Source organism: Sphingomonas sp. IBVSS2 (assembly GCF_002127225.1).
Lineage (GTDB): Bacteria > Pseudomonadota > Alphaproteobacteria > Sphingomonadales > Sphingomonadaceae > Sphingomonas.
Map to the genome: position 1 here is coordinate 52759 of NZ_NFUR01000005.1, position 56693 is coordinate 109451.

The following is a 56693-nucleotide window of genomic DNA, read 5'->3' on the forward strand; positions in this document are numbered from 1 at the left end:
GCAGCTTCAAGAAGAAGCCCGACAAGGCCGGCCGCGTCGCCATCCCGCTCGACGACCTGCCGCCGCCCGAACCGCGCCGGCTGCGCGATCTGGAGGTTCGCCTGCCGCTGCCTTGACCGCTGTCACCGGTGTCATCTAGCATCTGCTCCAAAGCGACATCAGGGGAGGATTGGATGCGAGGGGCTATGTCCGCCGGTTTGGCTCTGGCTCTGGCTCTGACGCTGTCGGCCGGCGCGGCACAGGCGCAGACCGCCCTGCAGGACCGCCCGCCGGTGGTGCCGATCAAGGCGTCGAAGATCATCCTGGTCGGCGATTCGACCACCCAGGTACTTTCGGGCTGGGGCGGCAGCTTCTGCGCCTATCACGTCACATCCTTTGCGGCATGCGTGAACCTGGCCCGGGGCGGGCGCAGCACCTATAGCTACCGGGCGGAGGGAAGCTGGGGCCTGGCGCTGGCCGAGATGAAGACGCCGGGCTTCGCGAAGACCTGGGTGCTCATCCAGTTCGGCCATAACGACCAGCCGGGCAAGCCGGGCCGCTCGACCGATCTCGCCACCGAATTCCCCGCCAATCTCCGGCGCTATGTGCAGGACGCGCGTGCCGCCGGCGCGGAGCCGATCCTTCTCACGCCGCTGACCCGCCGCCAGTTCAGGCAGGGCAGGCTCGATCGCGATCTCGATCCCTGGGCCGAATCGATCCGCAGGGTGGCGGCCGAACTGCAGGTGCCGCTGGTCGACCTCAACAAGCGCAGCGCCGATGCGGTGGAGGCGCTGGGGCCGTCCCTGGCCAATCGCTTTGCCCAGGTGCCGCCGGCCCGCGAAGTCGCCGCCGCGGCGCTTGCCGGCACCACCATCGCCAATCCGGTTGCCGTGGCGGCCCCGGCCGCGGCGCAGGACAATGCCGCCGTCGAGCCGCTCGGCGATGCGAAGCTCGCCTTCGACTATACCCATCTCGGCCCGGCAGGCGCCGATTTCTTCTCGAAGATGGTGGCGGACGAACTCGCGGTCGCGGTGCCGAGGATGCGCCCGTTGCTGGTGCCCTGAGCTGGGCGCCGCAACGCATCCGATATGGAACAAATATAGAACAGAAAGGCTGTCCTACACGATTTCGCTTCCGGTACATGCTTGCCGGTTGGCGATTCGAGGAGGAGGACATGCAGAACCGCACGCCGGTGCCGCGCGAGACGCGGCCGCCCTTGCCCGAGTTCACGCCCGTTCCGCGCAAGTTCCGGCACGATGGCTGGACTCCGGAGCGGCAACGGGCATTCATCGAGGCGCTGGCCGATACCGGATCGGTGACGCGCGCCGCCGGCATGGTGAACATGGCCCAGGCCAATTGCTACGCACTGCGGCGGGCGCCCGGCGCGGAGAGCTTTCGCCGCGCCTGGGAGGCGGCGCTCGATTTCGGGGTGCAGCGTCTGAAGGACATCGCCTTCGAGCGGGCGATCGAAGGCGAGCTGATCCCGCTGTTCGCCGGCGGCAAGCTGATGGGATACCGGCGCAAGCGCAACGACGCACTGCTGATGTTCTGCCTGCGCCATTATGGCCAGGATGCGGAGGGCCGTCGCACCGTGATCAACCATTTCAGCGCGCGTGCGGCCGCGGGAACGGCGGCGCATGGCGATGGCGCCGGCGCCGAATCATCGGCGACGACGATCCGCACGGTGATCCGTGGCGGTGATACGGGCGACCGGGGCGGACGCGACGATATGCTCGCCGATGTGCTGGGCGGATTTGCCGGCGTGACGCTCGACGGCGAGGCCCATGCCGCGATCGCGGCGGCGCTGGAGGCATGCGCCACCCGGCGACGGGCCGACGACGCGGCGATCGAACAGGGCGGCAAAGCGGAAGCCGATGCGCTTGGGGATGATCCGAGCGTCGATTTCGTGCCATTGCCCAGGGGCGGATCCGTCCATCGCGGCGCGCTGGTTTCGGGCGCCGAGCTGGAAGAGGAAGAGCCATTGTTCCCGGACGAGGCGCATTGGAGCCGTGCCGGGATGGAAATGCCGGAGGAATGGGCGCGGCTCGCCGACAGGGGCGCGGAACCGCCGGTCGCGGAGGTCAAGCGGGCGAAGCGCAAGCCCGGGTGGAAGGGGGAGGACAAGGGCTAGGCAGGATCGACATTGCGCTCCTTCTCTTCCCTTCCCGGTGGCGAGAGAAGGAATCGAGTGTCGAAGCCTCTCCTCCGTCATGCTGAAGCAAGCTGGCAACCATCCCCTGGGGCAAACGGCGCCAGGCATCCTGCCGGCTTGGCCAGGATGGTGGGAGGAACAAGGGGCGGGGCCGGACATTCTGTCCGCTCCCCGGCGAAGGGAATTCGCCGAGCCTCGACCCATCTCGAGAACGGGCTCCTTGTCCAAGGGGATAGGCTGCCAAGCAAGTCCTGGGTGACGGGGACCAGAGATCCTGTCTGGATTCGTTACCGCTTCCGCCCGAACCAGATCACGTGCCGCGGGCCCTTGCCGTTGCTGCGCGCGCGCACCGCGACTTCCTCCACCTGGAAGCCGGTATCCTTCAGCCGCCGGGCAAAGGCGTTGTCGGGCGCGGCGGACCAGACGGCGAGCACGCCGCCGGGCTTGAGCGCCTCCCACTGCTTCTGCAGCCCGCGCGGCGAATAGAGCCGGTCGTTGGCGTCGCGGGTCAGCCCGTCGGGGCCGTTGTCGACATCGAGCAGGATCGCGTCATAGGTCGCGCGCGCCCGGCCGATCACCGCGGCGACATCGTCGAGCACCACGTCGACGCGCGGATCGTCGAGGCAGCCAGCGGCCAGCTCGGCCATCGGCCCCTTCGCCCATGCGATGATCTCCGGCACCAGCTCGGCGACGGTCAGCCTGGCATCGGCGCCCAGCACCGCCTGCGCCGCGCGCAAGGTGAAGCCCATGCCATAGCCGCCGATCAACAGATGGGGTGCCGGATTGTCGAGCCGCTCGCAGCTCATCACCGCCAGCGCTTCCTCCGAACCGCTCATCCGGCTCGACATCAGCTCGTTGCGATCGAGCACGATCATGAAGTCGCGCCCGCGGCGGAACAGCCGCAGCGCCTCGCCCCCGCCGGGGACGATCGCGGTATCGATGAGTTCGCGTGGAGTCATGTGCCCCTTTGCCGCGCTCGGCCATGCGGTTGCAATGCAGGATTTGGGCTGATCGCCGCCGAGAGCGGGAAGGTGCGCGCGGGAACGAAAACGGCCCGGCATCGCTGCCGGGCCGCTGCATTGGGTGAAGCCTTGGGGCTTACCAGATGTGCACGCGCTGCTCGGGCGCGAGGTAGAGCTTGTCGCCCGGCTGGATGTTGAACGCCTTGTACCAGGCATCGACGTTGCGGACGATGCCGTTGACGCGGAACACGGCCGGCGAATGCGGATCGGTCAGCGCCAGCTGGCGGGCGGTGTCCTCGCGCAGCTTGGTCTGCCAGGCCTGGGCATAGGCCAGGAAGAAGCGCTGGTCGCCGGTCAGCCCGCCGATCACCGGCGCCTTGCCATGCTCGGCCTGGTATTTCTGGAAGGCGCCATATGCCGCCTCGACGCCGCCCAGGTCGCCGATATTCTCGCCGAGCGTCAGCTTGCCCTGCACCTTGGTGCCCGGAACGGCTTCATAGCCGTCATACTGGGCCACCAGTGCCGTGGTACGCTCGCCGAACGCCTTCTTGGCGCCGTCGGTCCACCAGTTCTCGAACTTGCCGGTCGGGCCGAACTGGCTGCCCTGGTCGTCGAAGCCATGGCCCATCTCATGGCCGATGATCGCGCCGATGGCGCCATAGTTCACCGCCGGATCGGCATTGGGATCGAAGAAGGGCGGCTGCAGGATCGCGGCCGGGAAAGTGATCTGGTTCGACAGCGGATTATAATAGGCGTTCACCGTCTGCGGGGTCATGCCCCACAGCGTGCGGTCGACCGGCTTGGGGAAGCGCGACAGTTCGAGCTGGTGCTCGAACTCGCCCGAGCGCATCGCATTGCCGAGCAGGTCGCCGCGGACGACCTTGAACGACGAATAGTCGATATATTTGTCGGGATGGCCGATGCGCGGTTCGAAGGCGGCGAGCTTGGCGAGCGCCTTCTGCTTGGTCGCCTCGTCCATCCAGGTCGAGGCGGTGATGCGCTCCTTGTAGGAGCCGCGCAGATTCTCGATCAGCTCGGCCATCTGCTTCTCGGCCGCGGGCGGATAATATTTCGAGACGTAGATCGCGCCGACCGCCTCGCCGAGCGCGCCGTTGACCAGCTGCACGCCGCGCTTCCAGCGCTCGCGCTGCACCTTCACGCCCGACAGCGTCTGCGAATAAAAGGCGAAGCGGGCGTCGTCGAAGGCCTTGGGCAGGAACTGCGCGTGGTCGCTGACGAAGCGATAGGCGACATAGTCCTTCCAGGCCTGGAGCGGGGTGGCGACCATCAGCTTGCCGAGCGCGGTGACGGCGGTGTTCTGCGTCATCAGCACCTTGGGCGAGTTCTCGAGACCGGCGGTCTTGAGCATCAGCGCCCAGTTGACGTCGGGCGCCTTGGCCTTCAGGCCGGCCAGCGTCTGCGGGTCGTTGAGCTTGGCGATGTCGCGGCTTTCGGCCGGCGACCATTGCACCTTGGCCATCGCGGTCTCGAGCGCGACGATCGCATCGGCCTTGGCGGCGGCATCGGGGATGCCCGCCAGCTCCTGGATCTTCTGCACATAGGCGCGATAGGCCGTGCGGAACGCGTCGTACTTGGCGCCTTCGAGCAGGTAATAGTCGCGCGGCATGCCCAGGCCGCCCTGGCCGGTCACCGCGGTATAATGGGTCGGATCGGCGAGATCGGGGATGATCCCCAGCTCGATCGGCGTGGCATAGCCGGCGGTGGCGAACAGCACCTGCAGCGCGTCGAGGTTGTTCACGCCGTTGATCTTGGCGAGATAGGGCTTGAGCGGCGCGGTGCCGAGCTTCTCGATGCCCGCCTCGTCCATCCAGCTGGCATAGAAGTCGCCGACCTGCTTGCCCGAGACACCATAGGCCGTGGGGTTCTTCGCCATGTCGTCGAGGATCGCGCGGACGTTCGCCTCGGCCTCGATCGAGAGGAGCGTGCCGAAGCCGGCCGAGGCGCGGTCGGCGGCGATCTCGACCCGGTCGTTCCAGCCGCCGTTCGCGAAGGCCCAGAAATCGTCGCCCGGCTTCACGCCCGGCTTCTGCGCCGAGAGGTCGACGCCGAAGCTGCCATATTTCGGCTTGGCCGTCTGCGCCATTGCCGGCGAGACGGCGAGCAGTGCCACGCCGGCGGCGAGACGCACCATGTTGCTGATCTTCATGTTGAGGATTCCCCCGAAAGACTGTGTTAGCCGGATGTAACGCCGGGTAGTTACACTCGCAACGGGTTTCGGCAGGCTATAATTCGCGGCCATAGGCGGCAGTGATCTCGGCCCCGAAGGTGGCGAAGGTCAGCTGGAGCTCGGGATCCTCGGCCAGCGCCCTGCGCGCTTCGGCCACGGCGATCCTTGTCGCCGCCGCGATCGGATAGCCATAGACGCCGCAGCTGATCGCCGGGAAGGCGAGCGTGCGGAAGCCATGGGCGCGGGCGATCTCGAAGCAGCGGCGATAGCAGCTGGCGAGCAGTTCGGGCTCGCCCTTGTCGCCGCCTTGCCAGACCGGGCCGACGGTGTGGATGATGTGCCGGGCGGGGAGGCGGTAGCCCTTGGTGAGCTTGGCATCGCCGGTCTTGCAGCCGCCGAGCGACCGCAGCTTGCGGCACGCGTCGAGCAGTTCGGGCCCGGCCGCACGGTGGATCGCGCCGTCCACGCCCCCGCCGCCGAGCAGCGACGTGTTGGCGGCGTTGACGATCGCATCCACGTCGAGGCGCGTGATGTCCCCCTCGACGATCCGGATGCGATCCCCGTTCATCCCACCCGATTCTTCACCAGGTCGTCGACCACCGACGGATCGGCGAGCGTCGAGGTGTCACCCAGCGACGAGACGTCGCCCTCGGCGATCTTGCGCAGGATGCGGCGCATGATCTTGCCGGAGCGCGTCTTGGGCAGGCCGGGGGCGAACTGGAGCGCGTCGGGCGTGGCGATCGGGCCGATCTCGGTGCGCACCCACTTGGTCAGCTCGGCGCGCAGCGCCTCGTCGGCGGTGCAGTTCGCGTTGAGCGTGACATAGGCATAGATGCCCTGGCCCTTGATGTCGTGCGGCATGCCGACCACCGCGGCCTCCGCCACCTTGGGGTGGAGCACCAGCGCGCTCTCCACCTCGGCGGTGCCCATGCGGTGGCCCGAGACGTTGATCACGTCGTCGACCCGGCCGGTGATCCAGTAATAGCCGTCCGCGTCGCGCCGGCAGCCGTCGCCGGTGAAATATTTGCCGCGATAGGTGGTGAAATAGGTCTGGAAGAAGCGCGCATGATCGCCCCAGACGGTGCGCATCTGCCCCGGCCAGCTGCGCGCGATGACGAGGTTCCCCTCGGTCGCGCCGTGGAGGACATTGCCCTCGCCGTCGACGATCTGCGGGTCTACGCCGGGGAAGGGCCGGGTGGCCGAACCGGGCTTGAGCGGAGTCGCGCCGGGCAGCGGGGTGATCATGTGGCCGCCGGTCTCGGTCTGCCACCAGGTGTCGACGATCGGGCAGCGGCCCTCGCCGACCACGTCGTAATACCAGCGCCATGCCTCGGGATTGATCGGCTCGCCCACCGTGCCCAGCAGCTTGAGCGACTGGCGCGAGGTGCTGGCGACATATTGGTCGCCCTCGCGCATCAGCGCGCGCAAGGCGGTAGGGGCGGTGTAGAGGATCTCGACCTTGTGGCGGTCGACCACCTGCCAGATGCGGCTGGCATCGGGCCAGTTGGGCACGCCTTCGAACATCAGCGTGGTGCCGCCGTTCGCCAGCGGGCCATAGACGATATAGCTGTGCCCGGTGACCCAGCCGATGTCCGCCGCGCACCAATAGACCTGGCCGGGGCGATAGTCGAAGACCAGTTCGTGGGTCAGGCTGGCCCAGAGCAGATAGCCGCCCGAGGAATGGAGCACGCCCTTGGGCTTGCCGGTCGAGCCCGAGGTGTAGAGGATGAACAGCGGGTCCTCGGCGCCCATCGGCTCGGCCGGGCAGTCGGCGGGAACGTCCGCGGCGGCCATGTGATACCAGATGTCGCGGCCTTCCTGCATCGGCACGTCGCCGCCGGTGGCCTGCACCACGATCACCTTTTCGAGGCAGCGGACGTGCTGGGCGGCCGCGTCGACATTGGTCTTGAGCGGCACCTTCTTGCCGCCGCGCCGGCCCTCGTCGGCGGTGATCACCACCGCCGAATCGCAATCGGTGATGCGGCCCGCCAGCGCTTCCGGCGAAAAGCCGCCGAACACCACCGAATGGATCGCGCCGATCCGCGCGCAGGCCAGCAGCGCGAACGCCGCCTCGGGGATCATCGGCATGTAGATGGTGACGCGGTCCCCCTTGCGGACGCCCTGGGCCTTCAGCACGTTGGCGAAGCGGCAGACTTCGGCATGGAGCTGGCGATAGGTGTAGCGCCGCGGCGCTTCCTCCGGCGCGTCCGGCTCCCACAGGATCGCGATCGCGTCGCCCCGCTTGGCGAGATGCCGGTCCACGCAGTTGGTCGATACGTTCAGCTTGCCGTCCGCGAACCAGTTGATCCGGAAGTCCGCCTCCTCGAACGACCAGTCCCCCGCGATTTCCGGGCGCTTCACCCAATCCAGCCGGCGCGATTGCTCGAGCCAGAAGCTGCCCGGATCGGCAAGGCTCATGCCGTAGAGCTTCTCATAGCCTTCAGCATCCACCCGGGCGCTGCGCGCCCAGCTTTCCGGTACGGGGTGGACGCTGATGGTATCGCTCATCGCTACGGGCTCCTCGCTTTATTGGGGCCTCTCTGCCCAAGCCCGCGCGCCACGCCAAGCGCAGAATATGTTTCCGCGCATGATCCGGCATGGTTGGCGACAGACTGCGACAATATTCTTCTGGAACCGAAACGGCTTTGGAAACATCTAGAGTGCCATGGCCAATCGTCCGCTGACCCCGAGCATCCTGCTCGCCCTGTCGCTGTCCGCCTGCGCGGTGGGCCCGGACTATCATCCGCGCGCCGCATCCGAGCTGGGCGTGCCGGATGGCTGGTCCGTTTCCACCGAAGAGAAGGCGCGGGAAGACCTGAGCCAATGGTGGACCCGGTTCGACGATCCGATGCTGGCCAGCCTGGTGCAGCGTGCCCAGGCGGCGAATCTCGACGTGGCCCAGGCCGTGACCCGGCTCCGCCAGGCGCGGGAGTCGCTGGTCCAGCAGCGCGCGAACCTGGTTCCGAGCCTCAGCGTCTCCGGCGGCGTGTCGCGCAGCGAGCCGCTGCGCGGCGGCTCCAGCACCACGACGCTGCCCGACGGCACGGTGACGAGCTTCTCCCAGGGCGGTGCGACCAGCTTCTCGCTCGGCGCCGATGCGAACTATCAGGTCGACCTGTTCGGCGGGGTGCGCCGCGGCGTCGAGGGCGCGCGGGCGTCCTATGCGGCGAGCGGCTATGACCTCGCGACCGTGCTGATCTCCGCGGAGGCCGAGACGGCGCGCAACTATGTCCTGGCGCGGGTGGCCCAGGCGCAGATCGCCAATGCGCGCGACAGCCTGGGGATCGCGGACGACAATCTCCAGATCGCCGGCTGGCGCCTGCAGGCGGGCCTGGTCTCCTCGCTCGACCAGGAACAGGCGCGGGCGAGCCGGGCGCAGCTTGCCGCGTCGATCCCGACGCTCGAGGCGAGCTATAACGGCTATGTCTCGCGCCTGGGCGTGCTGACGGGCCAGGCGCCGGGCGCGCTCAAGGCCGAGATGGAGGCGGTGAAGCCGATCCCCACCGGCCCCGCGAGCGTCGCCGCCGGCATTCCCGCCGACACGCTGCGCCAGCGGCCGGACGTGCGGGCCGCCGAGCGCAACCTCGCCGCCGCCACCGCGAACATCGGCGTCGCCGCCGCGCAACTCTATCCCCAGCTGTCGATCGGCGGCAGCATCGATGCGGGCAGCACCGCGCTCTCCTCGATCTTCGACGTGATCACCGGCCGCCTCTTCGCCAACATCGCCCAGACGCTCTTCGACGGTGGCCGCCGCGCCAGCCAGGTCCGTTCGTCCGAAGCGGCCGCGGACGGCGCGTTCCTCGCCTATAAATCGACCGTGCTGACCAGTCTCGAGGATGTCGAGAATGCGATCGTCGCGCTGCAGACGGCGCAGCGCCGCCGGCAGGAATTCGCGATCGCGCTGGAAGCGTCGAGCAACCAGGCGCTGCTGGCGCGCATGCAATATCGTTCGGGCCTCACCGATTTCACGACGCTCAACCAGGCCGAGTCCGCGCTGATCTCCGCGCGCAACGGCGTCGTCTCGGCGCGCTCGGACGCGGCGACGGCGCTGATCCAGCTCTACCAGGCGCTGGGCGGCGGCTGGGATCCGAGCGTCACCCCCACCGTTCCCACCACAGGCGGCACCGCGAATGGCAACTGATCCCAACCAGAATCTCGACGCCTTTCTGGGCACGCCCCCGCGTCCCTGGTGGCGGCGCTGGCTCAAATGGGGCCTGATCGGCATCGGCGTCCTGCTGGCGGCGCTGCTGCTCTGGCACTTCTTCGGCGGCAGCAACGAAGTCAAATACGCCACCGACGATGTCGCGCGCGGCAACCTGACCGTCACCGTCTCCGCCACCGGCAAGCTGGCGCCGACCAACCAGGTGACCGTGGGCTCGCAGCTGTCGGGGCAGGTCGTGAAGGTGCTGGCCGACGTCAACGACAGGGTGACGGCCGGCCAGCCGCTGGCGCTGATCGATCCGTCGCAGATCGACGATCAGGTGAAGCAGGCCGCAGCGACGCTCGCGGCGAACATCGCGGCCGTGGGCCAGGCGCGGGCGACGCTGGAGCAGAGCAACGCCACGCTGGCGCGCTTCCAGGAAGTCAGCCGGCTCTCGGGCGGCAAGGTGCCCGCGAAGACGGAGATGGACGGCGCCGTCGGCGACCGCAATCGCGCGCTGGCCAATCTGAACGCGGCCAATGCCAATGTGACTTCGGCCCGCGCCCAGCTGTCCTCGGCTCAGATCCAGCGCACGCGGGCGATCATCCGCTCGCCCGTGACCGGCGTGATCCTGGCGCGCCAGATCGATCCCGGCCAGACGGTCGCCGCCTCGTTCAACACGCCGACGCTGTTCGTGATCGCGCAGGACCTGTCGCAGATGAAGCTGGAAGTGGCGATCGACGAGGCCGATGTGGGCCAGGTGCGCGAGGGGCAGGACGCGACCTTCACCGTCGACGCCTTCCCGGGCAAGACCTTCCCGGCGAAGATCACCCGCGTCGAGGTGGGCTCCAACCTGTCGGTGCAGGATGCCAGTTCCTCGTCCTCGTCCTCGACTTCGAGCACCACCGCGAACCAGGTGGTTTCCTATGCCGCCGATCTGTCGGTCTCCAATGCGAACCAGCAGCTGCGCCCCGGCATGACCGCGACTGCCGACATCGTGACGATGTCGCGCCAGAACGTGCTGCTCGTGCCCAATGCGGCGCTGCGCTTCACGCCGGCCGCCGCTGCCCAGGGCGCGAGCGGCGGCAGCGCGAAGGGCGGCATCGCCGGCGCGCTGGTCCCCAGCCGCCCGCGGCGCGGCGGCGGCGGTGGCGGTGGGCAGCAGAAGACGGCGACCGGCGACCGTGCCGGCGAGCGGAGCGTCTATATCCTCGGCGCCGACGGCAAGCCGCAGGAGGTGCCGGTCACGACGGGCAGCACCGACGGCACCGTGACCGAGATCACCGGCGGCAATCTGAAACCGGGCGACAAGGTCATCACCGGCCAGCTCGCCGACGGCAGCTCGGGACAGCGCCGCTCCGGCGGGCAGCGGCGCCAGGGCGGCGGCGGTGCCGGAGGCCAGCGTGGCGGACAGTGAGGCACCGCTGATCCGCCTGCGCGGCGTCACCAAGAGCTATGGCGAAGGGGCGACGCAGTTCCAGGCGCTGAAGGGCATCGACCTCGACATCCAGGCCGGCGACTTCGTCGCGGTGATGGGGCCGTCGGGCTCGGGCAAGTCGACGACGATGAACATCCTGGGCTGCCTCGACGTGCCTTCCAGTGGCGAGTTCCGGTTCAAGGGCGTGCATGTCGAGAAGCTGGAGCGAGACCAGCGCGCGTTGCTGCGGCGCAAATATCTCGGCTTCGTCTTCCAGGGCTTCAACCTGCTCGCCCGCACCAGCGCGCTCGAGAATGTGGAGCTGCCGCTGCTCTATCGCGGCGACGCCAAGCAGCAGCGCCGCGAGACGGCGATGGCGGCGCTCGACAAGGTCGGGCTCAAGGAATGGTGGGATCATACCCCCGCCGAGCTCTCGGGCGGCCAGCAGCAGCGCGTCGCCATCGCCAGGGCGATCGTCACCAGCCCCGCCGTGCTGCTGGCCGACGAGCCCACCGGCAACCTCGATTCGGAGCGGTCGGTGGAGATCATGGAACTGCTCACCGATCTCAACAGGACGAGCGGCATCACCGTGCTGATGGTCACGCACGAGCCCGACATGGCGGCGTTCGCGCATACCATCGTCCATTTCAAGGACGGGCTGGTCGAGCGGATCGAGGACAAGCATCGCCAGGGCGAGGCGGTGGGGCACTGATGTTCGGCACCACCTTCATCCTCGCGATCCGGTCGATCCTGCGCCACAAGCTGCGCTCGTTCCTGACGACGCTCGGCATCATCATCGGCGTCGCCGCGGTCGTCACCATGGTGACGCTCGGCAAGGCGACCACGGCGGCGGTGCAGCAGCAGATCTCGGCGCTCGGCACCAACATCCTCCAGATCCGTCCGGGCCAGGGCTTCGGCCGCGGCGGCGGCGGCCCGCGCCCGCCCGATTTCAAGGCGGACGACGTCACCGCGATCCGCGACCAGGTCGCCGGCGTCACTGCGGTCGCGCCCCAGGCGCAGACCACCGCGACGGTGATCTACAACGGCGCCAACTGGTCGACGACGGTCAACGGCACCACCAACGCCTATTTCCAGGTCCAGCCCTGGCCGCTGATCGAGGGCCGCTACTGGACGCGACCGGAGGAGCAGGCGGGCAAGGCGGTGTGCATCATCGGCACCACGATCCGGACCAACCTGTTCCGCGGCGGCAGCGCCGTTGGCGACCGGATCCGGGTCAACGGCATCTCGTGCGACGTGATCGGCGTGCTCCAGACGCGCGGCCAGGCCGGGTTCGGCGGCGACCAGGACGATGTGGTCATCATGCCGATCAAGCAGGTGCAGCGCCGCTTCACCGGCAATCCCGACGTGCGGCTGATGCTGGTCGGCACCGATCCCGATTATGACAGCGCCCAGGTCCAGGCGTCGATCACCGACCTGCTGCGCGAGCGCCGCAACATCACCGGCGGCAAGGATGTCGACTTCAACATCTTCGACACCGCCCAGATCAGCCAGGCATTGACCGGCACCACCACGCTGCTCACCCAGATCGTCGCCGCGGTGGCGATGATCAGCCTCATCGTCGGCGGCATCGGCATCATGAACATCATGCTGGTGTCGGTGACCGAGCGGACGCGCGAGATCGGCATCCGCCTGGCCATCGGCGCGGTGGCGAGCGAAGTGCTGATGCAGTTCCTGGTCGAGGCGGTGGTGCTGTCGATGCTGGGCGGCGTCATCGGGCTGCTGATCGCGCAGTTCGCGGTGGCGCTGATGTCGTGGCTGGGCTCGCTGCCCTTTCTGTTCGACGTGCAGATCAACGTGATCGCCTTTGCGATCTCGGCGATCATCGGCGTGGTGTTCGGCTATTTCCCGGCACGCCGCGCGGCCAGCCTCAATCCGATCGACGCGCTTCGTCACGAGTGACGGGCGCGGGCGGCTGCCCGGGCAGGCCATCGGTACGCAGCCCGTAGCGCTCGCGCAGGGCGCGCAGGTCTTCCTGCGTGTCGATGTCGACCAGTTCGGCAGGCGGGGCGATGACGTGATGGCCGCGCCGGATCAGGTCGCGCGCACCGTGATCGCCCTCAAGCTGCATCAGCATGGGGAACATGTCCTTGCCGAACAGGGCCGGCGGCATGGGCTGCACGCCGTCCGAAGAGGCGACGATGGTCGCCGCGCCGTCGGCGGCGTCCATCAGCCGGTGGACATGCGCGGCGGTGACCCGCGGCATGTCGGCAAGCGCCACGAGCACCGCCTCGCAGCCCAGTTCCCGTGCCCGCGCCACGCCGAAGCCGAGCGAGCGCGCCTGGCCGAGCGCGGGATCGGGGTTCTCGACCACGTCATAGCCCAGGGCGGCGAAATCGAGCGTGGTGGCGGACACGACGGCGATCCGCGCCCGGAAGGGAATGCGCTCCAGCGCCGTCACCACATGATAGGCGAGCGGCTTGTCCAGGAATGTCTCGGCAAGCTTGTCGCCGTCGTTGAAGCGGCGCGAGCGGCCGGCGGCCAGCAGGATCAGGGCGGTCTGTTCAGGCGTGATCATGGAAGGTCTTCACCATGGCTGCGGCGATGGAAAGGGCGATCTCGGCGGGGCCGATCGCGCCGATGGCAAGGCCGGCCGGTCCCTGGATGCGATCGAGATCGGCCGGCGCGATCCCGGCGGCGGCCAGCCGTTCCCGGCGCGCTGCATGGCTCCGGCGCGAACCCAGCGCGGCGACATAGCCGGTCGGGAAACGCAGGGCCGCGACCAGCGCCGCGTCGTCGATCTTGGGATCGTGGCTGAGCGTCACCACCGCCGTCGCCGGATCGGGGCGCAGGGCTGTCACGGCTTCGTCTGGCCAGCGATCGTCGAGCATCACTCCGGGAAAACGCTCGGGCGTCAAAAATCTCCCGCGCGGATCGATGACATGGGCGCGGATGCCGATCGCGCGCGCCAGGCCGGCCAGCGACTGGGCGATCTGCACGGCTCCGACGATCAGCAGCCGGCGTGGCGGATCGTAGCGGTTGCGGAACCCGCCGGCGCCCTGCGCCGACCGGCCGGTGGCGAGGTCGGTGCCGATATCGAACGGCGCGCCTCGTGCCCGGGCCGCGTCGATCGCGTCGAACAGTTCCGGCGGGAAGCCCTGCGCCGAAACCGGCTGGACCAGCACCGAGATCTCGCCGCCACAGGGCAGGCCCACTTCCCACGCGGCCGGATCGGCAACGCCATAATGCTTCACCATCGCGGGCGCGCCGGCGATCACCTCGGCGGCGGTCTGGAGGATGTCGGCCTCCACGCAGCCGCCCGAGACCGAGCCTTCGAACCGGCCGTCCTGGTGGACCAGCATATGGCTCCCGGCCGGCCGGGGCGCCGATCCCCAGGTCGAGACGACCGTGGCGAGCGCCAGCCGCTCGCCCTTCCAGGCGCGGGCCGCCGCGAGCACGCTGTCGTTATCCGCCATATCGCCTCGCAACCGTCACATCCGCAGCCTAGGCCGATTTCGTAGCGAAGGGAGAGTTTCGTGACGAGATCGTTGATTGCGGCGCTGATGCTGATGGTGCCGGGCGCCGCGTTGGGGCAGGATCATGCGATGCATGGGAAAACCGACAAGGTCATCGTCATCGCGCATCGCGGCGCCTCGGGCGAGCGCCCCGAACACACGCTGCTTTCCTATCAGCGCGCGATCGAGCAGGGGGCCGATTTCATCGAGCCCGATCTGGTGCCGACCAAGGACGGCGTGCTCGTCGCCCGGCACGAGAACAACATCGCCGACACGACCGACGTGGCGGACCATCCCGAGTTCGCCGCGCGCAGGACGACCAAGACGATCGACGGCGAGAAGCTCACCGGCTGGTTCACCGAGGATTTCACGCTCGCCGAGCTGAAGACGCTGCGCGCCAAGGAGCGGCTGCCCAAGCTTCGCCCGGGCAACACCAAATATGACGGCCAGGCCGGGATTCCGACGCTCGACGACGTGATCGCCCTGGCGAAGCGCGCGTCGAAGGAGACGGGGCGGACGATCGGCATCTATCCCGAGACGAAGCACCCGACCTATTTCGCCTCGATCGGCCTGCCGCTCGAGCAGCGGCTGGTCGACAAGCTGAAGGCGGCGGGCTGGGATCGTGCCGACGCGCCGGTCTTCATCCAGTCGTTCGAAGTCGACAATCTCAAGAAGCTCAAGACGATGACGCGGGTACGGCTGATCCAGCTGATGGCGGGGAGCGGCGGCCCGGCGGACGGCGCGCAGCCCAGCTACAAGGCGATGGCCACGCCGGACGGGCTGAAGGCGGTGGCCGCCTATGCCTATGGCATCGGCCCGGAGCTGACGATGATCCAGCCCGCCTCCGGCCCGGCCACCACGCTGGTCGCCGATGCGCATGCGGCGGGGCTCAGGCTCCATCCCTGGACGTTCCGGGCGGAGAACTTCTTCCTCCTGCCGGACTACCGTTCCGGCGCAAATCCGGTCGACCATGGTCGACTGAAGGACGAGATCCTGTACTTCATCGGGCTGGGCGTGGACGGTTTCTTCACCGATTTCCCGCATGTCGGTGTCGAGGCGCGGGATGCGGCGGCGGGGTCGCACGCGCGGACGGGGGGATGAGGATTTCTATGCGCAAGCTTCTGGTTCCGATCTGCGCGATGCTGCCGCTGTTCAGCGGCGGCTGCATCGCCAAGACCGTGGTCGATGTGGCCACCTTGCCGGTGAAGGCGGGCGCGAAGGCGGCCGACTGGGCGACCACCAGCCAGGACGAGGCCGATCGCAACTATGGCCGCAAGATGCGCGAGCAGGAAGCGCGCGAGGGCAAGGAACTGCGCAAGCTCTGCAAGAAGCATCCCGAGGACGCGCGGTGCGCGGGCGGCGACAACGGCTTCCGTGCCGATCCGGGCGGCAGCCGCTACAACTGACCGGCGCGGTCGTGCATGCCATAGCCGCGCACGACCGTCGCGACTCTGATCCGATAGTCGCGGAAGATCGCCGCACGCCCTTCGGCCTGCGCCGCGCGATGCGGGCCGAAGCCGCGCCAGGCGGCGATCGCGGCTTCGTCGCGCCACCAGGAAAGCGACAGCAGCTTGCCCGGTTCGGCAAGGCTCTCGAACCGCTCGATCCCCAGAAAGCCGTCGATCGCCGCCAGCTCCGAACCGAGCGCGGCGGCGAGGGCGAGATAGCGATCGCCCTGGCCTTCCGCCGGCCAGGCTTCGAACAGCACGGCGATCACGGCCGCACCAGCGGCGCGTGCGGCGCGGATACGCGGCGGAGGAAGATCCTGTCCTCGCGCCGGATGAACCGTTCGCGCGCGGCGAAATCATAATTGGCGCGGCCGGCCGGATCGTCGCGCAGGCGTGCGCGATAGGCCTCGTAGGCGGCCAGCGAATCGATGTCATAGACGCCGTACGCCGTCGTCGCGGAGCCTTCGGCGGGACCGAAATAGCCGATCAGGTCGGCGCCGCAACGCGGGATCGCCTGGCCCCAGGCGCGGGCATATTCGGCAAAGGCTTCCGCCCCGAAGGGCTCGATCTCGTAGCGGATGAAGCAGGTCAGCATCGGGTTTCTCCTCCGCCGTTCCTCTGCCGTCCGGCGCGCGCACGATGCTTCGGCCGGCGCCGTAGCATTGCCCGGCCCGCACGGGCATGATGCGCGCATGCAGCGCATTTCCGCCTTTGCCGAGACCGCGGCGCTGATGGGCGATCCCGCGCGCGCCAACATGCTGTTCGCGCTGATGGATGGTCGCGCGCTCACCGCGGGCGAGCTGGCGCGCTTCGCCGGCGTGACTCCGCAGACCGCGAGCGGGCATCTCGCCCGGCTTGCCGAGGCGGGAATGATCGCGCCTGCCGCGCAGGGCCGCCATCGCTATTTCCGTCTCGCCTCGTCCGGAGTCGCGCAGATGGTCGAGAGCGTGATGAGCGTCGCCGAGGAACTGTCGCGCCGCCCGCTCCCCGTCACCGGGCCGCGCGACGCGGGCCTTCGCCGCGCGCGCACCTGCTACGACCATCTCGCCGGCGAACTCGCCGTCGCGATCGCCGGGCGCATGGCGGAGCGCGGGCAGCTGGTGCTCGGCCACGACGGTGCGGCGCTCACCGGCGCCGGCGTGGCGCTGCTGGGTGAGCTCGGCGTCGCGGAGGCGGCACTCGATGCGCCGTGCCGCGCCTGCCTCGACTGGAGCGAGCGCCGCCCGCATCTCGCCGGCGCGCCTGCCACCGCGCTCTACCGCCATTTCGTCGCGCGCAGCTGGGTGCGGCCCCGCCAGGGCACGCGCGCGCTCGAAGTCACGCGCGCCGGCGAGGCGGCATTGGCGCGCTGGTTCGGGATCGCATTGTAAATCCAGCCAATTCGGCGCCAATATCCGGCGAGTTGTCCGCGGGCTTCCGCTATGCTCCCACGCTCTAAAGGGGGAAGCTCTACGCGGCGAAGCCCTCGGCATCGATCGCGTAGAGCATTTCCGCCTTGGCCATGGCCGCCGGCTTGAGCCCCATCGCCTCGGGCACGATCTGCGCGACATAGAAGCGCGCGGCGGCCTGCTTCATCTTCAGGAACGCGGGATCGCCCTCGCTGCGCGCGGCGGCGCGGCCGCTCGCTTCCATCAGCCAGCCGCATACCGCCGTCGAGAGCATCGTCAGGAACGGGTAGCTGGCAGCCAACCGGTCATCCGTCTCGCTTCCCAGCAGGTTGCGGGCGACGTCCTCGCACGCGTCGATCAGGTTGAGCAGGCCGATGTCCTCGGCGTCCTCGCGCATCTCGCCAAGCAAGCCGAGCAGCGTCCCGCCATTGTCCATCGACAGCTTGCGCCCGACCAGGTCGGCGGCCTGGATGCCGTTGGTGCCTTCATAGATCGGCGTGATGCGGGCGTCGCGGAAATGCTGGGCGGCACCCGTCTCCTCGATATAGCCCATGCCGCCATGGACCTGGACGCCCAGGCTGGCGACTTCGTTGCCGAGATCGGTGCCATGCGCCTTGGCGAGCGGAGTCAGCAGCTCGACGCGCCTCTCCGCTGCGGCATCGCCGGCCCGCGCCCGGTCGAGCTGGCCGAAGGCGTAATAGACCAGGGCCCGTGCCGCCTGGGTCTGCGCCTTCATCCGCAGCAGCATGCGGCGGACATCGGGATGTTCGACGATCGCGACCTGTTCGCCGCCGCGATAGCCCTGCACGCGCTCGCGGGCATAGGCGACGGCGCGCTGGGTGGCGCGCTCGGCCACCTGCACGCCCTGCAGGCCGACATTGAGCCGGGCATTGTTCATCATCGTGAACATCGCCCGGATGCCGCCCAGCTCGGGGCCGACCAGCTCGCCGATGCAATCGTCATGGTCGCCGAAGCTCAGCACGCAGGTGGGCGAGGCGTGCAGCCCCATCTTGTGCTCGATCGAGACGGTGCGGACGTCGTTGAATTCGCCCGGCGTGCCGTCTTCGCCCAGCCGGTATTTCGGCACCAGGAACAGCGAGATGCCCCGGGTGCCGGCGGGCGCGCCCGGCGTGCGGGCAAGGACGAGATGGACGATGTTCTCGGCCATGTCGTGATCGCCGAAGCTGATGAAGATCTTGGTGCCCTTGATCTTCCACTTGCCGTTCCCGGCCGGCTCGGCGCGGGTCTTGAGCGCGCCGACGTCCGAGCCCGCCTGCGGCTCGGTGAGGTTCATCGTGCCCGTCCAGGCACCGGTCGAGAGGTGGGGGAGATAGGCCGCCTGCTGCTCGGGCGTGCCGTGGTGCATCAGCGCCTCCACCGCGCCGACGGTGAGGATCGGCGCCAGCGCGAAGCCCATGTTCGCCGTACCCAGCGTCTCCAGCACCGCGATCGACAGGCTCACCGGCAGGCCCTGGCCGCCATGCTCGACAGGCGAGCCGATCGTGCCCCAGCCGCCCTCGACATAGGCCTGGTACGCATCCGCGAATCCGGCCGGCATCTTCACGCCCTCCGGCGTCCATTTCGGGCCGCTGGTGTCGCCCTCCCGCTCGAGCGGCGCCCATTCGCCCGCCGCGAACGCACCGGCGCCCTCCAGCACCGCGTCGGTCATCTCCCCCGCCTCCTCGCTGATCTCGCCCAGGCGGACGATGGTCTCGAGCACGAAGCGCTGGTCGGCGGTGGCGGGAGTGAACATGGGGCCTCTCTTGTGGTCTGGTTTCGCGCCGTATAGCTCGCGGGGCGTGAGCCCGACAAATCCGCGCATCTTACCCTACGGCATGGCCGCGATCGCCGAGGCGGCCGCGCTGATTCGCGCCGGCGAATGCGTCGCGATACCCACCGAGACCGTCTACGGGCTCGCCGCCGACGCCACCGATTCGCGCGCGGTGGCCGGCATCTATGCCGCCAAGGGGCGGCCGAGCTTCAATCCGCTGATCGTCCATGTGCCGGACCTTGCCACCGCCGAGCGGATCGCGGTCTTCGACGATCGCGCGCGCGATCTCGCGGCGCGCTTCTGGCCGGGGCCGCTCACCCTGGTGCTGCCGGTGCGCCCGGATGCCGGCATCGCCTCGCTGGTCACCGCCGGGCTCGACACGATCGCGATCCGGGTGCCGCGCCACCGGGCGATGCAGGCCTTGCTGGCGGCAAGCGGCACGCCGCTGGCCGCGCCTTCGGCCAATGCCAGCGGCGCGATCAGCCCCACCCGGGCCGAGCATGTCGCCCGGAGCCTCGCGGGGCGGATCCCGCTGGTGATCGACGACGGCGCGACTCCGGCAGGCGTGGAGTCGACGATCGTGATGGGCGAGCGGATCCTGCGCCCGGGGCCGCTCGGCGCCGAGGATCTCGGCCTCGCGATCGCCGTGCCGGACGGCAGGATCACCGCGCCGGGCCAGCTCGACAGCCATTATGCGCCGTCCAAGCCACTGCGGCTGAACGCGACCGAGGCGAAGGACGGCGAGTATCTGATCGGCTTCGGCGCGATCACCGGGGCCGAGACCTTGTCCGCCGGCGGCGACCTTGCCGAAGCGGCTGCGAACCTGTTCGACGCGCTGCACCGCGCCGATGCGAGCGGCGCGCCAGCCATCGCCGTGGCGCCGATCCCCGAGTCGGGCATCGGCGTCGCGATCAACGACCGGCTGCGCCGCGCCGCGCACTAGGTCCGGCATCGATCCTCCTCTCTCGGAGGAGGATTTCCGAAGGTCGACCCGTCCTAGCCGGCGACCAGCCGCAGCCAGCCCCGCGCATCGGTCTCGACGTCGAGGCCCCGATAGTCGGCCCGCATCGGATGCACCGTGTCGAGCGCGCCGTGATGCGTCTCGGTGATCACGATCGCTGCGGCTCCGGCCGCGTCGGCGGCGGCGATGCCGGCGGGGCTGTCTTCCCACACCAGGCAATCGCCGATGGCGACGCCGAGCCGCTCGGCGGCGGCGAGGAAGCAGTCGGGGGCAGGCTTGCCGTGCGCCACGTCCTCGGCGGTGATCACCACCTCGGGCAGCGCCACGCCCGCCGCCGCCAGCCGGCGCAGCGCCAGCGCGCGCGGCGCCGAGGTGACCAGCGCCCAGCGATCCGCGGGCAGGCGGGAGAGGAATGCCGCGGCCCCGGCGATCTCCGCCAGGCCGTCGACATCGTCGATCTCGGCCTGGGTGAGCGCCTCCGTCTCCGCTTCGGCATCCACTCCGGCGGGCGCGAAGCGGCGGATCGTCTCGATCGCGCGGACGCCGTGCAGGGCTGCCATCAGCGGATCGGCCGCGATGCCGTGCCGGGCCGCCCAGGCGCGCCACACCCGGTCGACCACGGCCAGGCTGTTCACGAGCGTGCCGTCCATGTCGAACAGGAAGGCGGCGAAGCTGCGATCGGGAAGCGTCATCGCCTTTCCCTCACCACAGCCGCCGCCGTGCCGCAACCGCGATCCGCATCGCTTTGCATTCGCCGCGCGGAAGACCTACAAATCTGCGCAGGTCTGGGGGGTTGGGAGAGAGACCGGAAACAGCAGGAGGGCAATATCATGAGCAATGTGCAACGCGGGCTCGCCGAACTGATCGGCACGTTCTGGCTCGTTTTCGGCGGATGCGGCAGTGCCGTGCTTGCCGCTGCGTTCCCCGATGTCGGTATCGGGCTGGCGGGCGTCAGCCTGGCCTTCGGCCTCACCGTGCTCACCATGGCCTATTCGATCGGCCATATCTCGGGCTGCCATCTCAATCCGGCCGTCACCTTCGGCCTGTGGGCCGGCGGCCGCTTCCCGGCCAAGGACATCCCGCTCTACGTGATCGCACAGGTGATCGGCGCGGTGATCGGCGCCGGGCTGCTCTGGTACATCGCGAGCGGCGGGCCGGGCTTTGCCGGCGGTCTGGCGTCCAACGGCTTCGGCGCGCATTCGCCCGGCCATTTCTCGTTCGAATCGGGCATGGCGATCGAAGTCGTGCTGACCTTCATGTTCCTGATGGTGATCATGGGATCGACCGACAGCCGCGCCCCGGCCGGCTTCGCGCCGATCGCGATCGGGCTGGCGCTGACGCTGATCCACCTGATCTCGATTCCCGTCACCAACACTTCGGTCAACCCGGCGCGCTCGACCGGCCCGGCCCTGCTCGAGGGCGGCATCGCGCTGCAGCAGCTCGTCTGGTTCTGGATCGCGCCGATCGCGGGCGGGCTGCTCGGCGGCTTCGTCTACAAGGCGCTCGGCGCCGAGGCGGGCAAGCGTCCGCCGATCGAAGGCGAAGCGCTGCCGGCGGAGTGATTCGGGAAATCCTCCCCCGGGCGAAACCGGGGGAGGATCGTTCGGGTCAGGCCGTCGCGCCTTCCTTGCTCCGGGCGGCGAAGCTCTTGCGGAGCTTGCGCAGCTTGGGCGGGATCACGGCCAGGCAATAGGGGTTCCGCTGGCCGTCGCCCTGCCAATATTCCTGGTGATAGTCCTCGGCCGGCCACCATTGGCCGAGCGGCTCGATCGCGGTGACGATCGGCTCGGGCCAGTCGGGACGGGCCCGGTCGATCGCGTCCAGCGCCTCGCGTTCCTGCTCGGCCGAATGCGGGAAGATCGCCGAGCGATACTGGGTGCCGATATCGTTGCCCTGGCGGTTGAGCTGGGTCGGGTCGTGCGTCGCCAGGAAGATGTCGAGAATCTCGCCATAGCTGATCTGGTCGGTATCGAAGCCTATCCGGATCGCCTCGGCATGGCCGGTCTCGCCCGAGCAGACTTGCTTGTAGGTCGGGTTCTCCCTGGTCCCCCCGATATAGCCGCTTTCGACCGACTGCACGCCGATCACGTCGTTGAACACGGCCTCGGTGCACCAGAAACAGCCCCCGGCCAGCGTTGCGGTCTCGATGGTCATCGTGAACTCCTTGCTATCGGCGCAAAGATAGGATTGAGCGAGGCCCGAGCAAAGGGATGAGGTCGAAGATGCGCGAAGGCACGGTGCTGGTGACGGGTGGGGCAGGCTATATCGGCAGCCATGCCGTGCTGGCGCTGCTCGATGCCGGCTGGAAGGTCGTGGTGGTCGACAATCTCGTCACCGGCTTCGACTGGGCGGTCGATCCGCGTGCCGCGCTGGTGGTGGCCGGCATCGAGGACGATGCGGCGGTCCGCGCCGCGATCCGCGCGCATGGCGTGATCGCGATCATGCATTTCGCCGGTTCCGTGGTGGTGCCCGAGAGCGTGACGGATCCGCTCAAATATTATCGCAACAACACCGCGGCCAGCCGCGCGCTGATCGAAAGCGCGGTGGCCGAAGGAGTGAGGCACTTCATCTTCTCCTCCACCGCCGCGACCTATGGCATCCCCGAGGTCGTGCCGGTGCGCGAGGACAGCCCGAAGCGGCCGATCAACCCCTATGGCATGTCCAAGCTGATGACCGAGATCATGCTGGGCGATGTCGCCGCGGCGCATCCGATCAACTATGCGGCGCTGCGCTATTTCAACGTTGCCGGTGCCGATCCGCAGGGCCGCTCCGGCCAGTCGACCGCGGGGGCGACGCATCTGATCAAGGTCGCGGTCGAGGCGGCTACGGGCAAGCGCGGCCATGTCTCGGTCTTCGGCACCGATTTCGATACGCCCGACGGCACCGGCGTGCGCGACTATATCCATGTCAGCGACCTGGCCGCCGCGCATGTCGATGCGCTCGACCTGCTGATCGCGCGACCGGGCGAGAGCCACATCCTCAACGCCGGCTATGGCCGCGGCTTCTCGGTGCTCCAGGTGCTCGACGCGGTCGACCGGGTTACCAATGTAACGATCGAGCGCAGGCTGGAAGGGCGCCGCGCGGGCGATCCCGATGCGCTGATCGCGGACAATGGCGCGATCCTGGCGGCGCTGCCCTGGCGGCCGCGGCACGACGATCTCGAAGGCATCGTCAAGGATGCGCTCGCGTGGGAGCGCAAGCTGGCCGAGCGTCAGGGCTGAGGGCGCCGGAGCAGCGCCAGCTCGATCCGCCACCACAGCATCGCCCAGACGCCGCCGAACGCCCAGCCGGCGGCGACGTCGCTCGGCCAGTGCACGCCCAGATAGACCCGGCTGATCCCCACCGACAGGGTGAGGACCAGCGCGACGACGAGCACGAAGGCGCGGATGCGGCGATCGGGCAATACCGGGAAGAGCAGGGTGGCGAGCGTGAGGTAGACGATCGCGCTCAGCGCGGCATGGCCGCTGGGGAAGCTCTTCGAGGTTTCCTCCATCAGCCGCCCGACCAGGTCGGGCCGCGAACGGCTGACCAGTGCCTTGATCGTCTCCACGGTGAGCGAGCCGAGCGCGGTCGCGCCGACGAGGAGGAGCGCGGTGCGCAGCCGGCCGGCGAGCCAGAGGAAGATCGCGCCGACCAGCACGAGGAAGCTCAGCACCGTGGTGCTGCCCAGCGCGGTCACGTCGCGGACCGCCGAGGGCAGCCAGGCTGGGCCGATCGGATGTCCGTCCGTCCGCATTGCCAGCATGATCGCACGGTCCATGGCCGCGCCGTCGCCCTCGACCAGTTCGTGCCCGAACCAGAGCAGCGCCAGGAGGAACAGCGCGAGGCCCGCCGCGGCGAGGACCGGCCAGGGCAGGCGGCGGGAAGCGGGCGGGGCTTCGGGGGCGGGATGCATCGGCATTGGATCGCGTAACGAGAGGCGCGATGCAATGATCCGGCCCAACTTCAATTCCGTCATTCCCGCGAAGGCGGGGATGGCGGCGATCAGGTGGGGAGGGGCCAAGGCGTATCGACATTCAACCAATCCTCCCCCTCTCCACTCCGTCATGCTGAACTCGTTTCAGCATCCAATTCTCCACCAGCGATACCGCTGGCGGCACGTTGGACCCTGAAACAAGTTCAGGGTGACGAAGAAGGTTGGTTCGGAGTGTTCCGGCCTGCCAAACCACTCCCTTGGCCTGAATGTCGATTGGCTCTAGATCTGGATGCGCGCGGTCACGCGGATGTCGCGGCCGGGCAGGGGCGCATAGTCCTTCAGCACGCTGGCGGCACGGCGCGCCTCGACGTCGAAGATGTTGTTCGCGGAGAGCTGCAGGCTGGTGTTCGAGCCGGCGCCCCAGGGTTTCCACGAGATCGAAGCGTTGACGAAGGTAAAGCCATCGGTCGGCGTCTCGAAGGCCGAGATGCGCGTCTGGTCGAACACATGCTCCACTTCGCCGCGAAGCGTGAAGCGATCCGAGGTCGCCTCGAGCCCGCCATTGATGCGCAGCGGCGGAATGCGCGGCGCCGGGCCGGTGCCGACGATCTCGGCATGGACATAGTCGGCCAGCGCGGTGGCGTTGATCGTGAAGTCCTTCACCGTCGCGAGGCGGAACGAGCCCTCGGCCTCGAAGCCGTAATAGCGGGCATTCGCCTGATTATACTGGAACACCGGCAGGTCGTCCCGCGTCGCGCCGGTCGGCGTGTCGTAGATATAGCCGGTGAACCAGTTGTAATAGGCCGCGGTCGAGAAGGCGAAGCCGTCGCCCGAGCCCTTGAAGGTCGCCTCGACGCCCCAGCTCTTCTCGGTGCCGAAGTTCGGATTGCCGATCTCGAAAGCCTGGGTGCCGGCGTGCGGACCGTTGGCGAACAGCTCCTCCGGGGTCGGTGCCCGCTCGGCGCGCGAGACGTTGATGCCGAAGCGCATGCCCTGGGCCACCGCATAGCTGGCGCCGAGCGAGGCGGAGAAGCTGTCGAAGCTGCGCTTATAGGCCGGGTTGCCGATATCGGCATCGGCCTGGGCGCTCAGATTATTGTGCTCGAAGCGCGCCGCCGCCTCCGCCTTGAACGGGCCCATGTCGAGCGACTGGAGCGTGAACAGGCCGAATTGCTGCGCCGAATTCTTGGGCAGGAACTTCTCGTCGCCGACCACATGCATGTCGCGCAGCGAGAACTGGCCGCCGATCATGCCTTCCCAGCCGCCGCGCGCGGCCTGGACCAGTTCTAGCCGGCCCTCATAGCCCTGATTGTAGAAGGTGGTGCCGACGGCGCCGTCCTCCGCGATCTCCGAATGCTTATAGTCGGCCGCGGCCAGGCGCGTGCGGATCTGCTTGAAGATGCCGCCGCCGGTGTCGACTTCGCCACGGATGTCGACGCGGGTCTGCTGCGCATGGAGGCGCACCTGCTCGGCCTCGATCGACGGATCGAGCGAGTAGCGGATCGGCACGCCGTAGAAAGTGTCGAAATGGCTCACCGAGAAGCCGAGATTGTTGTTGCCGTCGATGATCGCGGCGCCGCCGGCCACGTCCCAGGTCTTGGCGGCGGTGTTGGGCACCTTGCCCTTGAGGTCGGCCAGGTCCTGGATCGCGGGATCGGCGCTCGCCGCGGCCTGGGCGCGGAGCGCGGGCGACAGGACATAGCCGCCGGTGCGCTGGTCGCCGGTCTGCGAGAAGCTGCCATCGGCGTGGAGCACGATCTTGCGCGTCACCGGCACGTCCGCCGCGCCCGAGACCGAGCGCTCGTCCGCGGCGCTGCCATAGCTGGCGATTCCGTCGAAATGGATCGCTTCCTGGGGCATGTGGCGCGGAATGCGGCTGTCGATGACGTTGACCACGCCGCCGATCGCCGAGGGGCCGAAGATCAGCGCGGTCGGCCCGCGCAGCACTTCGATGCGGTCGGCGGTGAGCGGGTTGATGATCGGCGCGTGATCGGCCGAGGTGTTCGACACGTCGATGCTGCCGATGCCGTCGGTAAGCAGCGGCGCGCGGGCGCCGATGAAGCCGCGCAGCACCGGGCGCGAGGCATTGGGGCCGAACGACGAGGCCGAGACGCCGGGCTGCTGGGCCAGGGTCTCGCCGATCGTCGGGCGCAGGTCGCGGGTGAGTTCGTCCTTGGCCAGGACAGTGGTGCCGCCCAGCACATCGGCGGTGTTGCGGGCGCGGGTGCCGGTGACGACGATCTGGGCGCCCGGCTGGTCATGATCCTGCGGGGCCGTCGCGGAGCTGCCGGTGTCGCTCGCCGGCGCCGCGGCCACCGTGCCGCCCATGTCGCTCTGGGCATAGGCGGGCAGGGCGAGCAGGGCGGCGGAACCAAGCAGCAGCGGACGCAACATCGACGAATCTTCCCGAACCATGAAACTTGCTGCGCCGCGGTAATCGCGATGATATAAGGTATCAAGTTCTTTTGTCCCGCTTCCGGACCGACTGGCCGTCGCGGGCGCTTGCGGGCGGCGCGGCGTCGCTCCGTCTGGGGATCGTTGCATTTGCGGAAACCTTGCGATGCCGCGCGCGCGACTAATCCCGCGCCCGCACCGCACCTAGATAGCGGCTCGTCGAACAGGAGAATTTGCAATGGCATATCTCGATAGCCGCGCCGCGCTGCTGGAAGGCATGGCCGGCGCCGTGCCGGCCGAGGCCGTGCTGAGTGCGCTCGAATTGCGCACGCTCCAGCTTTCCCAGGCGGACGGCCGCGCCTCGTTGCGCGCGCCGCACCGGATCGAACGGCTGGGGGCGATGCTGTTCGGCTCGCGCCGGGTATCCGGCCTGGCCAACCCACGGCTGGAGGCGCTTCGCCGCTTCGCCATCCTGTACCGGCTCGAAGGCGCGGCGATCGATGCCGGCGAGGCCATGCGTGCCGAGGCTGCGGGCTTCTCGGCCGCGACGCTGGATCGGGTTCGCCGGATCGTCGACGGCTGGCCGCGCCGCGCCGGTCCGCTGCTGCGCGCGGCATCGTTGCTGGCGGGGCTGGCCCTTGCCGCGGCGGCGGGCGCGGCGGCCTATTTCTGGCTCGCCGACGAACTGGAACCGGCGGTGGCCGCGATCCTGCTCGGTGCCGGCGCGGTGACGCTGGCGCCGCTCTTCGCCGGGCACGTTCGGGGCTGACCATCATGGTATAGAACCACTATGCCATTTCTGGTCCAGTAAATTGGTATTCAAATTGGCTTGCGCATAACGATCCCGACTGGTAGTCCACTCACATCGGCCATCAGAGCCGGTGGGGAGGATCCGTTGCGACCCTGGGCGCTGTCGATGATCATGGTTGCGCTTTCCGCCCTTCCGGCGGCCGCGCGGGACATGCTCGTCCATGATCAGCAGGAATATGCCGCCGCGGCGAAGATGCTGGCGCCGGGCGACCGCATCGTGCTCGCCGATGGCGAATGGCGCGATTTCGCGGTGCGCCTCTCGGGCATGGGCCAGGCGGACAAGCCGATCACGCTGACGGCGGAGACGCCGGGCAAGGTGATCCTCACCGGTCGATCGAGCTTGCGCATGGCGGGCACCTGGCTTGTCGTGTCGAGCCTCGTCTTCAAGGGCGGCCATGGCGGCGACGAGGAACTGATCGCCTTTCGCGACGGGGCGAAGCGCTGGGCGGAGAATTCGCGGCTGACCGGCGTGGTGGTCGACGGCTATGGCCCGCCCGACGCGGCCCGGACCGATCACTGGGTGGCGCTCCATGGGCGGAACAACCGAGTCGATCATTCGCACTTCGCCGGTAAGGCGCATGGCGGGGCGATGCTCGTCGTGGTGCGCGCGGCGAACGCGCCGCTCGATAACCATCACCGCATCGATCACAATTATTTCGGCCCGCGTCCGCCGCTCGGCGAGAATGGCGGCGAGACCATCCGCATCGGCACCAGCCAGGAATCGCAGAGCGATTCGTTCACGGTGGTCGAGGACAATTATTTCGAGCGCTGCGACGGCGAGGCCGAGATCGTCTCGATCAAGTCGGGCGCGAACATCGTCCGGCGCAACACCGTGGTCGAGAGCCAGGGCGCGTTCGTGATGCGCCATGGGCATGGCAACCGCATCGAGGACAATGTCTTCTTCGGCAACGGCGTGAAGCGCACCGGCGGCATCCGCGTGATCAACCGCCACCAGATTGTGCGGAACAACTATCTGGAGGGGTTGGCCGGCGAAGGGCCGTACAGCGCGATCTCGCTGATGAACGGCGTGCCCAATTCGCCGCTCAACCGCTATGCCCGGGTCGAGGATGCGCTGGTCGCGCGCAACAGCGTGATCGACGCGGCGACGGTGACGCTGGGCAATGGCGCGAGCGAGGAGCTGTCGCTGCCGCCGATCTCGACCCGGTTCCTGGACAATCTCTTCGTCAATGCCAGGCGCGGCGATCCCTTCGTCGCCAGGGCGGACATTGCGGGGATCGGCTTTGCCGGCAACGTCCTGTCCGCGACCGGCCCGGCCGCCCTGCCCATCGCGATGGACCGCCGCCAGGTGACGCTCGCGCGCGCCGCCAACGGCCTGCTCTATCCGACCGATCCGGCGCTGGCGAAGACGGGTGCCGATCGCACGCTCAAGCCCATCGCACGCGAGGAGACGGGTGTCTCCTGGTACGCCAAGCCCGCGGCCTCGCCGCTTCCGGGAAACCATTGATGACTCGTTTCGCGTTTCTTCTCGCCGGCACCTATCTGCTCGGCACGCCCGCCATTGCCCAGACCGCGCCGGGTGCGCAGCCCACGCTGTTTCGCGCTTCCGAGATGGCGGCGACCGCGACGGAGGCCACGGCCTATCCGCTGTTCGCCGCCGAGCTGAAGCGCGTTCGCCGCGAAGTCGACAAGGCGATCAAGGCCGGCATGGTCGTGCCGGTGCCCAAGGATCCGGGCGGCGGCTACACGCATGAGCAGCACAAGCGGAACTACACCGCCATCTATGGCGCGGGGCTCCTCTTCCGCATCACCGGCGAGCAGCGCTATGCCGATTTCGCCAGGGCGGAACTGCTCGAATATGCCAGGCTCTACCCGACGCTCGGCAACCATCCGGCGGCGAGCGACCAGCGCCCGGGCCGGCTGTTCTGGCAGAGCCTCAACGACGCGGTGTGGGCGGTCTATGCCGTGCAGGGCTATGACGCGATCCGGGATACGCTGAGCGCGGCCGATCGCGCGACGATCGACGACAAGCTATTCCGCCCGATGGCGCGCTTCCTGTCGGCCGGCCAGGCCGAGGAGTTCGACCAGATCCACAACCATGCCACCTGGGCCTGCGCCGCGGTGGGCATGATCGGCTATACGCTGCGCGACCAGGATTTCGTCGCGGTGGCGCTGAAGGGCCTGAAGCGCGACGGCAAGTTCGGCTTCCTGGCGCAGATCGACCAGCTCTTCTCGCCCGACGGCTATTATGTCGAAGGGCCCTATTACCAGCGCTACGCGATGCTGCCCTTCGTGCTGTTCGCGCGCTTCATCGCGGCGAACCAGCCCGAATTGAAGATCTTCCAGCACCGCGACGGGGTGTTGCTGAAGGCGATCCGGACTTCGATCCAGACGACCCATGGCGGCTATTTCTTCCCGTTCAACGACGCGATGCCGGACAAGAGCCTGAAGACCGACGAGCTCTATCAATCGGTGGCGATCGGCTATGAAGCGACCCGGGACCCGGCGCTGCTCTCGATCGCCAAATGGCAGGGCCGCACCGTGCTGACGCCCGACGGCCTGATGGTGGCGCGCGACCTGGCGGCGGGGAAGGCCCAGCCTTTCCCCTTCGCCTCGCAGTTCCTCAGCGACGGGCCCGGGGGCGACATGGGCGGTCTCGCCATCATGCGCTCGGGGCCGGCCGACACCGACCAGGTGCTCGTCGCCAAGAATGCGGCGATGGGCATGGGCCATGGCCATTTCGACAAGCTGAACTGGATCCTCTACGACAACGGCCATGCCATCGTGACCGATTATGGCGCGGCACGCTTCCTCAACGTCGAGAGCAAGGACGGCGGGCGCTACCTCAAGGAAAACGAAAGCTGGGCGAAGCAGACCGTCGCCCACAACACGCTGGTGGTGAACGAGACCAGCAATTTCGGCGGCAAGTGGAAGCTGGGCGACACGCTCGCGCCGAAGCAGCTGTTCTGGGCAAGTACGCCCCAGGCCACCGTGAGCACCGCCGAGATGACCGGCGCCTATCCCGGGGTGCGCTATCGCCGCACGCTGGTCCAGCTGCCGGTGGACGGCATCGAGAGCCCGATGATCGTCGACCTGCTCGACGTGACCGGCGACAAGCCCGCCACCTATGACCTGCCGCTCCATTATGCCGGCCAGATCACTGCGATCGGCTTCCCGCTCCAGTCGAATGCCGCGGAGCGGCCGGTGCTGGGCAAGGCGAATGGCTATCAGCACATCTGGGTCGACGCGACCGGCACGCCGGGCGCGGACAATGGCGCGATCACCTGGATCAACGACAATCGCTTCTACACCTACCGCATGCTCGCGCCGGCCGGCGCCAGCGTTATCCTGGGCGAGAGCGGGGCGAACGATCCCAGGTTCAACCTGCGTCGCGAGCCGCTGCTGATCGAGCGGGTGACCGGGGCCGCCAGCGCCCAGTTCGTCAACCTGCTCGAGCCGCACGGCAACTACGACGCGGGAGAAGAGAAGACGACCGCGAGCAACAGCCGCGTGAAGAGCTTCACCCATGTCCGCACCGGCGACGCGGACGTGATCACGATCAGGCTCGCCGACGGCCGCGGCATCACGCTCGCCATCGCCTTCTCGGCCGATGCCGGCGCAGCGCACTCGGCGACGGTCGACGGCAGGAAGCTCGACTGGAAGGGCCATTTCTCCCGGTTCGACACGGGCAAGGGGAACTGAGCCGTGGCCAGGGTCAAGGGCCTGCGCTGGCTCGTCATCGGCCTGATCGGGCTGGTCACGGTGATCAACTATATCGATCGCAACGCGCTCGCCGTGATGTGGCCGGCAGTGTCGAAGGACATCGGCGCGGACAAGGCGGACTATGCGCTGCTCGTGACCATGTTCATGGTCGCCTATGCCTTTGGCCAGTCGCTGTTCGGCAAGCTGCTCGACCGGATCGGGACGCGGATCGGCTTCGTCGTCGCGATCGCCGTCTGGTCGGTGTCGATCGGTGCCCATGCACTCGTCCGCTCGCTGGGGGCGCTGCTCTGCCTGCGCGTCACGCTCGGCGTGTCGGAGGCGGGCAATTGGCCGGGCGCGGTCAAGGCCAATGCCTTGTGGTTCCCGCCGCAGGAGCGTGCCTTCGCCCAGGGCATCTTCAATGCCGGTGCCGCGATCGGCGCGATCATCGCCGCACCGGCGGTGGCCGCGCTCTACGGTGCGTTCGGCTGGCGGGCGACCTTCGTGCTGGTCGGCGTGCTCGGCCTTGTCTGGCTGATCCCCTGGCTGTTCGTCTATCGCGCCGATCCCGATCGCCATCCCTGGCTGAGCGACGCGGAGCGCGCCCATATCGCCGCGCGTCCCGCAGCGGCCGACGCCCCGGAAAGCGCGGCGCCGGCGCCCGGCATGCTCGCGCTGCTGCGCTACCGCCAGAGCTGGGCGATCCTGCTCGGGCGCTTCTTCCTCGATCCGGTCTGGTGGCTGTTCGTCTCCTGGCTGCCGATCTACCTGGCCGAGACCTTCGGCTTCGACGTGAAGCAGATCGGCATGTTCGGCTGGGTGCCGTTCGTCGGCGCGATGCTGGGCAGCCTCCTCGGCGGCTGGTTCTCCGGCGTGCTGATCGCCCGGGGCTGGAGCGCGCTGGCGGCGCGCAAGCTCGCCATCGCCATCGGCTGCGCGATCATGCTGCCGGCACTGCTGCTTGCCGCCGGCGCATCGACGCCGCTGGCGGCGGTGCTGCTGATCGCAGTGATCCTGTTCGGCTTCCAGGTGGCGATCAACAACATCCAGACCATGCCGGGCGACTATTTCGCCGGTGGCGCGGTCGGCAGCCTTGCCGGCATCAGCGGCACCGCCGCGGTGGCCGGCACGCTGATCACCACCTGGCTGGTGCCGGTGATGACTGCCCAAGGCTATGCGCCGATCTTCGCGCTGGCCGCGGCGATCGTGCCGCTCGCGCTTCTCGCCATTCTGATCCTCGGGCGCGGCGTGCCGCGCATCGCGGACGCAACTCTCCAGACCAAGCAGGATCCAGCATGAAATTGAAGGACAAGGTCGCCATCGTGACCGGCGGCGGGCGTGATATCGGCAAGTCGGTTTCGCTGCAGCTGGCGGCGGAAGGCGCCAGGGTCGCGGTCAATTATCGCAGCGACGCCGAGGCCGCGCAGGCGACCGTGGCGGAGATCGAAGCGGCCGGCGGCACCGCGATCCTGGTACAGGCCGATGTGACCAAGCCCGAAGAGGTGTCGAGGCTGGTCGCGGAGACCGTCGCGGCATTCGGCCAGCGCGTCGACGTGCTGGTGAACGTCGCCGGCGGCATGGTCGCCCGCAAGACGCTGGCCGACATGGACGAGGCGTTCTTCGACCAGGTCATGGAGCTGAACCTTAAGTCGGCCTTCCTCGTCACCAAGGCAGTGTTGCCGCACCTGGGCGAGGGCAGCGCGATCGTGAACCTCTCCTCGCTCGCCGGCCGCGACGGCGGCGGGCCGGGCGCTTCGATCTACGCGACTGCCAAGGGTGCGCTGATGACCTTCACGCGCAGCCTGGCCAAGGAGCTGGGTCCGCAGGGCATCCGCGTCAATGCGCTGTGCCCGGGGCTGATCGGCACCAGCTTCCACGACATCTTCTCCAGGCCCGAGGGCCGCAAGGCGGTGGCCGGCAACACGCCGCTGCGCCGCGAAGGGCATCCGGACGAAGTGGCCTCGGCCGTGGTCTTCCTCGCCTCGAACGACGCGTCGTTCCTGACCGGGGTGAATCTGGACATCAATGGCGGCCTCGCCTTCTCCTGATCGGGGATCGCAGGCCGCAACCGGGAGGATGGAACATGCTGAAGACGGCAATCACGCTGGCCGCGCTGGCGGCGCTGCCGGGGGCGGCCTTCGCCCAGGCCGGGGAGGCCCAGCCGCCGCTCGAGAAGCGGGACAAGCGTGTCGATGCGCCGCCGATCACCGCCTACAAGATCATCCTGGTCGGCGATTCCACCATGGCGCCCGGCAGCGGCTGGGCGTCCGTGTTCTGCGCCTATCACGTCAAGTCGAACGTCGCGTGCCTCAACCTGGGCCGGGGCGGCCGCTCGACCCGCAGCTACCGCGCCGAAGGCTCGTGGGGGATCGCGATGAACGAGGCGCGGGCGGCGGGCTATGCGCGGAAATATGTCCTCATCCAGTTCGCGCATAACGACCAGTCGACCAAGGCCGAGCGCTGGACCGACCTGAACGACGAATTCCCGTCGAACCTCAGGCAGATGGTGCTCGACGTGCGCGCCGCCGGCGCGGTGCCGGTGCTGGTCACGCCGCTGTCGCGCCGCGAATTCCGGGGCGGCCGGCTGGACAACACGCTGGCCGCCTGGGCCGACGCCGTCCGCAGGGTCGCGCTCGACAACAAGGTGCCGCTCGTCGATCTCAACCGCGACAGCGCCAGGGCCGTGGAGCAGCTCGGCGCGGTCGAATCGATGAAGCTGGCGATGGCCGATCCGCTTGCCGAGGAAGTGGCCGCGGCCAGGGCCGGCACCACGCTGCGCCCGCGCCCGGCGCCCGAAGCGCCGCCCTCTGCGACGCTGCCCAAGACCGGCCCGCGCGGCCGGACCGTCGCCAAGTTCGACTATACCCATGTCGGCGAGGCCGGCGCCAAGGTGTTCGCCAGGATCGTCGCCAACGGCCTCGCCGTCGCCATTCCCGAATTGAGCAGCCAGCTGCTCCCCTGAGCTCCGTCCCTGGGGCGCGGTTCGACTCCCTCGGCCGCGCCCCTCTTTTTCGCCGGACGCACCTGTCCTATCGGGCTGGCGATGCACCTTACGCCCGACATCCTCGCCTTCCTCGTCACCATGGCGCTGCTCGCCGGCACGATCGACGCGATGGCGGGCGGCGGCGGGCTGATCTCGCTGCCGGCGCTGATGGCGGCGGGCATCCCGCCGGTCTCCGCGATCGCCACCAACAAGCTGGCCAGCGCCTGCGGCACCGGATCGGCGCTGTTCACCTATGCCCGTGCCGGCCATGTCGACTTCCGCCGCTTCGCCGTGCCCGCCTGCGGCGCCTTTGCCGGCGCGGCGGCGGGGGCGACGACGCTGCAGTTCATGAACCCCTCGTTCCTCACTGCCTTCGTGCCGGTGCTCCTGATCCTGATGGGGCTCTATTTCCTGCTCGCGCCGCGGATGAGCGAGGCCGATCGCCATGCCCGGATCGGGCCGGCGGGGCTCACGCTGATCGTCACCGGCATCGGCTTCTACGACGGGTTCTTCGGGCCGGGCACGGGCTCGTTCTTCACCACAGTGCTGGTCGCGCTGGCGGGGCTGGGGCTGGTCCGCGCGATCGGCAACACCAAGTTCCTCAACCTCTCGACCAACCTTGCCGGGCTGCTCGCGATGATCGCGGGCGGCAAGCTGCTCTGGGGGCTCGGCATCGCGATGGCATTGGCGAACATGGCCGGCAACCAGATCGGCGCGCGGCTGGCGATCCGCTATGGCGGGCGCGGCGTGCGGCCGCTGCTCGTGCTGCTCTCGGCGGCACTGACCGTGAAGCTGCTGGCCGATCCGGCGAACCCGATCTGGCGGTGGTTCTAGCTTCCGAAGCACGGTCAGCGCCGCACGTCCGCGCCTTCGCCCGAAAAGCCCTCCACCTCGGCGCGGGAGAACAGCGCCATGTCGCCCGGCACGCTGTGCTTGAGGCAGGCCAGCGCAAGGCCCAGCTCGGCGGCCCGGGGTGCCGAGACGCCGTCGAGCAGCCCGTGCAGCACCCCCGCCGCGAAGGCGTCGCCGCCGCCGATCCGGTCGACGATGCCGGGCATCGTCACTTCCCGTGTCTGGAAGCCGGCATCGGGCGTGTCGATGCGGGCGGCGAGGCGGTGGCAGTCGCTGGCCTCGACCTGGCGGGTAGTGGAGGCGATCCATCCGAGATTGGGGAAGGCCGCGAACCCGGCCAGCGCAGCCTCGCGCCGGCGCGCCTCGCCATCGCCCGAGAAGGGCCGGTCGAGCAATAGCGTCATGTCGCGGTGGTTAGCGAAGAACAGGTCGGCCCGGCGGACGAGGCCGGCCAGGATGGTGCGTGGATCGCCGTCCCAGCGCTCCCACAGGCGCGCGCGATAATTGCCGTCGAACGACACGCGCATGCCGGCGGCCCGCGCGGCGGCCATCGCCGCGCCGGTGGCGGCGGCGAGCGCGGGGCCGAGCGCAGGCGTGATGCCCGAGACATGAAGCCATTCGGCGCCCGCGAACGCCGCGGCCCAGTCGAACGCGGACCAGTCCTGCGCCGCGAAAGCGCTGCCGGCGCGATCGTAGAGGATCTCGGATGCGCGCAGCGACCCGCCGGGGCTGAGGAAGTACAGGCCCTGGCGGCCGGGCGCGCGGAAACAGGGGGCCAGGTCCACGCCCGCCGCCGCGAGCGCACGCCAGGCGCCGTCGCCAAGACCGCCATGCGGGAGCGCCGAGATCAGCGCCGCGCGGTGCCCGAGCGCGGCCAGCGCGGCGACGACATTGGCCTCCGCCCCGCCGACATGCAGGTCGAGGCTGCGCGCCTGGGGCAGCTGGATCCGGCCCTGTGTCGCAAGCCGGGTGAGCACTTCGCCAAAGCCGATGACTCGCGCTGGTCCGCTTCTGGCCGGTCCGGTTGCCATCCAATCCTCCTATCCCGTTTCGCGATGTCGCACTAAGCGGATTGGATAATTGGTATCAAGATAACATTGACATCATTCGAACCACAGGTCCATAGAATTGGTATAAGAATACAATCGGGGAGGATTCGAATGGCTATGGTCTCGATCCGGGCGCGTGCGCGCGCTCGCGCGCTATTGCTGGCGGGCGTGTCGGTCGCCGCGGCGCTGGCGGTGGTGCCGGCCCGGGCTCAGGACGGCGCCCCCGCGCCGGCGGACACGCCCCAGGCGGAGCAGAGCCAGGAAGACCGGATCATCGTCACCGGCATCCGCGAGACGATCCAGACTTCGATCCAGTCCAAGCGCAATGCGGATGCGATCGTCGATGCGGTGTCCTCGAAGGAGATCGGCGAGCTGCCCGGCCAGTCGGTCGGCGAGGTGATCGCGACGATCACCGGCGCCTCGATCGACCGCGCCAATTACGGTCCCACCGAAGTCTCGATCCGCGGCCTCGGCTCGGGCCTGAGCATGACGACGCTGAACCGGCGCGAGGCGACCAACGGCTCGGGCGACCGGGCAGTGAATTTCGGCCAGTTCCCGTCCGAGCTGTTCAACGCGATCAAGATCTACAAGACGCAGCAGGCGGACCTGATCGAGGGCGGCGTGGCCGGCCTGATCGAGCTCGAGACCCGCAAGCCGCTCGACCACAAGCGCCGCCAGGTCCAGGCCGAGATCAAGGGCAACCTCAACCCCTATCAGGACCGGATCGCCGGCCGCAGCCCCTATGGCTACCGGGCGACGGCCAGCTATATCGACCAGTTCGATATCGGCGCGCTGGGCAGGCTCGGCATCTCGATCGGCTATCAGCGCAACGACGTGAACGATCCGGTGGAGCGCTTCTACACCAGCACGACCTGGTTCACCTGCAACGCCGCGCTGGTCTCCACCGCCAACTGCACCGAAGTGACGCGCCAGCAGGGCAATGCGGGCACGCCCTATTATCATGCCTCCAATTCGTATCTCTATCGCCAGATGATCACATCGGACCTGCGCAACGCGGTGTTCGGCGCGGTGCAATGGCAGCCGAGCCCGACGATCGACGTCAATCTCGACCTGCAATATTCGCGGCGCCAATATAGCGAGCAGCGCAATGATTTCGGCACCGCCGAGGGGCGCTACAACCTCCACAACGTGGTGATCGGCGACAACCACCAGCTGCTCTCGGCCGATGGCTCGGCGACGATGCAGACGGTGTCGGGCCTGTTCCAGCGCGACGAGAAATATCTGGGCTTTGGCGGCAATGTGGAATGGAAGCCGGCCGATCGGCTCACCGTGACGGCCGATTTCGGCTATTCGCACACGACGCGGCTCGACATCACCCGCCAGGTCCGCCTGCGCACCGATCCGTTCGACATCTATGGCGTGCGCACGCCGATCAACAACCAGCGCATCCCCTATCATGTCGACTTCACGCAGAGCTTCCTGCCGGCCTTCGCCTATGATCCGCGCTTCGACCCGACCGACCATGACGTGTTCAGCGACGATGCCCGCCTGACCCGCTCGCAGGACGGCCGCGACGACGAGATCCATTCGGCCCGGCTCGACGCGAGCTACAAGCTGGACGGCTTCCTCGAGCGGATCGATATCGGCGGGCGCTGGGCCAAGCGGAAATTCTTCGGCTACAGCAACGACGTGAACATCGACCAGAACGACCTGGCGGTGGACCGCAGGGTGAACCTGGCCTGCCGCACGCCCTTTCCCGAGCGCAATTTCTTCGCCGACGCGCCGAGCCGCGGGATCGCCGGCTACGCCACTTTCGACGTGCTCTGCCAGTTCCGCAACTATCTGGGAACCGAGGACCCGGGCAACAGCGGCGACCTGCGCGCCGTGGAGAATTCGGACGTCACCGAAGAGACCTGGGCCGGCTATGCGATGGCGACCTATTCGGGGCGGTTCGCCGGCATCCCGGTGCGCGGCAATTTCGGCGTGCGCGGCGTGCACACGCAAGTGACCGCCCGGGGCCTGCGCTCGGGGCTGGACGTGATCAACAACAGCGACGGCACGATCTCGCTGCGCGCCAATGGCAGCTTCACCGATACCAGGATCACCGCGGGCACGATGCGCTGGCTGCCCAGCGTCAACGCGATCTTCGACGTCGCGCCCAGGATGCGGGTGCGCGCGGGCATCTATCGCGCCATGTCGCGCCCCGCGCCGAGCGCGCTGGGGGCCGGGCGGACCATCACGCTCGAGGTGGGCAACGGCTTCACTTCGGTTACCGACGCGATCAACTCGATCATCGCCACCGGCAGCCCGCGGCTGAAGCCGACCATGTCGTGGAACGGCGATCTGGCGTTCGAATATTATGCCAACAAGGACACGCTGTTCGCCGCGACCGCCTATTACAAGCGCTTCAGCGGCGGGAAGATCCCGATCACCACCGACGAGAATTTCACGATCGGCGGCCAGGACTATGCCGTGCCCGTCACCCAGACGGCGAACAGCAACGACAAGGCCGATCTCTACGGCCTGGAGATCACTGCCTCGAACCGGTTCAGCTGGCTGCCGCATCCGCTCGACGGGCTGGGCGTGAAGCTGAGCTACAATTACGCCTGGTCGAACTACAAGACCCAGGACATCCGCTATGGCGACGTGGTGGACAGCGCGACGGGCAATCTGATCCCCGGGCTGATCCCGCCGGCGGGGCTGAGCGGCTATTCGAAGCACGTCTTCTCGGCCCAGGCCTTCTACGAGATCGGGCCGATCTCGCTCCAGGGCATCTATCGCTATCGCTCGCGCTATTATCAGGCGTTCACCAGCGACAATACCCAGCTGCGCTACGTCGAGGGCAACAACACGTTCGACGCGAACCTGAGTTATCGGATCAACAAGGTCGCCGATATCCGCTTCCAGGCGCTCAATCTCTTCAACGCGCCGCGAGTCGAGTATATGCCGGTCGTCGGCAGCACCCGGAACGTCGAATATTACGGGCCGCAATATTTCCTGAGCTTCCGCGTCCGCCTGCGCTGATCTGGGCGCGGGCAGCGGTGCGGACCAATTGCCTATTCCAAATGCGGGCGGTCTGGGGCATTGCTGGGGGATAGACCAAGCTGATCGAGGATCCACATGGCTGAACGCCGTCTCTTCCAGGATATCGCCGAGCGTATCGCGGCGATGATCGCGGAGGGCACTTTCCCTCCCGGCTCCCGCTTGCCCGGCGAGCGCGAGATGGCGGAGCGGCTGGGGGTGAGCCGCGTCACGATCCGCGAGGCCGAGATCGCGCTGCAAGCCCAGGGGCTGGTGCGGATCAAGACCGGTTCGGGCGTCTATGTCTGCGATCGGGGCGAGCAGGGGGCGGGCGCGCTGCCGGCGGTGAGCGCGTTCGAGCTGACCGAGGCGCGCTCGCTGTTCGAATCGGAAGCGGCCGCGCTGGCCGCGCCGACGATCAGCGACGAGCAGATCCAGGTGCTGGAATCGCTGGTGGCCGCTATGGACGAGGCGGAGGAGGGCAGCGCCGCCGCCACCGAGGCGGACCGCGCCTTCCACCTCACCATCGCCAGCGCCTCGGGCAACCAGGCGATCATGTTCGTGATCAACAGCCTGTGGCGGATGCGCACCGAGATTCCGGAGATCTGCGCGCTCCACGCCTCGGTCTGCGGCAAGGACGAGGACAGCCGCCACGACGAGCACGCCGCCGTGCTCGAGGCGCTGAAGAAGCGCGATTCGGCGGCGGCGCGCACGGCGATGCGCAAGCATTTCAGCCGCCTGCTCGAGGCGATGCTGAAGGCCTCGGAAGAGCGCGAGATCCTCGAGCTCCGCCGCAAGGCCGAGGCCAGCCGCAACCGCTTCCTGATCAGCGCGCAGCTGAGCTGAGCTGCGCGCCGCGGCGCGTTTCCCCCGGCCTTCGGACCCTGTCGCGCCTGCCGCGCGCGATGGCGCGTGCTCCTGTCCCAGGGTTGGCCTGACCAGTCTCTTGACTCCTGCGTAAAACTACGCCCTATTGGTATGACACCGGTAACCAAGATCATCTGACAGACAAATGCCGGTACGGGGAGAGGTTGGGATGCTGAAACGCGCGAAAGATAATCGCCCGGGGCCCTAGCGGGCGGCGCCGTCTCCGGACGGCTTTGGGTAAAATGCTTCGGACAATCGAGAGCGGCTGGGCGACGACTGGCCTGACCACACGCGGCCATGCGCTTCGTGGGGCGCACGTATGCGGCCGCAGGTGTCATTGCGGGTTGCCGCTAATGGCGCGAACCAATGGCAAGCAATATTGTCCGCAGTATAACCGGACCAGTATGATATTTCTGGACTAACCATTCTATTGACTCCGGATTGTGGATCGGGCCTTATCCCCCATAATTCCGCAACCGGTCCGTCCAGGCCGGGAAGAGCCGGAAACGAGCAGAGAGGTGCGCGATGGGAGTGCAAGCGACGATGCGGACGCCGGCCTAGCCGACACGCCGCCGCCGGGGGGCGGCGGGGGCCGGCGCCTGCGGCGCGGGCCCTGACGAAATCACCAGCAGCCAGGCGACTGGCGACGACCGATGCGGCCGAAGACGCCGCGATGGGGAGGAAGACTCATGACCATTTCGATCCGCGCCCGCAGCATGCGCACGCGCCTGCTCCTTTCGGCCTGCTTCGTGGCGCTGCCCGGCACCGCCTATGCGCAGAACACCACCATCGGCGCCGGAACGACGCGCACGTCCAACGTGAACGTCAGCGGCTCCGGCACGGTGACGGTGGCGGCTACCGGCACGATCTCGACGCCCGCCGGCACCAGCCAGGCGATCAACATCAACGGCGGGAGCACGGGCACCGGCGTCGTCGTCACCAACAACGGCACGATCGAATCGACCGATGCCACCGGTGCCGGGCGCGGGATCAACAGCGCGCCCGCCGGGACGCTCGATCGCACGGCGACGATCGTGAATACCGGCATCATCCGCGCCAACAACGACGCGATCCGCTTCGCCGAAGCCTCGACCGGCGATACCGGCCCCGACACGGGCGTGGTCACCATCACCAATTCCGGCACGATCCTCAGCTTCTCCCAGGGCACGGCCTTTTCCGGCGCCGCGCCGCAGGGCATCGAGTTCAGCCTGGCCTCGGCCAGCCTGGTGCTGAACAATCAGGCGGGCGGCGCGATCACCGGCGCGCAGGGTATCCAGAGCAGCGGCACGACCACGATCACCAATGCCGGCACGATCACCGGCACCGGCCTGCTCAACGGCGCGCCCTCCAGCCAGGGCGAGGGCGTGCGCGGCCATAATGGCGGCACGCTGGTCCTCACCAACGAGGCGACGGGCGTGATCACCGGCGCGTTCGGCGTGTTCGGCACGGGCAATACCACGATCGTCAATCGCGGCACGATCAGCGGCAGCGCCAATGGCGGCGTCAGCAGCGGCTCCAGCCCCCTGGGGCGCGAGGCAATCCGCATCAACCTTGGCCTGAACACGGTCAACAACGTGACGCTGGCGGCGGGCAGCACCACCACCGGCGCTTCCACCAACGCCGTGACCTTTGGCGGCGCGCCGGCCACCAACACCAACGTCACCAACACGCTGACGGTGGAGACCGGCGCGACGATCAACGGCAACCTCATGGGCTGGAACGGCGATCCGGTCGCCGGCGCCACCGTTACCGACATCCTCAACCTCACCGGCACCGGTTCGCAGGTGCTGGTGAACGCGAGCTATTTCGAGACGCTGAACGTCCAGGGCGGCACCTGGGGCATCATCAACAGCCAGACGCTGGCGAACGGCGCGACCATCGCTGCCGGCGCGACGCTGCGCTTCGACGATTACGACACCAGCAGCGGCGGCTCGGTGAGCGGCACGATCCTCAACAACGGCACGCTGATCTACAACCGCACGCGCAACCTGCAGACCGCTGGCGCAATCAGCGGTGCCGGCGGCCTGCAGCTGGTCAATAGCGGCAACCTGACGCTGACCACCGCCAACAGCTATTCCGGCGACACGATCGTCAGCGGCACCGGCATGCTGCGCACCGGCCTGCTCGCCAACAGCTTCTCGGCCAATTCGGCGGTGACCCTGGGCAGCGGCGGCACGCTCGACCTGAACGGGGTCGACGGCTCGGGCAGCAGCACCCTGATCGGCTACAACCAGACGATCGGCAATCTTTCGGGTAGCGGCACGGTGGATACCGGCCGCAACGTCGGCGCGACGCTCACCACCGGCGGGCTTGGCGGCGACACGATCTTCTCGGGCGTCGTCCGCGGGCTTAACAGCGGCGTCGCGGGCATTGGCGGCGGCCTCACCAAGCTGGGCGGCGGCACGCTGACCCTGTCGGGCCAGAACACCACCAACGGCGTGCTCGCCATCAACGGCGGCGGCGTCGCGCTTTCCGGCCTCTGGTCTGGCGCGGTGACCATGGCGGCCGGCACCACCCTTTCCGGCGCGGGGCAGGTGAGCGGCGTGCTCGACGCTTCGGGCGCCACGCTTGCGCCGGGCAATGGCGGCGTCGGCACGCTCACCACCGGCGGGCTGATCCTGTCCGCCGGCTCGGTGCTGAACTACGACCTTGCCGCTCCCGGCACCGGCGATCGCATCCAGGTGAACGGCAACCTCACGCTGGACGGCACGCTCAACGTGCACGACGTCGGCGGCTTCGGCGAAGGCGTCTACCGGCTGATCAACTATAGCGGCGCGCTCACCGACAACGGCCTGGTGATCGGCGGCGTGCCGGCCGGCGCCAATGGCGGCCTGATGACCATCCAGACTTCGGTCGCGACCCAGGTGAATCTGGTCTATGGCACCCCGGCGGCGGCCACGATCCAGTTCTGGGACGGCACCGACAATTCGGGCGACGGCGTGGCCCAGGGCGGCGCCGGCAGCTGGACCAACGGCTTCCCCAACTGGACCGACGCGGCCGGCACCAACAACACCAGCTGGGCGAGCGCGTTCGGCGTGTTCGGCGGCGCGGCGGGCACGGTGACGGTGGACGACGCGATCCTGTTCACCGGCGCGCAGTTCATGGCCGATGGCTATGTGATCGCCGCCGGCACCGGCACGCTGACCACCAACACCGCGCTCACCAATATCCGCGTCGACCCGGGCCTGACCGCCACGATCGGCGCGGCGATCGGCGGCACCGGCGGCCTGATCAAGAACGATGCCGGCACGCTGATCCTCACCGGCGCGAACGGCTATGCCGGGGCGACCAATGTCCAGGGCGGCACGCTGGTGGCGCTGAACGGCGGCGCGCTGCCGGCGACGAGCAACGTCTCGGTCGCCGCCGGCGCCACGCTGGACGTCCGCGCGAACCAGATTGTGGGCGGCCTGAACGGCGCGGGCAGCGTGCTGCTCGGCGCGAACCTGACCGCTGGCGGGCTCAACACGAATGACAGCTTCACCGGCACCGCCAGCGGCAATGGCGGCCTGACCAAGACCGGCAGCGGCACGCTGACGCTCGGCGGCGCCAATGCCTATCTCGGCGCGACCCAGGTGAACGCCGGCACGCTCCAGCTCGACGGCAGCGTTGCGGGCGCGGTCAATGTTGCCGGCGGCGCGACGCTTTCCGGCTCGGGCAGCGCGGCGGGCGTGGTGACGATCGCCGACGGTGCGCATCTCGCCGCCGGCGGCGCGGGCGCGGGAACGCTCTCTACCGGCGGGCTGATCCTGTCCGCGGGCTCGGTGCTCGACATGGGGCTGGGCGCGCCGAACCTGGCGGGCGCGAGCGACCGCATCCAGGTCAATGGCAACCTCACGCTCGACGGCACGCTGAACGTCACCGATCTCGGCGGCTTCGGCGTCGGCGTCTATCGCCTGATCGATTATAGCGGCGCGCTCACCGACAATGGGCTGACGATCGGCACGCTGCCGGCGGGGGCGAATGCACCGCACATCAACCTGCAGACCTCGGTCGGGCACCAGGTCAACCTGGTCTATGACAATATCGTCCCGGAGATTCAGTTCTGGGACGGCACCGGCACCACCGCGAACGGCGCGGTCGGTGGCGGTTCGGGCAGCTGGACCAGCACGCGCACCAACTGGACCAACGCGAACGGCACGGTGAACGACAGCTGGGGCGGCCGCTTCGCCGTGTTCCAGGGCGCGGCGGGCACCGTCACCGTCGACGGTGCGATCAGCGTGACCGGCATGCAGTTCATGACCGACGGCTATGTGATCGCCGCGGGCACGGGCAGCCTGAGCCTGGCCGATGCGCAGACCAATATCCGCGTCGACCCGGGCGTGAGCGCGACCATCGGCGCGGGGATCGGCGGCACCGGCGGGATCAACAAGCTGGACGGCGGCACGCTGATCCTGGGCGGCGCCAACAGCTATGCGGGCGCCACCACCATCGCGGGCGGCACGCTGCGCGCGGGCGTGGGCGGCGCGCTGCCCGGCGGCACCAACGTGACGATCGCGGCGGGCGCGACGCTCGATCTCGCCGCCGCGCAGACCATTGCCAGCCTGGCGGGCGATGGCCGCGTGACGCTTTCGGGCGGCGGCCTCACCACCGGCGGCGGCAATGCGGACACGCGCTATGCGGGCGTGATCAGCGGCAGCGGCGGGCTCACCAAGGCGGGCAGCGGCACCTTCACCCTGGCCGGCGCGAACAATTATGCCGGGGGGACGACGGTTTCGGCCGGCACGCTGCGGCTCGACGGCGGCACCATCGGCGGCGGCGCGCTCAGCGTCGCGAGCGGGGCGACGCTGGACGTCAATGGCGGCGCCGCGTCGGTCTCGGGCCTGAGCGGCGCGGGCCGCATCCTGCTCGGCAGCGGTTCGCTCGCCGCCGGCATCGGCACGACCAGCAGCTTCACCGGCGTGATCAGCGGCACCGGCAGCTTCGTGAAATCGGGCAGCGGCACGCTCACGCTGGGCGGGGCCAACACCTATTCGGGCGGCACCACGGTGACCGGCGGCACGCTGACGGCCGGCGTCGCCAATGCCTTCGGCACCGGCACGCTCACCGTGACGGCGCCGGGCGCGGTCAACCTGGCAAACTTCGCGACCACCGTGGGCGGCCTGGCCGGCGACGGCGGCGTCGCGCTCGGCAGCGCGGTGCTGACCGTGAACAGCACGGGGGCATCCGCCTATTCGGGCGTGCTCTCCGGCACCGGCCGCCTGGTCAAGTCGGGCGCCGGCACGCTGACGCTGAACGGCGCCAACACCTATACCGGCTCGACGACGATCAATGACGGCCTGCTGGTGGTGAACGGCTCGCTCGCCGGATCGGTGACGATCGGCGCGACCGGCCGCATCGGCGGCTCGGGCCGGGTCGGCGCGCTCACCGTCTCCGGCATCGTGGCGCCGGGCAACTCGATCGGCACGCTCAACGTGAACGGCGGCCTGACCTTCGCGGCGGGCTCGACCTATCAGGTCGAAGTGTCGCCCGCCGGGCTCTCGGACCAGATCGTCGCCACCGGGGCGGTGACGATCAACGGCGGCGCCGTCTCGGTGCTGACCGGGGGACAGGCCAACTTCCTGCCGCTCACCACCTATACCATCCTCTCCGGATCGAGCGTGACGGGAACGTTCGGCAGCGTCGTCACCGACCTCGCCTTCCTCACGCCCTCGCTGGTCTACAACGCGGCCAGCGTGCAGCTTCGCCTGCTGCGCAACGACGTCAGCCTGGGCGCGGTGGCGCAGACGCCGAACCAGGTGGCGGTTGCCGCGGCGGTCGGCGCGCAGAGTTCGGGCGGGGTGTTCGATGCGGTGATCGGCCTGAACGCCGGCGATGCGCGCGGCGCCTTCGACCAGCTTTCGGGCGAAGTGTTCGCGGCGGGCATGACCGTGGCGGCGCGCGACGGGCATGATGCGGCGCGCGAGCTGATCGGCCGGATCGACGGGCCGCGCGAACAGAAGCGGACGCTGTGGATGGCGGGGGATATCGGCCAGCTCAAGGCCGGCGCGCGCGGCGGCCTGGCCGGGATCGAATCGAACCGCCGGGTGCTCTCGGGCGGCATCGAGATGACCGGCGACAATCTGCGCTACGGCTTCTCCTATCGCTATGCCAGCAACGATATCAGCCTGGATGCGCGCGCCAGCGACGGCAAGCTGGTGAGCAATTCGGCCTTCGCCTATTTCGGCTATACGCTGCACGGCCTGCGTTTCGCCGGCGGCCTCGGCTATTCGTCGAACACCTTCTCGACCGATCGCCGGGTGGCCTTTGGCGGCCTGGCCAACCGGCTGAGCGGCGCCGATGACGGCCATGGCTATACTGCGTTCGGCGAGCTGGCCTATCTCGCGCCGCTGGGGAAGGACGCGCGCGTCGGCCCCTATCTGGGGGCGAGCGTGAACGCGACGACGTTCGACCGGGCGCAGGAATGGGGCGGCGCGGCGGCGCTGCTCGCCGGCAAGGCGCGGACGACCACCAGCCTGGCCAGCTATGGCCTGCGCGGCACCGCGAAGATGGGCGGCGTGACGCTGACCGGCGACATTGGCGGGCGCTCCTATATCGACGATCCGGAGACCCGGCGGATGTTCCGGTTCATCGACACCGGCAACGGCTTCACCGCGAGCGGCGGGCAGTTCGGCAGGACGACGCTGGCCGGCCGGCTCGACGCCGCGACCAATGTCGGCCGCCTCGTGCTCGGCCTGGGCGTGCGCGGCGAGACGGGCGGCGGCGGCTCGAGCGTCGGCGCCCGCGCCAGCGCCGGCTTCCGGTTCTGATCACGATATCAGCATGCAAGGAGAGTGGACGTCATGAAGAATGTGAAGATCGCCATCGCCGTCGCGGCGTTGCTGGTTTCCGGCCAGGCGCTTGCCCAGAAGGCCGGCCAGACCCGGGCGGAGGCCCAGGCGGCCTCGGCGAAGAAGTTCAAGGGCCTCGACACCAATGGCGACGGCAAGGGCAGCCCTGCCGAACTGCTCGCCTTCATGACCAAGTCGGCGGAGAAGCGCGGCGAGACGATGGACCAGGCCAAGGTCGATCGTCGCCTGAAGCGGCTCGACACCGATGGCGACGGCTATGTCAGCGCCGCGGAGTTGGCGGCGGAGGATCTCGCCAAGTTCGACAAGGCCGATGCCAACCACAATGGCGTGATCGACGCCGACGAGGCGCCGTGATTCCATGCCTTCCCCCGGCGGGGTGTGCCGGGGGAAGGCACCCGGCTATCCGGCCTGAAGGCGGAGTGCCGCTTCGGCGACTTCGTCCATCGTCTTCTGCGAATAGCCGGTGTTGTTGAGCACCACCACCGTGCCCCTGCCGTCGAGCCGGTGGCCGAGCACCGAGCGATAGCCTGCGCGATTGCCGGTGTCCCAGGCGCAGCGCACGTTCTTCCCCGCGATCGTCACTTCGCGGACGCGGCCGCCGAGCGCATAGTGATCGGACGCCACTTCGATCGTGGTGAGCGCGCGGCGCGAATCGGCCGCGAGGAAGGACGTGCCATAGACCCGATGGCCGAACCGCATCAGGTCGCGCCCCGTGCACCAGAAGCCGGCGCTGGCCGCGAGATAGTCGGGTGTGGGGGAGGCCCAGACGGTGGGCGGATCGAGCGTGCGGTAGGAAATCGAATCGCCGAGCTGCTCCAGGCGGGTGGCGCCCAGGCGCAGCGGCGCGGTGACCAGCTTGCGGACGAGATCCGGGAACCGCGTGCCGGACACCGTCTCGAGGATCGCCAGCACCAGGATCCAGTTGGTCAGCACATAGTCGAAGCGCGTGCCGGGCGCGAACACGAGATCGCCCGAGGAGAAGAGGGAAACCGCCTCGCTGGTGGGCATGTCCTTGCCGAAGAGCTCGGGCCGGGCGCGCACCACGGCGCCGAACTGGTTGGGGATGCCGCTGCTGTTCGAGAGCAGGTGGCGCAGCGTCACCTGCGCGCCGATGTCCTTGCGATAGGCGGGAAGATAGCGGGCGATCGGGGTGTCGAGCGCCAATTGGCCGCGCTCGACGAGCCGCATCACCGTCACCGCCGTGATCCGCTTGGAGATCGAGGCGATAGCCATCGGCACGTCGAGATCGAACGGCAGGCGCTTCTCGACATTGGCGAAGCCCTGGGCGCTGCTTGCGGTCGCATGCCCCTTGCGGCCGAGCGCGACCAGGCCCCGGAAGCCCTGCTCGTCCGCCCATTTGCGCACCAGCGCGTCGAGCCCGGCCTGCTCCGCACCGCCCCCGGGCCGCGCGGCGCGGGCGGCGACGGGCAGCAGGATCATGCCGGCCATCAGCATGCGGCGATCGATATGCTCCACTTCTCGATTCTCCCTTGGGGAGCCCCTTGCGCGATCCCGGCACGAACGTCAGGAACGGGGCATGGGGCGTTCCCTCCACTCCTGCGATCGGCGGCGCCGGATCGCCACCGCCAATCGGTGAACGTTCGTGGCGCTCGGTGAACGCATCCCTGCATCGCTGATCGCGCTGTTCCTGCTCCTTGCCGGGCTGGCCGCGCTCGGGATCGCGGCCTGGCCCCGGCCCGTGCCGGCCCCGCGAACGGCCGCGCCGGCATGGTGGATCTGCCCCTCGAATGCCGCGTGCGGCTGGGGCGCGCCGACCGGCGCGTCGCTCGCCGCGCCGGTCACGGTGATGCGGCGCGTGGTGCGGATCGCGGATCCGCGGCGTGCGGAGGCGCTGGCGGTCGAGGTGACGGCGATGGCGAGTGCCGAGGTGCGGTGGAACGGCGCGGTGATCGGCGTCAACGGCCGAGTCGGTCCGGATCGCGCGCATGAGGTGCCCGGCAGGTTCACCGCAAGCGTCCCGGTGCCCTGGGAGCGGCTGCGCGCGGGCGACAATCTGGTCGAGGTGCGCTTCTCCGCGCATCATCGCTGGGTGCCGGTCGGCCGGCCGGTGCACCGGCTCGCGGTCGGCCCGCCGCAGGAGCCGCTGCGCGGCGTGCTGCGCGCCTATCTGCCCACGCTGGTCGCCCTGGGGCTGCTGGTGGCGGCCCTGCTGCTCCAGCTGTTCGCCGGAACCGGGCGCGTGGCCGCGCTGCTGGCCGGCGTCGTGCTGGCGCAGGCAGTGGCCGAGGCTTCGAAGCTGATGCTGACCTATGCCTATCCCTGGCAGGTGACTCGGCTCTTCGTGGTGGCGCTGCTGGCGGGGATCGGCGCGCTGCTGCTGGCGTGGCTGGCCGGCGCGCTGGTGGGGCGGCGGGCGCGGATGCTGCTGGTGGTGGTCACAGCGCTCGCGGTGGGCGGGGCATGGTTGCTGCCGGCCTGGGATGCGAAGGCGCTCTGGGCGCTGCGCGCGGGCGCGGGCGCCGCGCTGGCGTGCGCGGCATTCGGGCAGGGGCGGATGCGAATGCGGGTGCTGCTGGGCGGCTATGGCCTGGCGCTGCTCTGGTCGTCGCTGGTGCCGGGCTTTCTCGATTCCGGCTATTACCTGCTGGCCGCGGCCTTCCTCGCCGCCATCGCCTTCCCTAGGCGTGCGGTCCCGGTGGAAGCGCCGATACCCGCGCCGGCCGCATCACCCTATGTGACGCTGCCGCACGGCAATGTGCAGCACCGCATCGCGAGCGGCGACCTGCTGCGCGCGCAGGCCGAGGACGATTATTGCCGCGTCCATCTCGCCGATGGGCGCGACCTGCTCGTCACCGTCAATCTCGGCGCGCTCGTGCGGATGGCGGAACCCCATCTGATACGGGTGCACCGCAGCCACGCCGTCAACGGCGCAAGCGTCGCGGCGCTGCACCGGGGCGGGCCGATCGAACTGGTCGACGGGACTTCGATCCCGGTCGGCCGCACCTATCGCGCGGCGCTGGCGGCCTGGCGCGATCAGTAGATCGCCGGCGGGTCGCTGGCCGGAAAGGTCTCCTTCAGCGCTTCGTCCAGCTCGCGGTCGCGCTGCCGGGCCCGCTCGTCGATGGGCAGGCGGCCGGCCAGCCACAAGGCCAGGTTGCGCGCATAGTTGCGGACCGAGGCCTGCGCTTGCGGGGAAGCGGCAAGGCCGTGGCCGGGCGCCTCGGCGACGAAGCTGGGGCAGCCCTTGGCGGGATCCCAATTGTAATCGGCGAAATGGTGGAAGGTCGATTCCGCCCAGGCCGGGCCGCCTTGTTCCGAAGGCTCGAAGGCGATGGCGATGTTGAACGCGCGCCCGCTGGCCTTGCTGGTGCCCATCGCCACCACCCGCGCCGAAGGATCGTCCGCCGGCGCGCCGACCGCGCCTTCGTGCGGATGCGCGGGCAGGAAGCGGATCAGCCCGCCCGCCGCATCCGGGTCGCGCAGCACCGGATGGACGTCGCCGAGGATCGCGATCTCCTGGAAATCGCCGTTCGCGCCCGAATGATAATTGGGCCACCGGATGTCGCCGGTCTCGCGATCGTCGTCGACGCGGCGGTCTTCCTCGGGATCGGGATTGTGGCTGTGGAAGAAATGCGCCGCGCCCACGCCGCCCAGCGAGCAGACCGAGCAGCCCAGGTCCATATGGTCGCGCGTCACCAACAGGCCGCGCCCGCTCTGGCGGAAGCGGCCGATCGCCGCGCAATCCTCGGCGGTGAGCCCGTCGCCGGTATCGACCGCGAACAGCCAGAGCGCCGCATAGTCCGACCGGTCGAGCGTGGAGAGCACCGGATCCGGCGCGCCGGGGGCGGTGCGGTCGCGCGCGGTCACTTCGAAGACGGGCGTGCCGTCATCGCCGGTCAGCCCGGCCAGGTGATCGCGCAGCATCGAGAAGCGCGCGATGTTCCAATCGTCAACGATTGGGGGAATGGTGGTCTGGAGCAGGATCTTGATCGGCGCGGACATGCTGCACTCCCGAACTGCGCCTTTCCGATATCACGGCGCTTCAGGCGGCTCCAACGCTTCGGACGGGTTATTTGACCCGCATCGGCAGGCCGGCGACGATGAGCGTCACTTCCTCGGCCACCGCCGCGACTGCCTGGTTGATCCGCCCCGCCGCATCGCGGAAGCGGCGTGCCAGCGCATTGTCGGGCACGATGCCGAGGCCGGTTTCGTTGGCGACGAGGATCAGCCGCCCATCGAAGCGCATGATGGCCGCGCGGAGCCCGGCCGTCGCCTGCTCGATATCGGCGTCGGCGAGCAGCAGGTTGCTGGCCCAGAGCGTGAGGCAGTCGACCAGCACCACCGCCCCGGTGCCGCTCGCGGCATCGAGCGCGGCGGAAAGGTCGCGCGGCGCATCCACCGTCTCCCAGCGCGCGTCGCGGTCGGCGCGGTGGCGGGCGATGCGCTCCGCCATTTCCGCGTCCCAGGCTTCGGCGGTGGCGATAAAGACGTGGCGGCCGGGCAGCGCCTCGGCGCGCTGCTGGGCATAGCGGCTCTTGCCCGAGCGGGCGCCGCCGAGGACGAACAACCTGGTCATCGAGTCTCCCGGGCCAGTTGCAGCAATCCGTCGACATCGACATGGCGCTCGAGCTCGGCGGCGATCTCGTCGAGCGCGGCATCGACGTCCGTCGCATAGTCGCGGCCCGCCCCGGCCGCGCCGATCCGGGCGAGCAGCATGCTGCGCGCTTCGGGCGCGGCGAGCAGCCCGTGAAGATAGCTGCCCATCACCGAACCGTCGCGGCTGATCGCGCCTTCGGGGCCGATCCCGTCGAGCAGCGCGAAGGGGCGCGCCGTGTCCGGGCCGGTCGTCTCGCCCATGTGCATCTCATAGCCATGGACCGGTGCGCCGAGTGCGACGCCCGCCACCTGGCGCAGCATCTTGCCGGGCGCCAGGCTGGTCGCGACGTCGAGCAGGCCAAGCCCGTCGACCTGCCCCGCCGGCCCCTCGATCCCCAGCGGATCGGCGACGCTGCGCCCGAGCATCTGGTAGCCGCCGCACAGCCCGAGCACGGCGCCGCCGCGGCGATGATGGGCATGGATGTCGATGTCCCAGCCCTGGGCGCGCAGAAAGGCGAGATCGGCGATCGTCGCCTTGGAGCCGGGCAGCACGATCAGCGCGGCATCGCCCGGAATCGGCGTGCCGGGCGGCACCATCGCCAGTTCCACGCCCGGCTCGAGCTTCAGGGGATCGAGATCGTCGAAATTGGCGATGCGCGGCAGGATCGGGCAGGCGATCCGCTTGCGGCCGTCGCCGCGCGGCGCGGCGCGATCCAGCACCACCGCATCCTCGCTCGGCAGGCGAACGGCGGCGGCCAGCCAGGGCACCACGCCGAAGCCCGGCCAGCCCGACCGTTCCCCGATCGCGCGATAGCCGTCCTCGAACAGCGCCGGATCGCCGCGGAACTTGTTGATCAGGAAGCCCCGGATCATCGCCGCGTCCTCGGGATCGATCACCGCGCGGGTGCCGACGATCGCCGCGATCACGCCGCCCCGGTCGATATCGCCGACCAGCACCACCGGCACCCCGGCGGCGCGGGCGAAGCCCATGTTCGCGATGTCGCCGGCGCGCAGGTTGATCTCGGCCGGGGAGCCGGCGCCTTCGACCACCACCAGGTCGCACTCCGCGCGGAGCCGGTGATAGCTCGCCAGCACCTCGGCGATCAGGCTGCCGCGCGCCTCGCGGAAATTGCCGGAGCCGAGCGTGCCGCGCACCCGGCCCTGCACGATCAGCTGCGAGGTGCGATCGGCCTGGGGCTTGAGCAGCACCGGGTTCATGTCGCTATGTGCCGCCGTCCGGCAGGCGATCGCCTGCAATGCCTGGGCGCGGCCGATCTCGCCGCCGTCCGCCGTCACCGCGGCGTTGTTCGACATGTTCTGCGGCTTGAACGGGCGCACCGAGAGCCCGCGATTGGCGAAGGCGCGGCACAGCCCGGCGACCAGCACCGATTTGCCCACGTCCGAGCCCGTGCCCTGCAGCATCAGAGCGCCCATGCCGCGCCTCCCGCGACGAGCCAGAGCAGCAGGCAGGCACGGACATAGATGCGCAGTGCGCGGCGGATGTCCCCGCTGTCCGCGTCATCGCGGCCGTCGCCGATCCAGGGCTTGTCGTGCATCACGCCGTCATAGGCGATCGGGCCGGCGAGGCGCAGCCCCAGTGCGCCGGCCATCGCCGCCTCGGGCCAGCCGGCATTGGGGGAGGCATGATTGCCGGCATCGCGCCACAATATCCGCCAGCCGCCGGTGCCGGCGAGGCAGAGCAGCAGGCCGGAAAGCCGCGCGGGAACCAGGTTGAGCAGGTCGTCGGCGCGCGCCGCCGCCCAGCCAAAGGCGCGCCAGCGTGGCTCGCGATGGCCGATCATCGAGTCCGCGGTGTTGATCGCCTTATAGGCCCAGGCGCCGGGCAGGCCGAGCAGCAACAGCCAGAAGGCGGGCGCGACCACGCCGTCGCAGAAGCTTTCGGCCAGGCTTTCGATCGCGGCGCGCGACACCCCGGCTTCGTCGAGCATCGCGGTGTCGCGGCCGACGATCCTGCCCACCGCCTCGCGCGCGGCGGGCAGGTCGCCTTCGGCCAGTGCCCGGGCGACGGGGCGGACATGATCGAACAGGCTGCGCTGGGCGAGCGCCGGCCAGGCGAGCGCTGCGACCGCCAGCCAGCCCCAGGGGCCGAGATGCACGAGCAGCTGGTGCTGGACGATCCAGCCCGTGCCGCCGGCGAGCATGACCAGCAGCGCCAGGGTGAGAAGGCCCAGCATGCGCCGGGCGCCGAAGCTGCGTTCGGGCTGGTTCCACAGCGTTTCGCACCGGGCGATGATCCGCGCGAACAGGCCGACGGGATGGCCGATCCGGCGATAGAGCGCGTCCGGCCAGCCCAGCCCGGCGTCGAGCATGAGCGCGGCAAGGGCGATCGGCTCAGCCATCGGCCAGCGCCGCCGCGAACCGTGCCAGGCCCGCCTCGTCGGGCGGCAGGCCGATGCGCAGCCAGTGCGGCCGATCGGCGAAGGGGCGGGTGAGGATCGCGCGGCGTGCCAGCCGCTCGAACAGCGCCGTGCCGTCGGCGACCTCGATCAGGCGGAAGAGCGGGCAGGCGCCGGTCGGGCGATGCCCCGCCCGGCCGAGCACCGCGTCGAGCGCGGCGGCCTGGGCAGGGAGCTGCCCGCGCATCCTCTCGATCCAGGCGCGGTCGCGATAGGCGGCGGTGCCGATGGCGATCGCGGCGGCGGCGACCGGCCAGGCGCCCAGCGCGGCCCGGATCGCGTCGAGAAGCGGCGCAGGCCCGAGCACGAAGCCCAGCCGCACGCCGGCCAGGCCGAAGAACTTGCCGAAGGAGCGGAAGATCACCAGCCGGCGCGCATCGCCGATCCGGCCGGCCATGCTCGGCGCCGGATCGACATCGGCAAAGGCCTCGTCGAGCAGCAGCCATGCGTCGTCGCCGCGCCGGTCGAGCAGTTCCTCCAGGTGCGCGCGGGAAAGGACGCGCCCGTCGGGATTGTTGGGATTGGCGAGGATCAGCGTGCCGTCCTGCGCGTCGTCGAGATCGGTCGGCGCGGCGCGCGCGATCATCTCGCCATGGGTGCGATAGCTGGGAGTGACGAACTGCGCCGCGCCACCGAGCAGGCCGCCGACCAGCCGCAGCCCGATCTCGGTGCCCGGCACGGCGCAGACATGGCGCGGATCGAGGCCGAAACAGGCGGCGGCCGCGATTTCGAGTTCAGCGAGTTCGTGGCGTTCGGGCAGGCGCCGCCAGTCGATGGCGAGAGCGTCGGCGCCGGGCCAGGGATGCGGGTTGATGCCGGTCGACAGGTCGAGCCAGTCGCTCCCGCCGAAATGCCGCCGCGCGGCTTCGACCCCGCCGCCGTGCCAGGTCCAGCTGCTCATGCGAACCGGACCAGAAGCAGCGCCGCGAGCAGCAGGCAGGTCTCGGTCGCTTCGATCCCGCCGCCATGCCCGTCGCCCGAAATGCCGCCGAGCTTGCGCCACAGCCATGCGGCCCAGCCGAACAGCAGCAGCGGGGTGGCGAGCAGGCTGGGCGAGAACCAGGCGGCGGCGAGCAGCGCCACCGTCCAGATCGCCAGGTCCACCGGACGCACCGCATCGCGGAACCGCGCGGCGAGGCCGGGATGGAGATCGGGCAGCCAGCGCGTCCAGAACAGGGGTCCGATGCGTGCCGCGAACGGGACCAGGGCGATGGCGGCATAGGCGTTGCTGGCGACCAGCGCGTGCAGCAGCAGGAGCTTGGCGAGCAGCTGCAGCCCGATCGCCACCGTGCCGAAGCTGCCGATATGCGGGTCGGCGAGCACCGCCAGGACGCGGTCGCGATCCTTGTGCGCGGCCCCGCAGGCATCGGCGATGTCGCCTAGCCCGTCGAGATGCAGCGCGCCGGTGACCGCTACCCACAGCGCCAGCCCCGCCAGCGCCGCCGTCCAGGGATCGATCTCCGCGCCCGCCCGGCATCCGGCGGCGACGATCGCTCCCACGATCAGCCCCACTGCCGGGAACCAGCGCATCGAGGCGGCGAATTCCGCGGCGCTCACCGTGACCCGCGGTGTCGGCAGCCGCGTGAGGAACTGGATCGCGACGATCAGCCCCTTCACGGGTAGATCCCGACGATCTGGGCACCCGGCCGCGCACCCGGCCACACCCGCAGCGAGACCAGCACGCCATAGGGCAGGTCGAACGCCCAGAGCCGGGGCTGCTCGAAGCCGCACAGCACGTGCAGCGCGGCCCGGATCGCGCCGCCATGGGTGACGACCAGGGTGGGCGCCGGTGCCAGCGCGTCGATTGCCGCGGCGATGCGGGCGACGAGCGCCGACCAGCGCTCGCCGCCCGGCGGCGGATTGGCGTCCGGGTCCGCCCAGAAACGGGTGAGCGCATCGGGATCGACCTGATCGGGCGCGAGCCCGTCCCATGCGCCGAAATCCAGTTCGCGCCAGCGCGGGTCGAGAGTCGGCCTGCCGATCGCCTCGGCGGCGGCGCGGGCGCGGTGCAGGTCCGAAGCCACGATATGCTCGACGCCCAGATCCGCCGCTTGCGCCACGCATGCCGCGATGCCTTCGGCGGTCGGTGCGCAATCGGTGCGGCCCATCAGCCGCCCGGACAGGGCGGGTGCGCCATGGCGCAGCAGATGGAGCGCGAAGCTGGTCACAGCGAGCCGGATACCCGCGCCTCGGCGAATGTCGCCATCTGGTCGTGCGCGGCCAGCGCGGCGCGGATCACGCCGACCGCGACTGCCGCGCCGCTGCCCTCGCCCAGCCGCATGCCGAGCGCCAGCAGCGGCTCCAGCCCGAGCCGGGCGAGCAGGCGGGCATGGCCGGGCTCGGCCGAGACATGGCCGGCGATGCAGTGCGCGACGATCGCCGCATTGTCGGCGGCGAGCGGGGCGATCGCCGCGCTGCCGATGAACCCGTCGAGCACCACCGGGATGCCGCGCTGGCGCGCGCGCAGCACGGCACCGGCGATCGCGACGATCTCGCGTCCGCCCAGGCGGCGCAGCGTCTCGAACGCATCGGCCGGCGCATCGGCATGGCAGGCGAGGGCGCGCTCGACCACGGCGGTCTTGCGCGCGATCCCTTCCGCGTCCACGCCGGTGCCGGGGCCGATCCAGTCCGCGGCCGCGCCGCCGAAGCTGCGCAGGCAGAGCGCGGCGGCGGCGGTCGAGTTGCCGATGCCCATCTCGCCGATGGTGAGCAGGTCGAGATCCCCAGTCACGGCGGCGGCACCGGCATCGAGCGCGGCGAGGCATTCGGCCTCGGTCATCGCCGGAGCGATCGTGAAGTCGGCCGTGGGCTTGTCGAGATCGAGCGCGGTTACCGCCAGCTCCAGCCCGGCCGCGCCCGACAGTGCGTTGATCGCCGCGCCGCCGGCCTCGAAATTGGCGACCATCTGTGCGGTCACGCTTGCCGGGAAGGCACTGACACCGTGCACGGTCACGCCGTGATTGCCGGCGAAGATCGCGGTGCGGGCGCGCGCGATCCTTGGCCTTGCGGTGCCCTGCCAGCCGGCGAGGAAGACCGCGATCTCCTCGAGCCGGCCGAGCGAGCCGGCCGGCTTGGTCAGCTCGGCCTGGCGGGCGCGGGCGGCGGCGATGGCGCCCTGGTCGGGGCCGCGCAGATCGGCGAGCGCGGTGCGGAAATCGGCAGGCGAGGCAAAGGTCATTCGGCGACGAATCCAGCGGGTGGGGTGCGGGTGATGAAATGGCCCTTAATCCCCTCGGGCCAGGCGGAGTAGGGGACGCGGCCATGCGCGCTCGCCGCATGGTGCACGGCATAGTCGAGAATGGCGCGCGCGCTCTCCTCGTCCGGCGTGAACCGGCCGAGGACATAGCCGACCTTGCCCGGCGCGCGCAGATGGACGGTGCAGAAATCGGTGCAGGCGAACAGGCAGGGCATTTCCTGCACCGCGATGCCGGCATAGCGCGGGTCGCTCGCCTGCACCGTGCGCAGGGCGGCGACCAGCCGGGCGCCACCGCGCGTGCCTTCGCCATCCTCGCGCGCATCGGCGGAATGACGACAGGTA

General features: G+C 69.4%; 49 protein-coding genes (2 of these 49 only partly in view). 25 read left to right on the forward strand and 24 right to left on the reverse strand.

From position 1 onward, the window contains the following. The 3 genes from CAP40_RS15800 to CAP40_RS15810 all read left to right on the forward strand — a co-directional run. Positions 1 to 116, forward strand: partial view of a hypothetical protein gene (locus CAP40_RS15800; protein WP_086130519.1) — the end only. 457 nt of this gene lie to the left of the window's left edge; only the last 116 of its 573 coding nucleotides appear in the window; the start codon falls outside the window, past its left edge; it ends in the stop codon at positions 114 to 116. A gap of 81 nt (positions 117 to 197) precedes the next feature. After that, the gene (locus CAP40_RS15805) at positions 198 to 1043 is read left to right on the forward strand and encodes a rhamnogalacturonan acetylesterase (protein ID WP_256924268.1); all 846 of its coding nucleotides are present in this window, start codon (positions 198 to 200) and stop codon (positions 1041 to 1043) included. A gap of 110 nt (positions 1044 to 1153) precedes the next feature. Continuing rightward, entirely contained in the window at positions 1154 to 2110 is a 957-nt protein-coding gene (locus tag CAP40_RS15810) for a hypothetical protein (RefSeq protein ID WP_256924270.1), read from the forward strand. A gap of 308 nt (positions 2111 to 2418) precedes the next feature. Here the strand turns inward: CAP40_RS15810 and CAP40_RS15815 are convergent, their stop codons facing one another. The 4 genes from CAP40_RS15815 to acs form a co-directional block, all read right to left on the reverse strand. Then, positions 2419 to 3090 (reverse strand): spermidine synthase, encoded by a 672-nt coding sequence (locus CAP40_RS15815; protein ID WP_086130521.1) that lies wholly within the window; start codon positions 3088 to 3090, stop codon positions 2419 to 2421. Positions 3091 to 3229: 139 nt separating this feature from the next. Further along, entirely contained in the window at positions 3230 to 5260 is a 2031-nt protein-coding gene (locus CAP40_RS15820; protein WP_086130522.1) for a M13 family metallopeptidase, read from the reverse strand. Positions 5261 to 5336: 76 nt separating this feature from the next. Continuing rightward, positions 5337 to 5849, reverse strand: coding sequence for an O-acetyl-ADP-ribose deacetylase (locus tag CAP40_RS15825; protein WP_086130523.1), 513 nt, complete (start codon positions 5847 to 5849; stop codon positions 5337 to 5339). Continuing rightward, on the reverse strand, positions 5846 to 7789 hold the full coding sequence (acs, locus tag CAP40_RS15830; RefSeq protein WP_086130524.1) for an acetate--CoA ligase: 1944 nt from the start codon (positions 7787 to 7789) through the stop codon (positions 5846 to 5848). Before acs ends, CAP40_RS15825 begins: the two co-directional genes overlap by 4 nt. A gap of 157 nt (positions 7790 to 7946) precedes the next feature. Between acs and CAP40_RS15835 the strand changes: the two genes are divergently transcribed. From CAP40_RS15835 to CAP40_RS15850, 4 genes are read left to right on the forward strand one after another with little or no spacing between them, the layout of a single operon-like run. Beyond that, positions 7947 to 9422, forward strand: a complete 1476-nt coding sequence (locus tag CAP40_RS15835) for an efflux transporter outer membrane subunit (protein WP_086130525.1) — start codon at positions 7947 to 7949, stop codon at positions 9420 to 9422. Then, positions 9412 to 10839, forward strand: coding sequence for an efflux RND transporter periplasmic adaptor subunit (locus tag CAP40_RS15840; RefSeq protein ID WP_086130526.1), 1428 nt, complete (start codon positions 9412 to 9414; stop codon positions 10837 to 10839). Before CAP40_RS15835 ends, CAP40_RS15840 begins: the two co-directional genes overlap by 11 nt. Continuing rightward, a complete protein-coding gene (locus CAP40_RS15845) occupies positions 10826 to 11551 on the forward strand; it encodes an ABC transporter ATP-binding protein (protein ID WP_086130791.1) in 726 nt (241 codons plus the stop codon). The genes CAP40_RS15840 and CAP40_RS15845 overlap by 14 nt, the downstream gene beginning before the upstream one ends. Continuing rightward, entirely contained in the window at positions 11551 to 12759 is a 1209-nt protein-coding gene (locus CAP40_RS15850) for an ABC transporter permease (protein WP_086130527.1), read from the forward strand. The genes CAP40_RS15845 and CAP40_RS15850 overlap by 1 nt, the downstream gene beginning before the upstream one ends. Here the strand turns inward: CAP40_RS15850 and CAP40_RS15855 are convergent. Both CAP40_RS15855 and CAP40_RS15860 read right to left on the reverse strand, forming a co-directional pair. Beyond that, entirely contained in the window at positions 12728 to 13375 is a 648-nt protein-coding gene (locus tag CAP40_RS15855; RefSeq protein ID WP_086130528.1) for an NTP transferase domain-containing protein, read from the reverse strand. The genes CAP40_RS15850 and CAP40_RS15855 overlap by 32 nt on opposite strands. After that, positions 13362 to 14273, reverse strand: coding sequence for an XdhC family protein (locus tag CAP40_RS15860; protein ID WP_086130529.1), 912 nt, complete (start codon positions 14271 to 14273; stop codon positions 13362 to 13364). Before CAP40_RS15860 ends, CAP40_RS15855 begins: the two co-directional genes overlap by 14 nt. A gap of 93 nt (positions 14274 to 14366) precedes the next feature. Between CAP40_RS15860 and CAP40_RS15865 the strand changes: the two genes are divergently transcribed. Further along, a complete protein-coding gene (locus CAP40_RS15865; RefSeq protein ID WP_256924318.1) occupies positions 14367 to 15413 on the forward strand; it encodes a glycerophosphodiester phosphodiesterase in 1047 nt (348 codons plus the stop codon). Positions 15414 to 15421: 8 nt separating this feature from the next. Next, positions 15422 to 15718: a hypothetical protein gene (locus tag CAP40_RS15870; protein ID WP_086130530.1), complete on the forward strand. Its 297-nt coding sequence runs from the start codon at positions 15422 to 15424 to the stop codon at positions 15716 to 15718. On the opposite strand, the gene CAP40_RS15875 is transcribed toward CAP40_RS15870, so the two are convergent. Then, positions 15709 to 16029 carry an antibiotic biosynthesis monooxygenase gene (locus CAP40_RS15875; protein WP_086130531.1) on the reverse strand — a complete coding sequence of 107 codons (321 nt, stop codon included), beginning with the start codon at positions 16027 to 16029 and terminating at the stop codon, positions 15709 to 15711. The genes CAP40_RS15870 and CAP40_RS15875 overlap by 10 nt on opposite strands. Beyond that, positions 16026 to 16355, reverse strand: a complete 330-nt coding sequence (locus CAP40_RS15880; RefSeq protein ID WP_086130532.1) for an NIPSNAP family protein — start codon at positions 16353 to 16355, stop codon at positions 16026 to 16028. The genes CAP40_RS15875 and CAP40_RS15880 overlap by 4 nt, the downstream gene beginning before the upstream one ends. Positions 16356 to 16452: 97 nt before the next feature. Here CAP40_RS15880 and CAP40_RS15885 point away from each other — a divergent pair, with 97 nt between their 5' ends. After that, on the forward strand, positions 16453 to 17130 hold the full coding sequence (locus tag CAP40_RS15885; RefSeq protein WP_086130533.1) for a helix-turn-helix transcriptional regulator: 678 nt from the start codon (positions 16453 to 16455) through the stop codon (positions 17128 to 17130). A gap of 79 nt (positions 17131 to 17209) precedes the next feature. On the opposite strand, the gene CAP40_RS15890 is transcribed toward CAP40_RS15885, so the two are convergent. Next, on the reverse strand, positions 17210 to 18901 hold the full coding sequence (locus CAP40_RS15890) for an acyl-CoA dehydrogenase (RefSeq protein ID WP_086130534.1): 1692 nt from the start codon (positions 18899 to 18901) through the stop codon (positions 17210 to 17212). Between the two features lie 82 nt (positions 18902 to 18983). Here CAP40_RS15890 and CAP40_RS15895 point away from each other — a divergent pair, with 82 nt between their 5' ends. Next, positions 18984 to 19862, forward strand: a complete 879-nt coding sequence (locus tag CAP40_RS15895) for an L-threonylcarbamoyladenylate synthase (protein ID WP_086130535.1) — start codon at positions 18984 to 18986, stop codon at positions 19860 to 19862. A gap of 53 nt (positions 19863 to 19915) precedes the next feature. On the opposite strand, the gene CAP40_RS15900 is transcribed toward CAP40_RS15895, so the two are convergent. After that, positions 19916 to 20572 (reverse strand): HAD-IA family hydrolase, encoded by a 657-nt coding sequence (locus tag CAP40_RS15900; RefSeq protein WP_086130536.1) that lies wholly within the window; start codon positions 20570 to 20572, stop codon positions 19916 to 19918. 138 nt (positions 20573 to 20710) lie between these two features. Here CAP40_RS15900 and aqpZ point away from each other — a divergent pair, with 138 nt between their 5' ends. Then, entirely contained in the window at positions 20711 to 21442 is a 732-nt protein-coding gene (gene aqpZ, locus CAP40_RS15905; protein ID WP_086130537.1) for an aquaporin Z, read from the forward strand. 46 nt (positions 21443 to 21488) lie between these two features. On the opposite strand, the gene msrA is transcribed toward aqpZ, so the two are convergent. After that, positions 21489 to 22034 (reverse strand): peptide-methionine (S)-S-oxide reductase MsrA, encoded by a 546-nt coding sequence (gene msrA, locus CAP40_RS15910; RefSeq protein ID WP_086130538.1) that lies wholly within the window; start codon positions 22032 to 22034, stop codon positions 21489 to 21491. Between the two features lie 68 nt (positions 22035 to 22102). Between msrA and galE the strand changes: the two genes are divergently transcribed. After that, on the forward strand, positions 22103 to 23101 hold the full coding sequence (gene galE, locus CAP40_RS15915; RefSeq protein ID WP_086130793.1) for a UDP-glucose 4-epimerase GalE: 999 nt from the start codon (positions 22103 to 22105) through the stop codon (positions 23099 to 23101). Here galE and CAP40_RS15920 read toward each other — a convergent pair. Continuing rightward, the gene (locus CAP40_RS15920) at positions 23092 to 23775 is read right to left on the reverse strand and encodes a phosphatase PAP2 family protein (RefSeq protein WP_179188272.1); all 684 of its coding nucleotides are present in this window, start codon (positions 23773 to 23775) and stop codon (positions 23092 to 23094) included. The two genes, galE and CAP40_RS15920, sit on opposite strands and share 10 nt — an antisense overlap. Positions 23776 to 24075: 300 nt before the next feature. Next, positions 24076 to 26190 carry a TonB-dependent receptor gene (locus tag CAP40_RS15925; RefSeq protein ID WP_086130540.1) on the reverse strand — a complete coding sequence of 705 codons (2115 nt, stop codon included), beginning with the start codon at positions 26188 to 26190 and terminating at the stop codon, positions 24076 to 24078. A gap of 238 nt (positions 26191 to 26428) precedes the next feature. Here CAP40_RS15925 and CAP40_RS15930 point away from each other — a divergent pair, with 238 nt between their 5' ends. From CAP40_RS15930 to CAP40_RS15960, 7 genes are all read left to right on the forward strand, one after another. After that, a complete protein-coding gene (locus tag CAP40_RS15930; protein ID WP_086130541.1) occupies positions 26429 to 26959 on the forward strand; it encodes a hypothetical protein in 531 nt (176 codons plus the stop codon). Positions 26960 to 27085: 126 nt separating this feature from the next. Beyond that, a complete protein-coding gene (locus tag CAP40_RS15935; protein WP_144034395.1) occupies positions 27086 to 28465 on the forward strand; it encodes a polysaccharide lyase 6 family protein in 1380 nt (459 codons plus the stop codon). Beyond that, complete coding sequence (locus tag CAP40_RS15940; RefSeq protein ID WP_086130543.1) at positions 28465 to 30660, forward strand: alginate lyase family protein; 2196 nt, start codon at positions 28465 to 28467, stop codon at positions 30658 to 30660. The genes CAP40_RS15935 and CAP40_RS15940 overlap by 1 nt, the downstream gene beginning before the upstream one ends. A 3-nt stretch (positions 30661 to 30663) precedes the next feature. Then, complete coding sequence (locus tag CAP40_RS15945) at positions 30664 to 31959, forward strand: MFS transporter (RefSeq protein ID WP_086130544.1); 1296 nt, start codon at positions 30664 to 30666, stop codon at positions 31957 to 31959. Next, positions 31956 to 32708, forward strand: coding sequence for an SDR family NAD(P)-dependent oxidoreductase (locus CAP40_RS15950; RefSeq protein WP_086130545.1), 753 nt, complete (start codon positions 31956 to 31958; stop codon positions 32706 to 32708). Before CAP40_RS15945 ends, CAP40_RS15950 begins: the two co-directional genes overlap by 4 nt. A 35-nt stretch (positions 32709 to 32743) precedes the next feature. Further along, a complete protein-coding gene (locus tag CAP40_RS15955; RefSeq protein WP_086130546.1) occupies positions 32744 to 33622 on the forward strand; it encodes a rhamnogalacturonan acetylesterase in 879 nt (292 codons plus the stop codon). An 81-nt stretch (positions 33623 to 33703) separates the two neighbouring features. After that, positions 33704 to 34477, forward strand: a complete 774-nt coding sequence (locus CAP40_RS15960; RefSeq protein WP_086130547.1) for a TSUP family transporter — start codon at positions 33704 to 33706, stop codon at positions 34475 to 34477. Between the two features lie 14 nt (positions 34478 to 34491). Here CAP40_RS15960 and CAP40_RS15965 read toward each other — a convergent pair whose 3' ends face one another. After that, a complete protein-coding gene (locus CAP40_RS15965; RefSeq protein ID WP_086130548.1) occupies positions 34492 to 35526 on the reverse strand; it encodes a sugar kinase in 1035 nt (344 codons plus the stop codon). A gap of 129 nt (positions 35527 to 35655) precedes the next feature. Between CAP40_RS15965 and CAP40_RS15970 the strand changes: the two genes are divergently transcribed. From CAP40_RS15970 to CAP40_RS15985, 4 genes are all read left to right on the forward strand, one after another. Then, entirely contained in the window at positions 35656 to 38529 is a 2874-nt protein-coding gene (locus tag CAP40_RS15970; RefSeq protein ID WP_086130549.1) for a TonB-dependent receptor, read from the forward strand. A gap of 96 nt (positions 38530 to 38625) precedes the next feature. After that, entirely contained in the window at positions 38626 to 39372 is a 747-nt protein-coding gene (locus CAP40_RS15975; RefSeq protein WP_086130550.1) for a FadR/GntR family transcriptional regulator, read from the forward strand. A gap of 710 nt (positions 39373 to 40082) precedes the next feature. Next, a complete protein-coding gene (locus CAP40_RS15980) occupies positions 40083 to 46139 on the forward strand; it encodes an autotransporter-associated beta strand repeat-containing protein (protein ID WP_179188274.1) in 6057 nt (2018 codons plus the stop codon). 33 nt (positions 46140 to 46172) lie between these two features. Then, on the forward strand, positions 46173 to 46535 hold the full coding sequence (locus tag CAP40_RS15985; protein WP_086130552.1) for an EF-hand domain-containing protein: 363 nt from the start codon (positions 46173 to 46175) through the stop codon (positions 46533 to 46535). Between the two features lie 45 nt (positions 46536 to 46580). Here CAP40_RS15985 and CAP40_RS15990 read toward each other — a convergent pair whose 3' ends face one another. Continuing rightward, complete coding sequence (locus tag CAP40_RS15990) at positions 46581 to 47657, reverse strand: serine hydrolase (protein ID WP_086130553.1); 1077 nt, start codon at positions 47655 to 47657, stop codon at positions 46581 to 46583. 127 nt (positions 47658 to 47784) lie between these two features. Here CAP40_RS15990 and CAP40_RS15995 point away from each other — a divergent pair, with 127 nt between their 5' ends. After that, positions 47785 to 49182, forward strand: a complete 1398-nt coding sequence (locus CAP40_RS15995; protein ID WP_086130554.1) for a LytTR family DNA-binding domain-containing protein — start codon at positions 47785 to 47787, stop codon at positions 49180 to 49182. Here the strand turns inward: CAP40_RS15995 and CAP40_RS16000 are convergent. The 9 genes from CAP40_RS16000 to CAP40_RS16040 all read right to left on the reverse strand — a co-directional run. After that, entirely contained in the window at positions 49176 to 50144 is a 969-nt protein-coding gene (locus tag CAP40_RS16000; RefSeq protein WP_218822165.1) for a hypothetical protein, read from the reverse strand. The two genes, CAP40_RS15995 and CAP40_RS16000, sit on opposite strands and share 7 nt — an antisense overlap. Positions 50145 to 50211: 67 nt before the next feature. Beyond that, the gene (gene cobU, locus CAP40_RS16005) at positions 50212 to 50718 is read right to left on the reverse strand and encodes a bifunctional adenosylcobinamide kinase/adenosylcobinamide-phosphate guanylyltransferase (protein WP_086130555.1); all 507 of its coding nucleotides are present in this window, start codon (positions 50716 to 50718) and stop codon (positions 50212 to 50214) included. Continuing rightward, complete coding sequence (locus CAP40_RS16010; protein WP_086130556.1) at positions 50715 to 52172, reverse strand: cobyric acid synthase; 1458 nt, start codon at positions 52170 to 52172, stop codon at positions 50715 to 50717. The genes cobU and CAP40_RS16010 overlap by 4 nt, the downstream gene beginning before the upstream one ends. Continuing rightward, positions 52160 to 53098 carry an adenosylcobinamide-phosphate synthase CbiB gene (cbiB, locus tag CAP40_RS16015; protein ID WP_086130557.1) on the reverse strand — a complete coding sequence of 313 codons (939 nt, stop codon included), beginning with the start codon at positions 53096 to 53098 and terminating at the stop codon, positions 52160 to 52162. Before cbiB ends, CAP40_RS16010 begins: the two co-directional genes overlap by 13 nt. Then, positions 53091 to 54056: an aminotransferase class I/II-fold pyridoxal phosphate-dependent enzyme gene (locus tag CAP40_RS16020; protein WP_086130558.1), complete on the reverse strand. Its 966-nt coding sequence runs from the start codon at positions 54054 to 54056 to the stop codon at positions 53091 to 53093. Before CAP40_RS16020 ends, cbiB begins: the two co-directional genes overlap by 8 nt. Next, entirely contained in the window at positions 54053 to 54772 is a 720-nt protein-coding gene (locus tag CAP40_RS16025) for an adenosylcobinamide-GDP ribazoletransferase (RefSeq protein ID WP_086130559.1), read from the reverse strand. Before CAP40_RS16025 ends, CAP40_RS16020 begins: the two co-directional genes overlap by 4 nt. Then, positions 54769 to 55323: a histidine phosphatase family protein gene (locus CAP40_RS16030; protein ID WP_086130560.1), complete on the reverse strand. Its 555-nt coding sequence runs from the start codon at positions 55321 to 55323 to the stop codon at positions 54769 to 54771. Before CAP40_RS16030 ends, CAP40_RS16025 begins: the two co-directional genes overlap by 4 nt. Next, positions 55320 to 56333: a nicotinate-nucleotide--dimethylbenzimidazole phosphoribosyltransferase gene (gene cobT / locus CAP40_RS16035; RefSeq protein WP_086130561.1), complete on the reverse strand. Its 1014-nt coding sequence runs from the start codon at positions 56331 to 56333 to the stop codon at positions 55320 to 55322. The genes CAP40_RS16030 and cobT overlap by 4 nt, the downstream gene beginning before the upstream one ends. Further along, positions 56330 to 56693, reverse strand: the 3' portion of a protein-coding gene (locus tag CAP40_RS16040) for a DUF1636 domain-containing protein (protein WP_086130562.1). It continues 44 nt past the right edge of the window; 364 of the gene's 408 nt are visible here — the last part of the coding sequence; its start codon lies beyond the right edge, outside the window; it ends in the stop codon at positions 56330 to 56332. Before CAP40_RS16040 ends, cobT begins: the two co-directional genes overlap by 4 nt.

Bases quoted from the DNA above. Each gene is read 5' to 3' on its own strand.
- CAP40_RS15810 (WP_256924270.1), top strand. From the start codon at position 1,154: ATGCAGAACCGCACGCCGGTGCCGCGCGAGACGCGGCCGCCCTTGCCC.
- CAP40_RS15815 (WP_086130521.1), bottom strand. From the start codon at position 3,090: ATGACTCCACGCGAACTCATCGATACCGCGATCGTCCCCGGCGGGGGC.
- CAP40_RS15820 (WP_086130522.1), bottom strand. From the start codon at position 5,260: ATGAAGATCAGCAACATGGTGCGTCTCGCCGCCGGCGTGGCACTGCTC.
- CAP40_RS15825 (WP_086130523.1), bottom strand. From the start codon at position 5,849: ATGAACGGGGATCGCATCCGGATCGTCGAGGGGGACATCACGCGCCTC.
- acs (WP_086130524.1), bottom strand. From the start codon at position 7,789: ATGAGCGATACCATCAGCGTCCACCCCGTACCGGAAAGCTGGGCGCGC.
- CAP40_RS15835 (WP_086130525.1), top strand. From the start codon at position 7,947: ATGGCCAATCGTCCGCTGACCCCGAGCATCCTGCTCGCCCTGTCGCTG.
- CAP40_RS15840 (WP_086130526.1), top strand. From the start codon at position 9,412: ATGGCAACTGATCCCAACCAGAATCTCGACGCCTTTCTGGGCACGCCC.
- CAP40_RS15850 (WP_086130527.1), top strand. From the start codon at position 11,551: ATGTTCGGCACCACCTTCATCCTCGCGATCCGGTCGATCCTGCGCCAC.
- CAP40_RS15855 (WP_086130528.1), bottom strand. From the start codon at position 13,375: ATGATCACGCCTGAACAGACCGCCCTGATCCTGCTGGCCGCCGGCCGC.
- CAP40_RS15860 (WP_086130529.1), bottom strand. From the start codon at position 14,273: ATGGCGGATAACGACAGCGTGCTCGCGGCGGCCCGCGCCTGGAAGGGC.
- CAP40_RS15865 (WP_256924318.1), top strand. From the start codon at position 14,367: ATGGTGCCGGGCGCCGCGTTGGGGCAGGATCATGCGATGCATGGGAAA.
- CAP40_RS15870 (WP_086130530.1), top strand. From the start codon at position 15,422: ATGCGCAAGCTTCTGGTTCCGATCTGCGCGATGCTGCCGCTGTTCAGC.
- CAP40_RS15880 (WP_086130532.1), bottom strand. From the start codon at position 16,355: ATGCTGACCTGCTTCATCCGCTACGAGATCGAGCCCTTCGGGGCGGAA.
- CAP40_RS15885 (WP_086130533.1), top strand. From the start codon at position 16,453: ATGCAGCGCATTTCCGCCTTTGCCGAGACCGCGGCGCTGATGGGCGAT.
- CAP40_RS15890 (WP_086130534.1), bottom strand. From the start codon at position 18,901: ATGTTCACTCCCGCCACCGCCGACCAGCGCTTCGTGCTCGAGACCATC.
- CAP40_RS15895 (WP_086130535.1), top strand. From the start codon at position 18,984: ATGGCCGCGATCGCCGAGGCGGCCGCGCTGATTCGCGCCGGCGAATGC.
- CAP40_RS15900 (WP_086130536.1), bottom strand. From the start codon at position 20,572: ATGACGCTTCCCGATCGCAGCTTCGCCGCCTTCCTGTTCGACATGGAC.
- aqpZ (WP_086130537.1), top strand. From the start codon at position 20,711: ATGAGCAATGTGCAACGCGGGCTCGCCGAACTGATCGGCACGTTCTGG.
- msrA (WP_086130538.1), bottom strand. From the start codon at position 22,034: ATGACCATCGAGACCGCAACGCTGGCCGGGGGCTGTTTCTGGTGCACC.
- galE (WP_086130793.1), top strand. From the start codon at position 22,103: ATGCGCGAAGGCACGGTGCTGGTGACGGGTGGGGCAGGCTATATCGGC.
- CAP40_RS15920 (WP_179188272.1), bottom strand. From the start codon at position 23,775: ATGCATCCCGCCCCCGAAGCCCCGCCCGCTTCCCGCCGCCTGCCCTGG.
- CAP40_RS15925 (WP_086130540.1), bottom strand. From the start codon at position 26,190: ATGTTGCGTCCGCTGCTGCTTGGTTCCGCCGCCCTGCTCGCCCTGCCC.
- CAP40_RS15930 (WP_086130541.1), top strand. From the start codon at position 26,429: ATGGCATATCTCGATAGCCGCGCCGCGCTGCTGGAAGGCATGGCCGGC.
- CAP40_RS15940 (WP_086130543.1), top strand. From the start codon at position 28,465: ATGACTCGTTTCGCGTTTCTTCTCGCCGGCACCTATCTGCTCGGCACG.
- CAP40_RS15950 (WP_086130545.1), top strand. From the start codon at position 31,956: ATGAAATTGAAGGACAAGGTCGCCATCGTGACCGGCGGCGGGCGTGAT.
- CAP40_RS15955 (WP_086130546.1), top strand. From the start codon at position 32,744: ATGCTGAAGACGGCAATCACGCTGGCCGCGCTGGCGGCGCTGCCGGGG.
- CAP40_RS15960 (WP_086130547.1), top strand. From the start codon at position 33,704: ATGCACCTTACGCCCGACATCCTCGCCTTCCTCGTCACCATGGCGCTG.
- CAP40_RS15965 (WP_086130548.1), bottom strand. From the start codon at position 35,526: ATGGCAACCGGACCGGCCAGAAGCGGACCAGCGCGAGTCATCGGCTTT.
- CAP40_RS15970 (WP_086130549.1), top strand. From the start codon at position 35,656: ATGGCTATGGTCTCGATCCGGGCGCGTGCGCGCGCTCGCGCGCTATTG.
- CAP40_RS15975 (WP_086130550.1), top strand. From the start codon at position 38,626: ATGGCTGAACGCCGTCTCTTCCAGGATATCGCCGAGCGTATCGCGGCG.
- CAP40_RS15980 (WP_179188274.1), top strand. From the start codon at position 40,083: ATGACCATTTCGATCCGCGCCCGCAGCATGCGCACGCGCCTGCTCCTT.
- CAP40_RS15985 (WP_086130552.1), top strand. From the start codon at position 46,173: ATGAAGAATGTGAAGATCGCCATCGCCGTCGCGGCGTTGCTGGTTTCC.
- CAP40_RS16000 (WP_218822165.1), bottom strand. From the start codon at position 50,144: ATGTCCGCGCCGATCAAGATCCTGCTCCAGACCACCATTCCCCCAATC.
- cobU (WP_086130555.1), bottom strand. From the start codon at position 50,718: ATGACCAGGTTGTTCGTCCTCGGCGGCGCCCGCTCGGGCAAGAGCCGC.
- CAP40_RS16010 (WP_086130556.1), bottom strand. From the start codon at position 52,172: ATGGGCGCTCTGATGCTGCAGGGCACGGGCTCGGACGTGGGCAAATCG.
- cbiB (WP_086130557.1), bottom strand. From the start codon at position 53,098: ATGGCTGAGCCGATCGCCCTTGCCGCGCTCATGCTCGACGCCGGGCTG.
- CAP40_RS16020 (WP_086130558.1), bottom strand. From the start codon at position 54,056: ATGAGCAGCTGGACCTGGCACGGCGGCGGGGTCGAAGCCGCGCGGCGG.
- cobT (WP_086130561.1), bottom strand. From the start codon at position 56,333: ATGACCTTTGCCTCGCCTGCCGATTTCCGCACCGCGCTCGCCGATCTG.